Source organism: Herminiimonas glaciei (assembly GCF_042664955.1).
In the GTDB taxonomy this organism is placed as follows: Bacteria; Pseudomonadota; Gammaproteobacteria; order Burkholderiales; family Burkholderiaceae_D; genus Oxalicibacterium; species Oxalicibacterium glaciei.
In genome coordinates this window covers 61,157-118,827 of record NZ_JBHTBU010000003.1, presented here as the reverse complement: position 1 = coordinate 118,827, position 57,671 = coordinate 61,157, and the positions used below count along the sequence as shown (strand labels likewise).

Below are 57,671 nucleotides of genomic sequence, written 5' to 3'. Positions count from 1 at the left end.
ACCTGACCACCGAAATGCAGCGACTCACCCTTGCCATCCATCAGCACGACGCCTAATACGAAGTCGCGTGTCGCGCCAACCGCAACGCGGCCAGGACCGGACAGGCCGCTGGCAACCATGCCGCCAATAGTCGCGCCGGGACCGAAATGCGGCGGCTCGAAAGCCAGCATCTGGTTTTGTTCAGCGAGGATGGCTTCGACTTCGGCCAATGGCGTACCGCTACGCACAGTAATCACCAGCTCGGTCGGATCGTAAGCGACCACACCACTATAGGCACGCGTATCCAGCAACTCGCCTACCGGCGTCTGGCCATACCAGTCCTTGGTACCGCCGCCACGTATGCGCAAAGGCTGCTTGTTGGCAGCAGCCGCAAGGATGCGCTCTTTAAATTGTTCGATTACCTGTTCCATTCTGGCCTTGAAATAATTAGAAACGCGGCAAATCGGGAAACTTCAGCATGCCACGTTTGACGTGCATCTTGCCGTACTCGGCACAGCGCTGTAGCGTCGGGATAGCCTTGGTCGGATTCAGCAAAGAGACCGGATCGAAAGCACGTTTGACAGCCAGGAAGGCATCGATCTCGGCACGCGAAAACTGCACGCACATCTGGTTGATTTTTTCCAGGCCGACACCATGCTCGCCGGTGATGGTGCCACCGACCGCAACGCACATCTCGAGGATTTCCGCGCCAAACAATTCGGCGCGGTGGAATTCACCTTCCTGGTTGGCATCGAACAAAATCAGCGGATGCAAATTACCGTCGCCGGCATGGAATACATTGGCACAGCGCAGGCCGTATTTGACTTCCATTTGCGCGATGCCGAGCAATACATCTGCCAGGCTGCGACGCGGGATGGTGCCGTCGATGCAGTAGTAATCGGGCGAGATACGTCCGGCCGCGGGGAAGGCATTCTTGCGGCCCGACCAGAAGCGCAGGCGCTCGGCTTCGTTTTGCGACACCGCAATCGCGGTCGCACCCGAATGCTTGAGCACTTCGGTCATACGGGCGATTTCTTCGTCGACTTCTTCCGGTATGCCATCCGATTCGCACAGCAGGATCGCTTCGGCATCGATGTCGTAACCTGCCTTGACGAAGGGTTCGACCATACGCGATGAAGTCTTGTCCATCATCTCCAGCCCAGCTGGAATGATGCCGGCGGCAATCACGCTGGCGACGGCATTGCCGCCTTTCACCACGTCATCGAAGGACGCCAGGATCACGCGCGCAAGTTTAGGTTTAGGAATCAGCTTGACGGTGACTTCTGTCACCATGCCGAGCATGCCTTCCGAACCAACGAAAACCGACAGCAAATCCAGTCCCGGTGCATCGAGTGCAGCATTACCCAGTTCGACCACATCGCCTTCTATCGTGACGACGCGCACGCGCATCACGTTGTGTACGGTCAGGCCGTATTTGAGGCAGTGCACGCCGCCGGAGTTTTCCGCGACGTTGCCGCCTATGGTGCAGGCGATTTGCGAAGAAGGATCGGGAGCGTAGTACAGGCCGAGCGGTGCTACCGCTTCGGAGATAGCCAGATTGCGCACACCCGGCTGCACCACGGCAGTACGGGCATAGGCATCGACTTTAACAATTTTGTTGAGACGGGCCGTCGAGAGGACGATGCCATCGGCGATCGGCAAGGCGCCGCCGGATAAACCGGTACCGGCACCGCGTGGCACGATAGGTACCTTGAGTGCATTACACACCTTGAGGGCGGCAATGACTTGTTCTTCGGTGTCGGGCAAGACCACCACCATGGGCAATTGGGCATAGGCTGCCAGGCCGTCGCACTCGTAAGGCCGCGTGTCTTCTTCATTGAAGAGTACGCAACGTTCCGGGAGTACGGCACGCAATGCGTCCACTACCGTGCGTTGGTACGCCGCTGTAAATGGAGGTGCCGAAGTTGTATTCATCATCAATCCTGATTGCAATTTTCGCGTCTGTTAGCAAAATGAGAGACGCATAAGGTCCGATCAGAGTGTAACGAAAGCACGCCCCGGCTGGACTGAAAGCTTTAGCCGCCAGGGTGAAAATTATTCAAGTGATGTGAAAAAACGCAGTAAGGCGCTGAATTAGCCCACTACGTCATGCTTTGCATATTAAACCGTTCCATCATCCAGTTCATGAACAATACAACTTCCGGGCGCTCGCGCACACTTTGTTCATAGACCATGTAATAGGCATGTTGTGGCGTCGTCAACTGTATGTCGAACAGCGGCACCACTTCACCGTTGGCAATCATTTCCTCGGCAAAATGCTTGCGTGTCAGGGCCACGCCGTAACCATGGCGCACCGCTTCCAGCAACAGGCCCAGATCATCGATACGCAAGCCGGTCGCCGGCTCCGGCCAATCCAGGCCGGCCACTTCGAACCACGCCTGCCACGGTTCCAGCGCAGAGCGCAGCAATTGTGCTTTTTGCAGGTCGGCAGGTGTTTTCAGGCCGCCGATTTTTTCCAGGTAAGCCGGGCTGACTACCGGGAATACCGGTTCTTCAAACAACTTCTCGGTGGTGGTATCCGGATACTTGCCGGCTCCGAAACGTATCTCCAGGTCGGTCTCCGACAAAGCCATGTCGTACAAGGGTACCGAGAGGAAAACCTCTATCGTGATATCCGGATACAGCGCGGTGAAATCGGCCAGGTGTGGCAGGAAGAGGTAACGGGCGAAGGTGGGCGGGACCGTGATCTTGACGCGCGGCTGGGCCAGTGGATGACGATGCGGCAAGGGGAAATCGGCCAGCGAACGCAAGGCATCGCGCACGACGTCCAGATAACGGCGCCCAAATTCGGTCAGGCTGACGCTGCGGCCATCACGCAAAAACAGGCGCTCGCCAACAAATTCTTCCAGCAGGCGGATACGATGGGAAAACGCCGAGGGCGTAATACACAGCTCTTCTGCTGCAATCGCAAACGAGCCATGGCGTGCTGCGGCTTCAAAAGCGGACAGTGCATGCACTGGTGGAAGTCTTATTGCCATTACGTCAATCAATCTTCGGTTATCAAGGCATGATTTTACCGGTTTCACCGGCTTCTTATCGAGCAAGTACTTGTTTTAAGGCAGTTGAATCCCGACAAAAGTAATACTTTCACAACATTACACTCTTTTGCAGTGCAAAACGGGGCTATGCGCGCTCACGATCCAACTTCGCACCCGCCGTTTTACCGTATCCTCACAGCTTCCCTCCACTTTCGATTCTTATTCCATGGGCAACCGACTTTCAAAAATCGCAACACGTACCGGCGACAAAGGCACAACCGGATTGGGCGATGGCAGCCGCGTCGATAAAGATGCCTTGCGTGTACATGCGATGGGCGACGTGGATGAATTGAATTCACACATAGGCTTGTTGCTGTGCGAAGACCTGCCTGCCGCCTTGCGTGAAGAATTGATCTCGATCCAGCACGACTTGTTCGATCTCGGTGGCGAGCTGTGCATACCCGGCTACACGCTGATCCATGATGAACAAGTCGCGCGCCTGGACGGTTTGCTGGAGAAGTACAACAGCACCCTGCCTGCGCTCAAGGAATTCATCCTGCCCGCAGGTTCACGTGCAGCAGCGCAAGCGCATATTTGCCGCACCGTCTGTCGCCGCGCGGAACGTACTATCGTCAGCCTCGGCAAAGCGGAAAAACTCAACGACAATCCGCGCCAGTATATGAATCGCTTGTCGGATTTGATGTTTGTCTTGTCGCGCGTGTTGAATCGCTATGCAGGTGGCGGCGACGTATTGTGGGAAAAGGACAGGGTCAGGGATATTGCATCCTGATGTACACCGGCCAATAAAAAATGCCGCTCAGTGCAAACACTGAACGGCATTTTTTCAAACAGGGAAAAGCTCAAGCCTGGCGTTTATCCGATTCAATCAAGGCATACGCCGAGTGATTATGGATAGACTCAAAGTTCTCCGCTTCCAGCGTATAAGCCAGCACGCGTTCTTCATTGTTCAGCATCACCGCCACATCACGCACCAGGTCTTCAACGAACTTCGGATTGTCGTAAGCGCGTTCGGTCACATACTTTTCATCAGGACGCTTCAGCAAGCCATACAACTCGCACGAAGCCTGCGCTTCAATATTCGCGATCAACTCTTCTACCACCAGATCATCCGCCAGCAAAGCCTGCACGGTGATGTGTGAACGCTGGTTGTGTGCACCGTAGGCAGAAATCTTTTTCGAGCAAGGGCACAGGCTGGTGACCGGTACCAATACTTTCAGGGTGATTTCCAGCTTGCCGTTTTTTACCTCACCGATAAAACCGACTTCATAATCCATCAGGCTTTGCACGCCGGATACGGGTGCGATTTTATTGATGAAGTAAGGGAAAGACACTTCAATGCGACCGGCATCGGCTTCCAGCAAGGCAAGCATCTTGCGTATCATCGCACCGAACACATTGATATCCAGCGCCTGCGTATTCTCTTCCAGCAGAGCGATGAAGCGCGACATATGCGTGCCCTTTTGCTCTTCCGCCAGATGCACATACATATTCCAGGTACCAACAGAAGGCTGCACGCCGGACAGGGTTTTCACCGTCAACGGATAACGCACGCCTTTGACGCCGACCCGCTGGATCGCAATGCGGCGGGTGTCAGGAGTGGCTTGTACATCGGGGATGGCCGCCAGGCCGGAATCGCGAGTATTCATTGCTGAACCTTTAAATAGGCGGCGCCATTGCGGCGCCGCACAGAAGCATTGCTTACTGATTGACCACCAGGCGTGGCTGGTCTTTGCCGAAACGCTTGCGGATCGAAGCGGCGATACCGGCGGCATCCAGTCCGCACAGGGCGAGCAGTTTGCCTGCATCGCCGTGATCGATAAATTGATCCGGCAAACCCAGATTCAATAATGGCTTGACGATACCTGCGGCCGCCATGGCTTCCGCCACTGCCGCCCCGGCACCACCCATGATGGAGCCTTCTTCCACCGTGACCAGTGCGTCATGTGTCGCTGCCAGGCGCTTGAGCAATTCCACATCCAGCGGTTTGACGAAACGCATATTCGCAACCGTCGCATCCAGCTCTTCAGCGGCGCTCAGGCTAGGTGCAACCATGGTGCCGAAAGCAAGGATGGCGATACCTTTACCTTCGCGTTTGATTTCGCCGGTACCAAGTGGAATCGTCGCGAGGTCGGTGCTAACCTTCGCACCAATGCCACCACCACGCGGATAACGTACGGCAGCGGGTCCCTGATACTGGAAGCCGGTCGATAACATCTGGCGGCATTCGTTTTCATCCGATGCCGCCATCACCACCATATTCGGGATGCAGCGCAGATAGGCGATGTCGTAGTTACCGGCATGGGTCGCGCCATCGGCACCGACCAGGCCGGAACGATCCAGCGCAAAAGTCACATCCAGGTTTTGCAAGGCAACGTCGTGGATCAACTGATCGTAACCACGTTGCAGGAAGGTCGAATAAATTGCGACCACCGGTTTCAAGCCTTCGCATGCCATACCGGCGGCAAAGGTCACCGCATGCTGTTCCGCGATGCCGACATCGTAATAGCGATCCGGGAAGCGACGTTCGAATTCAACCATGCCGGAACCTTCACGCATCGCCGGCGTGATGCCGACCAGGCGTTTATCGGCCGCAGCCATATCGCACAACCAGTCGCCGAACACGCTGGTGTAAGTGACTTTTTTGGCACTGCTCGGCTTGATGCCTTCGGCCGGATCAAACTTACCCGGACCGTGATACAGCACAGGGTCAGCCTCGGCCAATTTATAGCCCTGACCCTTGCGTGTCACCACGTGCAGGAATTGCGGGCCTTTCAGGTTCTTCAGGTTTTGCAGCGTCGGGATCAGCGAGTCGAGGTCATGGCCATCGATAGGACCGATGTAGTTGAAACCGAATTCTTCAAACATCGTCGCCGGCACGATCATGCCCTTCGCGTGCTCTTCAAAACGTTTCGCCAGTTCGCGCATAGGCGCAGGCAAAACGGTCTTGCCGACATTTTTCGCCGCCGCATAAAACTGTCCGGACATCAGGCGCGCCAGATAGCGATTCAATGCACCGACCGGCGGCGAAATCGACATATCGTTATCGTTCAGCACCACCAGCAAATTGATGTCGTCATGGATGCCGGCATTATTCATTGCTTCAAACGCCATGCCGGCCGTCATCGCACCGTCGCCAATCACGGCGATCGCATGACGGTCTTCACCTTTGGTTTTGGCAGCCAGTGCCATACCCAATGCAGCAGAAATCGAAGTCGATGAATGCGCGGTGCCGAAGGTATCGTAAGGACTTTCATCACGACGCGGGAAACCTGAAATGCCATCGATCTGGCGCAAGCTATGCATCTGGTCACGACGACCGGTCAATATCTTGTGCGGATAAGTCTGGTGACCGACGTCCCAGATGATGCGGTCTTCCGGCGTATTGAACACATTGTGCAGCGCGATCGTCAGCTCCACCGTACCCAGGTTGGACGACAGGTGACCACCGGTCGCCGATACGGATTCCAGCACGAAGGCACGCAACTCATCCGCCAGCTGCTTGAGCTGCGGACGTGTCAGTTGCCGTACATCGGCCGGGTCATTGATAGTTTCAAGCAAATTCATACTAAGCCTTCCGCTGCACGATCAAATCCGCGAGCTCTCGCAAGCGTCGTGCTTTTTCTCCAAACTGCTCCAGCGCACGATGAGCATCGTTGCGCAATTTTTCTGCCAGGGCCTGCGATTGTTCAAGGCCGAGTATTGATACATAGGTCGGCTTGTTGTCGGCAGCATCCTTGCCCGCGGTTTTACCCAGCGTGGCCGAATCCGCAGTCGCATCCAGCACATCATCGACGACCTGGAATGCAAGCCCGATAGCGGCCGCATAACTATCCAGCGCCTGTGTTTCTTCCGCGCTCAACGCCTTGCCGGCGAGTGCGCCGAGCAAAACCGAAACGCGCAACAGTGCACCGGTTTTCAAACGGTGCATCTGCTCCAGTTCTTGCAGCGACAAGCTCAAACCCACGCTCGCCAAATCAATCGCCTGTCCGCCGCACATGCCCAGCGAACCGGATGCTTTTGCCAGCAAGCGCACCATCGCCAGTTGCCGTACCGGATCGAGGCCACCATCCGCCAATGCGTCAAATGCCTGCGATTGCAAGGCGTCGCCTACCAATAATGCGCATGCTTCGTCGTACTTCACATGCACGGTCGGCTTGCCGCGCCGCAAGGCGTCGTCATCCATGCACGGCATATCGTCGTGCACCAGCGAATAGGCGTGAATCATTTCGACCGCTGCCGCCGCGCGTGCCAGTTCCGCCGCATCAGCGTCGAACAGGGCGCCGGCTGCATAGACCAGCAAGGGACGCACACGCTTGCCACCATCCAGCACTGCGTAATGCATGGCTTCGTGCAGGCGGGCAGGTGTTTGCGCTACCGGCGGCAAATGCTGCAGCAGTGCCAATTCCATTTCCGCCTGTGTTGATTTCATCCAGCCGTCAAACGATTGCATAGTCGTCATTCATCCGCCTCGATCGCACGATCCGCGTTGAATGGTTTGAGCATATCGCCTTCCAGCACCTTGACCTGATTGTCGACTTTTTCGAGTTGCGCGGCGCAGTACTTCACCAGTTCGGAGCCACGCTTGTAGGCCGCCACCGATGCTTCCAGCGGCAGTTCGCCCGCTTCCATGCGCGCGACCAGCTGTTCGAGTTCTGCCATCGCTTCTTCAAACGATGAAGGCAAGGCGGCAGAGGTAGATTTTTTTGACATAAATGCAGGAAAAAGGTTTAGCCCGTTATTTTAGAGCAAACCACCCTGCCCGGTGGATAAACGCTGCATATACGCTGGTTTCCAATACGGAAAATCTGGTTTTTTGGCAAAAACGGGGCAAATAGTCCCCGCCCTGCTGATTTTTGCTACTGTCGAGCCCATAGCGGGCAGAAATATTTTCTTTTTATTAATTCAGGGAAATATGGCGCAGATCCTTGGTCTGCAGGCTCGTCGGAGTATAAAACTCTGGGGTATAATCCTCGGTTCTGTCCAAAATTGCCTCTTTATCTCGTTTGATTTAGGTTTTTGCGGATTCTTTCCTCTTAGGGTGCAGCAGGGAATGCGATGAGCAAAGCTCATAGCCTGCGTAACAGCATCCGCCTGCCAGCGGATGCTCCCTCCCTATAGGGACACAGGGGGTGCAAATTAATTTGGGGGTGGGGATGTCCGATCTGGCTAATCTCGCCAAACTCGCGCGTTCTAACGCGCAGCTTCCAGTCAACGTCTATTTTGACGAAGCACTGTTGAAGCAGGAAATCCAGCAACTATTCCGTGCAGGCCCACGTTATGCAGGGCATGAACTGATGGTGCCGAATGTCGGCGACTTTGCCACGCTCGCGTGGGAAAACGAAGGCCGCATGCTGGTCCGCAGTCAGCAGGGAATAGAGTTGCTTTCTAACGTCTGCCGTCATCGCCAGGCGAAAATGTTCAATGGTCGCGGCCATGCGAAGAATATCGTCTGCCCGCTGCATCGCTGGACCTATGACCTCAAGGGCGAATTGATAGGCGCGCCGCATTTCGGCGAAACGCCTTGCCTGAACCTGTCGAACACGCCATTGCAAAGCTGGAACGGTTTGCTGTTTGAACAAAACGGCGTGAACGTTGCAAAAATCCTGGGCAAGCTCGGTGTCACCAAGGACCTGGATTTCAGCGGCTATATGCTGGACCACGTCGAAGTCCACGAATGCGATTACAACTGGAAGACTTTCATTGAAGTCTATCTGGAGGATTACCACGTCGAGCCCTTCCATCCCGGCCTTGGCAGCTTTGTCAGCTGCGATGACCTGAAGTGGGAATTCGGTGATGAGTACAGCGTGCAAACCGTAGGCGTGCATCATGCGCTGGCGAAATCCGGCTCGGAAAAATATCAAAAGTGGCAAGAGCAGATCCTGCAATTCCGCAATGGCGAGACGCCGCCTTACGGCGCGATCTGGCTGACGCTGTATCCGAACATCATGGTCGAATGGTATCCGCACGTACTGGTGGTATCGACGGTATGGCCTAACGGTCCGCAAAAAACACGGAATGTGGTCGAGTTCTATTACCCGGAAGAAATCGTCCTGTTCGAACGCGACTTCGTTGCTGCCGAACGTGCTGCCTATATGGAAACCTGCGAAGAAGACGATGAAATCGCCTTGCGCATGGATGCCGGCCGCAAGATCCTGCTGGACCGCGGCGAAAATGAAGTGGGGCCTTACCAGTCGCCGATGGAAGATGGCATGCAGCACTTCCATGAATGGTATCGCCGTCAGCTGGACGTTTAACAAGTGTCACTAGCCGGGGCTGCGCAGCTGCAGTCCCGGCATGCAGTCTCAGCAGTATCAGTTTCGTAGTCACAGTTTGTTCGTCTCAGTTTAGTAATATCGCGCAGCATCAACCCGCAGTAACACTCTTCACTTCTCATGCAATCACTCTGGATGCTTGTCGCAACGCTGATGTTTTCCATCATGGGCGTGTGCGTCAAGCTCGCATCCGAAACCTATTCGGTCGCGGAAATCATCATGTATCGCGGCTTCATCGGCGTGATCTTTATTTACATCCTCATCCTGCAACAAGGCGGCAGCCTCAGGACGCATCTGATCTGGCAACACTTGTGGCGTTGTGTGGTCGGCGTGACTGCCCTGTGGCTCTGGTTTTGTGCGATCGGCCTGCTGCCGCTGGCGACAGCGATGACGCTCAACTACATGGCGCCAATCTGGATCTCGGGCATCCTGTTCGTGGCCGCCTGGCGCGCCGGCAAACGCCGCTTCGAATGGGGACTGGTGCTGGCGATTACGGCCAGCTTCGTTGGCGTGACCCTGTTGCTGCGTCCATCAATACATGCAGACCAATGGCTGGGCGGTTTCCTCGGCCTCTGCTCAGGCGCGCTGTCGGCACTCGCTTATCTGCAGGTACGACACCTCGGACAATTGGGTGAGCCGGAATCCCGCGTCGTATTTTATTTCTCCGCCACCGGCTTTATCGCAGGCCTGGCCGGCTGCCTGTTCGGTCCGGGCTTGCACGGAGAATCGATTAGCCTGTTACGCTCACACTCGACGTATGGGATGTTCCTGCTACTGAGCATAGGTGTATTTGCTGCGATTGCGCAAATGGCAATGACCCGTGCCTACCGCCTCGGCAACACGCTGGTGACGGCCAACCTGCAATACACAGGCATCGTGTTTTCCAGTATCTGGGGTGTATTGATCTGGAGCGATATCCTTGGTTTCTTTAGTTGGCTCGGCATCGCGATCATACTGGTCAGCGGCATCGTCGCAACGTTCTACAATATCCGTAATTCGGCTACCGTAAAAACGGTGACGCCAGCCGATCCAATTTCGACTGAACTCTAAACCAGCAGCGACAGGAAAAAGACATGACCTATAGCACCCTCATTTCAGCAGCTGATTTATCCAAACATATCTTTGAGCCGGGCTGGGTCATACTCGATACGCGCCACGATCTGGCGAATCCGGAAGCAGGCGCACGCGCGTATGCCGAAGGTCATTTGCCGAATGCGCAATTCGCCCATCTGGATCAAGACCTGGCTGGTGAGAAAGTCGGCGCCGATGGCGTCTTCCGCGGTCGTCATCCGTTGCCGGATCGCGCCGCCTTCATCGCCACCCTGCAACGCTGGGGCATCAACAACAATACGCAGGTAGTCGTCTACGATGCACAAGGCGGCATGTTTGCTGCCCGTCTGTGGTGGATGCTGCGCTGGGTCGGGCATGAAGCGGTCGCGGTACTGGATGGTGGCTTGCCTGCGTGGCTGGCCAGCGGCATGTGGCTGTCGACTGAAGAGTCGCCACGTGTGCTGGGCACCTTAACGGACCGCGCCAGCCTGGTCACTACCGTTACAGCAAATGACTTGCTGGCCAATCTGTCGAATGAAAAACTAACAGTTGTCGATGCACGCGCAGCAGATCGCTTCCGCGGTGAAAATGAAACGATAGATCCGGTCGGCGGGCATATACCCGGCGCGAAAAATCGCTTCTTCAAAGAGAACCTGCAAGCCGATGGCAACTTCAAATCCCCTGAACAATTGCGTCAGGAATTCAGTGCCGTAGTGGCAGATCCGACGAAGGCCGTCATGCAATGCGGCTCCGGCGTGACTGCCTGTCACAACCTGCTGGCACTCGAAATTGCAGGCATGCAAGGCGCTGCACTGTATCCGGGATCATGGAGTGAATGGTGTGCCGATCCGGCACGCCCGGTTGCCTGAAGCGAACCGGGCTTTCAGGGACTAATGTACACGCTCAATGGGCGTGCGCATGTCCTGTCAGGAATAAGACGATAGCCACACCGAGTGCGATCAGTACGATTTGCGGGATAGTCTCGCGCATCGATGCACGACGCTGCATCTGCGGCATCAGGTCGCTGACTGCGATATAGATAAATCCGGATGAGGCAAATACCAGCACATACGGAATCCACTCTTGCGACTGGTCCAGCATCAGGTAACCGACGATACCGCCGACCACTGCAGTCAAACCGGAAATAATGTTGTAGGCATAAGCACGCTTACGGCTGAAACCAGCGTTCAACAACACGATGAAGTCGCCGATTTCCTGCGGGATTTCATGCGCAATAATGGCCAGACCGGTCAAGATGCCAAGATGGGGATCGGCCAGGAAAGCAGCCGCGATCAGGATGCCATCGGTGAAATTGTGCAGGCTGTCACCAACCAGGATCATCCAGCCGGCGGCGCCCGCTTCTTTGGCATCATGCCCGTGTTCGTGGCCGTGACCGTCGTCTTCATGATGATGTGAGTGGCGCAGGATCGCGAACTTCTCCAGCAGGAAGAAGCCGAGCAAACCTGCCAGCAGCAGCGCAAACAATGCATGCGTATCGGCCCCCGACTCAAATGCTTCCGGCAAGGCATGCAAGAGTGAAGTCGCCAGCAGGATACCGACCGACAGGCTGACCATGCGGTCTACCAGCTTGGACAGCAGCGAAAACGAAAACAAAGCCGCGGCAGAAATGCTGAAGACACCGGAAATGGCGGTGGTCAACAGAATGGAAACGAGCGTGGAATTAATTTTTGGCTCCGGGCTTAATGCAACAAGGTTGCAAATTAAAACATATCCCGGCTATTTCAGCAAATAAAAACGCGACGGTGCGGATATGCCACAGCGTCGCGTCCCTGCCCCGCTGCTTGCGGGTCTTGCGTTTAGCTTACGCCATGGGTTTTAAACCAGTCGACACAACGCTGCCAGCCTTCTTTCGCATCCGCCTCTACATAGCTGGAGCGATAGTCGGCGTGGAAGGCATGGCCGGAATTCTTGAACAGCACGAACTCGGACTTGCTCTTGCCCTTGGACAGCGCATCCTGCATTTGCACCACGGTCGTGACCGGAATACCGCCATCCTGCGCACCGTACAAACCCAGCACCGGGGTCTTCAGCTTGGCGGCGATATCGACCGGATTGCTCGGCGTCATTTCATTGTTGTTGCCCACCAGGCGGCCGTACCAGGCGACACCGGCCTTGACCTTCGGATTGTGCGCGGAATACAGCCAGGTCACACGACCACCCCAGCAGAAACCGGTAATGCCCAGCTTGTCGGTATTGCCGCCATTCGCCTTGGCCCAGGCCACCACCGCATCGAGGTCGGTCATGACCTGTGCATCCGGTACTTTGGAGATGATTTCTTTTTGCAATTCGGCGATCGTGCCGTAAGAACCGGGATCACCCTGGCGCACGAATAACTCAGGGGCCAGCGCCAGATAACCAAGCTTGGCGAAACGACGTGCGACGTCGGCGATGTATTCATGCACGCCAAAGATTTCGGAAATCACCAGCACCACCGGCAAATTGGTTTTGCCCGCCGGTTGTGCACGATAGACCGGTACCGCCTGGCCATTCACATTAACCGTGATTTCGCCCACCGTCAGGCCTTTGCTATCCGTTGTCACCGCACTGTGCGCGGCAATCGGCAACACTGCTGCGGCAAATCCGCTACCCAAAGCCGTCTTCAAAAAGCCGCGCCGATCAACGCCATCGGAGATCGGTGTTTTGGCGACCAGGCTATCGAAGTCCTCTTTCAAATTATCCATTGCAATCCTCCAGTAGATAGTTCTTGCATCTCAATTGAAAAAATACTTGCTGCCCGCACCGCGACAGCAAACGGCGAAATCAATACGGCATGCACTCCAAATTCTTAGTGCGCTTTATCCCAGTTATTGCCGACGCCCACTTCGGCGATCAAAGGCACTTTCAGTTGCGCGACATGACGCATCAGTTCCGGCAGTTTCTCACGGACCAGCGGCAACTCGCTTTCCGGCACTTCCAGCACCAATTCATCGTGTACCTGCATGATCATTTTCGACTGCAGGTTTTCTGTCTCCAGCCAGCCCTGTACCGCGATCATCGCCAGCTTGATCAGGTCAGCCGCAGTACCCTGCATAGGCGCATTGATCGCCGCCCGTTCGGCACCCTGGCGACGCGGACCGTTAGGCGAATTGATTTCCGGCAGCCACAGGCGACGGCCAAAAACTGTTTGCACATAACCGCGCGCCTTGGCTTCGAGGCGGGTTTCATCCATATAGCGCTTCACGCCGGCGAAACGATGGAAGTATCGCTCGATATAGCTTTGCGCAGCCGAGCGTTCTATGCCGAGGTTGCCGGCCAGGCCGAACGCACTCATGCCATAGATCAGGCCGAAGTTAATCACCTTCGCATAACGACGCTGCTCACTGTCAACCGCGCTGCGCTCGACACCGAAAATTTCTGCCGCTGTTGCACGGTGGATATCCTCGCCATCGGCAAAGGCTTGCAGCATATTTTCGTCACCGGAAATATGCGCCATGATGCGCAATTCAATTTGCGAATAATCGGCTGAGACAATGACATTCCCCGGCGCCGCAATAAAGGCTTCGCGTATACGCCGGCCTTCGGCATTGCGGATAGGGATGTTTTGCAGATTGGGATCGTTCGATGCCAGGCGACCGGTCACCGCCACCGCTTGCGCATAATTGGTATGCACGCGGCCGGTAGTCGGATCTATCATCTTCGGCAATTTATCGGTGTAAGTCGACTTCAGTTTCGACAAACCACGATATTCGAGCAAGACTTTCGGCAGTGGATAATCCTCCGCCAGTTTTTGCAACACTTCTTCATCTGTCGATGGCGAACCCGATGGCGTTTTTTTGACGACCGGCAGCTTCAATTTTTCAAAGAAAATTTCGCCTATCTGTTTCGGCGAATTCAAATTGAAGGGCTGCTCAGCCAGTTCGTAGGCATTCTGTTCGATCTCCAGCATGCGCTTGCCCAGCTCATTCGATTGCTTGGCCAATAAATCCGGATCAATCAGCACGCCGTTGCGCTCTATCTTTTGCAGCACTACCGCTGTCGGCAACTCAATCTTTTCATAGACAAAAGTCAGGCCATTATCTTCCGCCACATTCGGCCACATACGATGATGCAGTTGCAGGGTGATGTCAGCATCTTCTGCCGCGTATTCGGTGGCACGGCCGATCTCAACCTGTTCGAAACCGATTTGCGATGCACCCTTGCCGCAGACTTCCTGGAAGGTAATCGTCTTACGATTCAGATGACGCAGGGCCAGGCTATCCATATCATGGCTACGGTGTGATTCGAAGACATAGGATTCGAGCAAGGTGTCGTGCACGATGCCGCGCAGATTGACGCCGTGATTGGCAAAAATATGGCTATCGTATTTCAGGTTTTGCCCGACCTTGGCCTTGCTCGCATCTTCCAGCCAAGGCTTCATTTTTTCCAATACGAGCTCACGCGATAATTGCTGCGGTACGTCCTGGTAATGATGTGCGACTGGAATATACGCAGCGACACCCGGTTCGCAACAGAGTGAAATACCGACCAGTTGCGCCTGCATCGGGATTAGCGAAGTGGTTTCGGTATCAATGGAGGTCAATGCCGCGCTATCAATTTTCTGCAACCAGCGTTCCAAATCGGCTTCAGTCAATATGGTTTCATAGTGCTTTTCGACTTCCGGCGCATCATCGGCAAACAAGGCGCCTTGCGGAGCGGTATCACCGCCCGTTGCGGGTGCACTGCCCTCATTTGCTTCCGGCTTGTCGGTCAACTCGCGCAGCCAGGTCTTGAAACCATTGCGCGTGAAGAAGTCGACCATCGCATCCTTATCTTCGGGCCGCTGCGTCAGTGACTCGATGATGCCTTCCATATGATCGGACAAATCGCAATCCGTTTTGACGGTGATCAGGGTTTTCGCTTGTGGCAGCCAGTCGAGTGCGCGGCGCAGGTTGTCGCCTACCGCACCTTTGATTTCTGCCGCATGCTCGACGATGCCATCCAGCGTGCCATATTGGGTCAGCCATTTGACTGCGGTTTTTGGTCCGACCTTGTCGACGCCCGGGACGTTATCGACGGTATCGCCTATCAGCGTCAGGTAATCGATGATGCGTTCCGGTGGCACGCCGAATTTGGCGATCACGCCGTCACGGTCCAGCTTTTCATTGCTCATCGTATTGATCAGCATGACGCGATCATTCACCAGTTGCGCCAGATCCTTGTCACCGGTCGAGATCACGGTGTCCATGCCGTGCTTGACTGCTTCCACCGCCAGCGTACCGATCACGTCATCCGCTTCTATCCCCTCCACCATCAGGATGGGCCAACCCATCGCGCGCACCGCTTCATGGATAGGCTCGATCTGCTTGACCAGGTCATCCGGCATGGACGCACGCTGCGCCTTGTACTCGGCATATAAATCATCGCGGAAGGTTTTACCCTTGGCATCGAATACGCAAGCCATGTATTCGGCATCGGGATAATCCTTGCGCAGGCGGCGCAGCATATTGATCATGCCGTAGATGGCTCCGGTAGGCGCGCCATTCGGGCCGCGTAAATCAGGCATCGCGTGGAAAGCGCGGTACAGATAGCTGGAACCATCAACTAACAACAGGGTTTTATTCATAGGAATTCAGTCAGGGAAACAGGGACGGCGACAAGGCTGTCTATATAAAGCAGGCCACAGGTTAAGCTCTGATGGCAAACGGCTACGATTATGGCAGAGTTTACCCATGCAAATTCTGCGCGCTGTGATGGCAAATTGTGTTTATGGAACGTTTCAGAACAAAATGAACTATTTTCAGCAGGCTTAGCCCTGTTTGTTACAATGAAGTATCTAACGTAACTTTCTTTCAACGACGGGCTCATACACACATCATGCGCACATCCAAAATCTGGTCTCTTATCTCGATTACCGCTGCGGTCATCGCTACGCCTATGGTTGTCAACGCACAAAATGCACCTGGCAATGACGTGGCTCCGCCGCCACCACAGATGCAACGCCTGGAAGAAGGCGCCGCACCAGAGGTGACCATCCGCCAGCCTGATACCAAAGAAAAAATTACCGAGAAAAAATCCCAGGGTCGCGTAACGGAAGTAAAAGTACAAACCGGCCGTACTACCTATTACGCCTACCCGAATGACCCGGCCGGCAGCGCAATGCGCGGCGATGGCCAAAGCGATAGCTCGCGTCCGGTGCAGTTCCAGATCGGCGAATTCGGCCCGCCGAAAAGCCATCCGGCACCTGAGCCTGTGGAAACACTGGCTCCGGCTCCCGGCAAGTAAGTTACTTACTTCGCGCGCAGCTTCCTGAATAACGCACTTCGGTGCGTTATTTTTGTTTTTTGATGACAGGTATTTCTTTTTAATTTCCCCATGGCAGTATTTACTCCGGTCACCCTGGATGACCTCTCCCACTGGATCACCCAATTCGATCTGGGCAAAGCGCTCGCGATCAAGGGAATTCCATCCGGCATAGAAAACACCAATTTTTTCATCACGACCGAGTTCGGCGAATATGTTTTGACCATATTCGAAAACCTCAGCTTCGAACAACTGCCGTTTTACCTGAACCTGATGCGCCATCTGGCGGAACGCGGCGTGCTGGTACCAGCACCTATCGCGACGCATCAGGGTAATTTGATCAATGCCCTGCATGGTAAACCGGCGGCCATCGTCAGCAAGCTCGAAGGCAGCTCGCAGATGAAACCGCAAGCCGTGCATTGCGCCGCGGTCGGTGCGATGCTGGCGCGCATGCATATTGCGGCGGAGAATTTCCCGATTCGCCAGCCGAACCTGCGTGGCCTGGCCTGGCGTAATGAAACCGCGCCTATCGTCATGCCTTACCTGTCGGACAGCAATAAACAACTGCTGGCAGAAGAAATGGCCTTCCAGAACGCGTTTGCCGAATCCGATACTTATCGTCAATTGCAGAACGGTCCTATCCATGCCGACCTGTTCCGCAATAATGTGATGTTCAACGGCGATCACCTGACCGGCTTCTTCGATTTCTATTTCGCCGGTTGCGATACCTGGCTGTTCGACGTCGCCGTCACCGTGAATGACTGGTGTATCGATGTGGAAACCGGTGTATTGGATCAGGAACGGGTCCGCGCGATGCTGGACGCCTACCATCATGTACGTCCGTTCACTGCCGCTGAACAAGCAGCATGGCAAACGATGCTGCGTGCCGGCGCCCTGCGCTTCTGGCTGTCACGCCTGTACGATTTCCATTTGCCGCGCGATGCGGAAATGCTGACGCCACATGATCCTGGTCATTTTGAACGTATCCTGCGTTTGCGCATCGAACAAGCGACGCCCCCTCTTTTTACATCGGCTGGATGATGGACAAACTCCCTGCAATAACCGGTTGGCTTTGGGTGAAAGAAGGCTTTGCCATCTTCCGCAAGCAACCGGCTGAATTATCGACGCTCTTCTTTGCCTATATGTTCCTGATGCTGGGACTGGGCATCATTCCTGTCATCGGCCAGTTGCTGCCGCTGATCCTGGTACCACTGTTTTCGATGAGTTTCATGCACGCATGTGCTTATGTCAAAAGCGGGAAACGGGTTTATCCGAACCTGCTGCTGGTCGGCTTTCGTTCGCCGGCGATGCGCACCCTGATCAAGCTCGGCACCTTGTACCTGGTTGCGGCCATTGTCGCCGTCGGCGCTTCCAGCCTGATAGATGGTGGTGTGTTCTGGCAGGCGCTGACCGGCCAGATCGTGCTGGACGCGGAAACCGTGCGCGCTTCGAGCATGACCACGGCGATGTTTTTCTCTGCTGCCGTGTACATTCCTGCGGCGATGGCGTTCTGGTTTGCCGCACCCCTGATCGCGTGGCAAGGCATGGGTGTGGGCAAGGCGATTTTCTATAGCTTCTTTGCCGTGCGTCGCGCCGGCAAGGCCTTCCTGATTTACGGCCTGGCCTGGGTCAGCATAGGGATGATCTTCCCGGTTGTCGTGAGTTCGATACTGGGGATGTTATTGAATTCGGCAACAGCTTCCATCTTCATCCTGTTGCCTATGTCTCTAGTGTTGACCGTGATCATGTACTGCTCGTTTTACCCGACCTACACGCAAATGTTCGGCGAACCGCCGGAAAATCTTACCTTCTAATGATTTGGTACAAGCGCTGAGACAGCGCTTGTACCCTGCCTCAGCCGCTCACCTTCTCGAGCTTGGCGACACTCAAATCCAATAGCTTCATGCCGTGCCGGCCAAAGTTGATATGCGCACGTGCATTGCCGCCACTACCTTCGATGTTGACGATCACACCTTCACCGAACTTGGCATGCGCCACTGATTCACCTATGCGCCAGCCGATATCCTTCTTCACGATATTCTGTGCGATCTGGTTGGTGCCTGCGCCGAGCGCGTCTTCCCACGCTGCTTTCGGATGCGCGGTCCAGTGATGTTGCTGCACTTTGGGCGACAGCCATTTCAGCGAATCTTCCGGCATCTCTTCAAAGAAGCGTGATTTCAGGTTGAAACGCATCTGGCCGTGCAACATGCGCGTCTGCGAGAAGCTGATGTAGAGACGCCGCTTGGCACGGGTAATCGCGACATACATCAGGCGACGCTCTTCTTCCACGCCACCTTCTTCCTTCTGCGAATTTTCGTGCGGGAATAAACCTTCTTCGAGGCCGGTGATGAACACTGCATCGAATTCCAGCCCCTTGGCCGAATGCACTGTCATCAGCTGTAAAGCATCTTGTCCGGCTTGCGCCTGGTTGTCGCCTGCTTCCAGTGAGGCATGCGACAGGAAGGCGGACAAAGGCGACATCACAACCGGCAAAGGCGCATCCGCATCCAGTATTTCCACTCCATCCTGTGTCACGATTGCAGGCCCTGCCATCTGCTGGCTGGTCGGCCCCAGCAAGGCCGGCGCATCATGACCAAATCCTTCTTCCGACACGAATAGAGTGGCAGCACTGACCACTTGCTCCAGATTCTCTATGCGGTCCGCGCCTTCTTTTTCATTCTGGTAATGCGTGATCAAACCACTGGCATCGATCACCACTTGCACCATCTCCGGCAAGGGCAGGTTTTGCGTTTCGAAGCGCGCCGCTTCTATCAACTTGATGAAAGCACCGAGCGAAGTACCGGCCTTGCCGGTGACATAGGGTACGGCCGCGTATAGCGAAATTCCATACTGCTTGGCTGCATCCTGCAATTGTTCGAGTGAACGCGCGCCGATGCCACGTGTCGGGAAATTCACCACACGCAGGAAGGCGGAATCGTTATGCGGGTTATCCATCAATTGCAGGTAAGCGATCGCGTGCTTGACCTCGGCACGTTCAAAGAAGCGCTGGCCGCCGTACACGCGATACGGAATACCGGAAGAGAACAGTGCATGCTCGATCACGCGCGATTGCGCATTCGAGCGATACAGCACGGCGATATCGCTACGCGCCGCGCCTTCGGCGATCAGGCTCTTGGCCTCTTCTATGATCCATTGCGCTTCCTGCAAATCGCTGGTCGCTTCGTAGATGCGCACCAATTCGCCGTGGCCGGCATCGGTATGCAAATTCTTGCCGAGGCGTTTGCTGTTGTTCGCAATCAGCGTATTCGCGGTATCAAGGATGTGACCGTGCGAGCGATAATTTTGCTCCAGCTTGATCAGGTTCTCGACTTTGAATTCACGCTCGAAGGCACTCATATTGCCGACGTTGGCACCGCGGAAGGCATAGATACTCTGATCGTCGTCGCCCACCGCAAACACTGCGCCCTGCGTGCCGGCCATCAGCTTCAGCCAGTTGTATTGCAGGTCATTGGTATCCTGGAATTCGTCGACCAGGATGTGACGGAAGCGCGATTGATAATGTTCGCGCAAAGGCTGGTTGCGGCTCAGTAATTCGTAGGTGCGCAACAGGAGTTCAGCGAAATCGACCACGCCTTCACGCTGGCATTGCTGATCGTAGATTTCGTACAACTCCACCATCTTGCGGTTGTAGTCATCGAAGGCTTCTACTGCACTGGCGCGCAAACCCTGGTCTTTTGCACCATTGATGAAGTACATCAGGTTGCGCGGCGGGTATTTTTCATCATCGATATTGTTTGCCTTGAGCAAACGCTTGATCATCGATAACTGATCCTGCGAGTCGAGGATCTGGAAAGTCTGCGGTAAAGCGGCATCACGGTAATGTGCGCGCAACAGGCGGTTACACAATCCGTGGAAGGTTCCTATCCACATCCCGCGCGTATTGATCGGCATCATCGCCGACAGGCGCGTCATCATTTCCTTCGCCGCCTTGTTGGTAAAGGTCACGGCGAGTATGCCCGCAGGCGAAACTTGCCCGGTCTGGATCAGCCAGGCGATGCGCGTGGTCAGTACGCGGGTTTTGCCGGAACCGGCACCTGCCAGAATCAATGCAGGCTGTGCGGGTAAGGTGACAGCGGCGAGTTGTTCGGGATTGAGATTGTGAAGAAGATTTTGCATCTATCGATTATAGCCGCCACAGCAGGCGAGAGGCCGCTGATTACACGTCTCTTGCCCAAAGGCATGCGCTAAAAACACGATAGTGAAGTGAGGGAAGCAACAAGGAGGCTCAATCGGTGCCTGCTTGCAAGCGGGCACCGGGAGCCAGGGAAAATTACTTGGCGAACAAGCTGACAAAGGCACGCGCCGCCGCTTGCGGATCACCTGCCAGGTAGACGCTGCTGATCGCAGCTACCATGTCGGCACCATTAGCTACCAACGGCGCGGAGTTGTCCCGGGTCATGCCACCGATTACGCAACTAGGTACTTGACCTTGCGCTTTCCAGTCGCTGACGATGGTCGGCGCGGTGGTAACAGGGTATTTCTTGACCTTGGATGGATAGAAACCACCGAAGGCCACATAGCTGGCACCGGCCGCTTCCGCCGCATGCGCCAGAGCCAGGTCACCGTAGCAGGACGAACCGAGGATTTTGTCCGGGCCGATGAGGGCACGCACTTCGGCCACCGATTTATCGGTACCGCCGACGTGTATGCCATCCGCATTGATGCCCAGGCACAGGTCGATGTGATCATTGATGATGAATGGCACTTCATAGCTGCGGCACAGCGCTTGCAGGCATTCCGCCTGTTCCTGCCGCAAGGCTGCATCGGCAGTCTTGTGACGGTATTGCAGCAGGCTGACGCCGCCTTTCAATGCGAGTTCGGTAATTTCCAGCAGTTTGCGGGTGTCATCCCAATCCGGAGTGACGAGATAGAGACCGTGCAGATTAGATTTCATGCGTCTTTGCCTTCTTTATCTTCTTTTAACTACTTTAAACCACGCGTCCGGCCATCGGCGACGATGGGGAAGCGGCGAATTTGCGGGCGATACGACCTGCCAGGTAAGCATTGCGACCGGCTTCTATACCCAGTTTCATTGCATGCGCCATGCGTACCGGGTCTTGCGCTCCGGCAATCGCGGTGTTCATCAAGACACCGTCGCAACCCAGTTCCATCGCAATCGCGGCATCTGAAGCGGTACCAACGCCGGCATCGACAATGACCGGGACTTTGCTTTGTTCGATGATGAGCGACAGATTCCATGGGTTGAGGATGCCCATGCCGGAACCGATCAAGGACGCCAGCGGCATGATGGCGGCACAACCGATATCTTCCAGCATGCGCGCCTGGATCGGATCATCGCTGCAATAGACCATCACATCAAAGCCATCCTTGACCAGCGTTTCTGCTGCTTTCAGGGTTTCCGGCATATTCGGGAACAGGGTCTTTTCATCGCCCAGCACTTCGAGTTTGCACAACTTGTGGCCACCGAGGATTTCACGACCCAGTTGCAGTGTATACACCGCATCAGCCGCGTTGTAGCAACCAGCCGAGTTCGGCAGCAAGGTGTATTCGGATGGCGGCAGCACATCGAGCAGGCTCGGTGCATTCGGGTCTTGCCCGATATTGACGCGGCGAATCGCGACAGTGACGATTTGTGCGCCGCTGGCTTCGCTGGCGGCGCGGGTCTGTTCGAGGTCTTTGTATTTACCGCTGCCTACCAGCAGGCGGGAGCGATAAGTGGTGCCGGCGATCGTCAGTTGGTCGTCAGGAAATTGGGCGCTGGTCATGATGGGTTCCGGGGTACGTGGGTGCAGGATGGAGCAAACTGCGAGGGAATCAAAGTAAACAATATCAAACACACGGCTTGATCCGCCGGTGTTGACAGGAAGATGATCAGCCGCCGCCGATGGCGCGCACGATATCGATACGGTCAGCCGCCTGCAATTGGCGCTCTGCCCATTGCCCGCGCGGGACGATTTCGCGGTTAATGGCGACCGCCACGGCTTTGCCGGACAACGATAATTCCGCTATCAGGTCAGCCACATTCTGGCCACTCTCAACCTGGCGCATGGCGCCGTTCAATTCGATTTCCAGCATCACTTCACTCTGTCACTTCACTATTTTTAAAGGTGCTTGCTTGCCCTGGCCGCCTTGTCATTTATTCAAGGGCGCGGTTTTGCTTCCGATGCGGCACAGACTAGGGCCTGACTTGACTTCCGCTTAAAACTCAACTTTGGGCAAGGCCTGGAGGCTCAGACAAGCAGAGAAGACCAGAATTCTACCTTCATTTGCGAGATCAGAGGCAATACACCCCCTCATCGTCACTTATAATGCTTGATTCGATTCAATTCATACTCAATCATGGAATTAGCCAAGTCTTTCGATCCCGCCGACATTGAAGCGTTCTGGCGCACCGAATGGGAGAACCGCGGTTACTACACCGCCACCACCGACGCAGACAAACCAGCTTTCAGCATCCAGTTGCCGCCGCCGAACGTGACCGGCACCCTGCACCTGGGCCATGCATTCAATCAGACCATCATGGACGGCCTGACGCGCTACCACCGTATGCGCGGCTACAACACCGCCTGGATCCCGGGTACCGACCATGCCGGTATCGCGACCCAGATCGTGGTTGAACGCCAGCTCGACGCACAAAAAATCACGCGCCACGACCTCGGCCGCGAGAAATTCGTCGAAAAAGTGTGGGAATGGAAAGAAAAATCCGGTTCGACGATTACCGGCCAGATCCGCCGCCTCGGCGCTTCGCCGGACTGGAGCCGTGAATACTTCACGATGGATGAGCCACGCTCGAAGACCGTGACCGAGGTATTTGTACGCCTGGTCGAACAAGGCTTGATCTATCGCGGCAAACGCCTGGTCAACTGGGACCCGGTACTCGGCACCGCTGTCTCCGACCTCGAAGTGGTATCGGAAGAAGAAGATGGCCAGATGTGGAATATCCGCTATCCACTGGCGGACGGTTCGAACTACAAATTCCCGATCGTGTTTGATGAAGCAGGCAATGCCACTGAATGGGAAGAGCGCAACTTCATCGTGGTCGCCACCACCCGTCCGGAAACCATGCTGGGCGACGTTGCAGTTGCAGTCGACCCGACCGATACCCGCTATCAGCACCTGGTCGGCAAACTGCTGACCCTGCCTTTATGCGAGCGCACGATTCCTGTCATTGCAGATGATTACGTCGACAAGGAATTCGGTACCGGTTGCGTGAAGATCACGCCAGCACATGACTTCAACGATTACGCCGTTGCCCAGCGTCACAACCTCGACAAGATCAGCATCCTGACACTGGACGCCAAGATCAATGAAAACGCACCTGCTGCCTATCAGGGTCTCGATCGTTTTGCCGCGCGCAAACAAATAGTCGCCGACCTCGATGCACAAGGTTTGCTGGAACTGGTCAAACCGCACAAATTGATGGTGCCACGCGGTGACCGTACCAACACCGTGATCGAGCCTATGCTGACCGATCAGTGGTTTGTCGCGATGAGCAAACCGGCACCGGAAGGCACTTACTTCCCAGGCAAATCGATTACCGAAGTCGCGCTGGAAAAAGTCGCGAACGGTGAAATCCAGATGCTGCCGGAGAACTGGACCAACACTTACAACCAGTGGCTGAACAACATCCAGGACTGGTGTATCTCGCGTCAACTGTGGTGGGGTCATCAAATCCCGGCCTGGTATGACAGCGAAGGCAAAGTCTATGTCGCACGCAATGAAGAAGAAGCAAAAGCCAAGGCTGCGGCAGCTGGCTACAACGGCCCGCTGACCCGCGACGAAGATGTACTCGACACCTGGTTCTCGTCGGCACTGGTGCCGTTCTCGACACTGGGCTGGCCGGAAGAAACGCCGGACTTCAAAACCTTCCTGCCATCCTCAGTACTGGTAACCGGCTTCGATATTATTTTCTTCTGGGTTGCACGCATGGTCATGATGACCACGCACTTCACCGGCAAAGTCCCGTTCAAAACGGTGTACGTGCACGGCCTGATACGCGACAGCAGTGGCCAGAAAATGTCCAAGTCGAAAGGCAATACGCTGGACCCTATCGACCTGATCGACGGCATCAACGTCGACGAGCTGGTGGGCAAGCGTACCGTCGGTTTGATGAATCCCAAGCAGGCTGTCAGCATCGAGAAAGCAACCCGCAAGGAATTCCCGGCCGGTATCTCGGCTTACGGTACCGATGCGCTGCGCTTCACGATGGCGAGCTATGCATCGTTGGGTCGCAATATCAACTTCGACCTGAGCCGCTGCGAAGGCTATCGCAACTTCTGCAACAAGCTGTGGAATGCAACGCGCTTCGTGCTGATGAATTGCGAAGGCCACGATTGCGGTTTCCGCGATGCGCCATGCGCAGCCGGTGATTGCGATCCGGGTGGTTACACCGACTTCTCGCAAGCGGATCGCTGGATCGTTTCCAAACTACAGCGCACTGAAGCCGACATCGCCAAGGGCTTTGCCGACTATCGCTTCGACAATATCGCGGCGTCGCTGTATCAATTCATCTGGGATGAATACTGCGACTGGTACCTGGAAGTTGCCAAGGTACAGATCCAGACCGGTACCGAAGCACAGCAGCGCGCGACACGTCGCACCCTGTTGCGCGTACTGGAAACCATCTTGCGTCTGGCACATCCGGTGATCCCGTTCATCACCGAAGCCTTGTGGCAAACCGTGGCTCCACTGACCGGTTACAAAGCTAACCCTGCCGGCGATTCCATCATGCTGCAGCCTTACCCTGAAGCACAGGCTGGCAAGATCGATGAACAGGCAGAGAACTGGATGGCAGAACTGAAGTCGATGACCGATGCCTGCCGTAACCTGCGTGGAGAAATGCAATTATCACCAGCATTGCGCGTACCGCTGATCCTGGAAGCAGGCGATACCACTCAGGCTGCACGCCTGCAGTCGTTCGCACCGTATCTGCAAGCGCTGGCCAAGCTGTCGGAAGTGAATGTTGCAGAGCAGTTGCCGGAATCACCAGCACCGGTTTCCATCGTCGGCACCGCCAAGCTGATGCTGAAAGTGGAAATCGATGTGGCAGCAGAACGCGAACGCCTGAGCAAGGAAATCGCACGTCTGGATGGCGAAATCACCAAGGCCAACAGCAAGCTCGGCAATGAAAGCTTCGTCGCCCGCGCCCCGGCACAAGTCGTGGCACAGGAGAAGGAACGTGTCGCCAACTTCTCGGCCACACTGAACAAACTGCGCGAGCAATTTGCCAAACTGTAAGTGTGTAAGCTGATGCCGCCCTGCTAGACGGGGCGGCAATAAAAAAGCGGCTGACGTATTGCTACGTCAGCCGCTTTTTTCATGTGATTACTGCGAAATCAGACAAACGATAAAGTCAGCCCCGGCAAGGCGACACCGGAAAATGCGGTCGACCATGTTTGCCCCGGCTTCACCGGATAAGCATCCGTCAAGGTGCCGGTCGCAATGAGTTCACCGGCTGCCAGTGGTGCGAATTGCGGTTGCGTCTGCAAGGTTTGGTGCAAGTTCAGCAAGGCGTGTACCGGGCTGTCCAGCACATTGCTGCCAAAACCTGCGCTATGTAAGCGGAACTCTGCGCCTTCGCTATACGACAGCGAAACGCTGGCCGCGGTCAGGATGTCGGCCAGGTGCAAACGCGTGGCCGACGACAGCACATGTGGCTCGCCCAGGATGAGTGCGCCATGGAAACCGAAAGCGGCAACCGCATCCGCTGCTTCGAACTTCCAGTCCGCAAACGGACAGACCACCAGCTCGAAGCCATGCGCCATCCACTCTATGCAATCGGCGATATCTTCCAGCGTCGCATTCTGCGGCGGTGCTTTGGCCAGCTTGAATACGATTTCCGGCTCTATGCGTGGTTGCACCGCCCCCGTCAAATCCTGCAAACCGTGATTGTCTTCCGAATAGCGCACGGTGTCGTCATACATATGCGCCCAGATCGGCGCGTTAATAGGTTCGCGCTCACCATAGTTCGGCCAGATGCGGCGATTGGTGAAACCGATCTTGCGTCCTATCGGCGTCTCGCCTTGCGCAATACGTATATCGACGATGCATTTGGCCACGTCATAGCCATCCGCGATGCTCAGATGGTCGTCTTTGGTCAGGCAAGGAATTTGTTGCGCATCCGCTCGCGCGGCCAGTAATTGGTGCGCGTATCGATTGGCTTGGGTAGACATCAACATGGCTAGCTCGCGCAGAGAAGTTGAATAAAGGAAATAAAGCCTTATTTGCGATGCAACATTCTCACACAAGGTCGACGCCCTGCAAAGGAGCAAATTGTCCCAGGATGACCGTATCAGATGAAATTTTTTAATGCGGAGATGTCATTTGACTAATGACACAGTGCAACAGTGACAGCTGTCAATGCGGTCATCAGCCTTTGCTGCGCTGGCGCGTCAGGTAACGGTCCAGCTGATTGGAAAAATTGCGTGTATCGCCCTGGCTGAAGGCGGCCGGGCCACCGGTATCAACACCGCTGCTACGCAAGTCATCCATAAAGCTGCGCATGGTCAAATGTTGCTGGATGTTGTCTTTGGTATAAAACTCGCCGCGCGGATTCAGCGGATGCCCGCCTTTTCCCAGCACGTCGGCCGCCAGCGGGATGTCGGCCGTAATCACCAGGTCACCCGGCTGTACCAGGCGCACGATTTCATTGTCCGCCACATCGAAACCGGCAGGCACCTGCAACGCCTTGATGAAACGCGATGGTGGCGTGCGCAGCAATTTGTTGGCCACCAGTGTGACCTGCACTTCCAGTCTGTCCGCAACGCGAAACAAGACTTCCTTGATCACATTGGGGCAGGCATCGGCATCAACCCAGATTTGCATGCTGCTCTTTTTGAAAATGTGCGGGCTTACTGCCCGGCCCACAAGTCGCCATTCGGCCCGGTTTGTGGCGCAGTTACGCCAAAATGGGCATAAGCCACAGGCGTGGCTATGCGACCGCGTGGCGTGCGTTGCAGGAAACCTTGCTGGATCAAATAAGGTTCGAGTACGTCTTCTATGGTGTCGCGCTCTTCGCCGATCGCGGCAGCCAGGTTGTCCAGCCCTACCGGACCACCATTGAATTTGAACAGCACCGCTTCCAGCAACTTCCTATCCATCAGGTCAAAGCCGACCGGATCGACATCCAGCATGACCAGAGCGGCATCAGCCATCGCCTTGGTGATCTTGCCGTTGCCTTTGACTTCCGCATAATCGCGCACGCGACGCAACAGGCGATTCGCGATACGCGGCGTGCCGCGGCTGCGCTTGGCGATTTCAAATGCACCGTCTTCATCGATGGGCGCATGCAGCAAGGCCGAGCTGCGCGTGACGATTTTGGTCAATTCCAGCGGTGTATAGAATTCGAGACGGGCGACGATACCGAAGCGATCACGCAAAGGATTGGTCAACATGCCGGCACGCGTGGTTGCGCCGACCAGTGTGAACGGTTGCAAATCGAGGCGCACCGAACGTGCGGCAGGACCTTCACCGATCATGATATCGATCTGGTAATCCTCCAGCGCCGGGTACAGGATTTCTTCGACCACCGGCGACAACCGGTGGATTTCATCGATGAAGAGTACGTCGTTGGCTTCGAGGTTGGTCAGCAATGCGGCCAGGTCACCGGCACGTTCCAGCACCGGGCCGGAAGTCTGGCGCAGGTTGACGCCCATTTCACGCGCAATGATGTGCGCGAGGGTGGTCTTGCCCAAACCCGGTGGACCAAACAGCAAGGTGTGATCCAGTGCTTCGTGTCGTTGCCGCGCTGCGGTGATGAAGATTTCCAGCTGGCCACGGATTTTTTCCTGGCCTACGTATTCGTCCAGCTGCTTGGGACGCAGCGCGCGCTCTATCGCCTCCTCGTTAGCGGAGGCGGGAGTGGCGGCAATGATGCGTTGCTCGCTGAAATCGTCGGTTTGAATACTCATGGTCGCATTGTAGCGCGGCGGCGGTGAAAGTTAACTTATGCCTTGGACAGGGACTTGAGTGCGAGCTTGATACCGTCCGAAACACCGGTACCGGCCGGTACCTGTTTCAATGCCAGCATCGCTTCCTTGTCGGAATAACCCAGGGCCAGCAATGCATTCAGGATATCGGAAGTGGCATCGGTTGCGACGACGCCGGCCACGCCGAGGTCGGCACCAAGCTTGCCCTTCAGCTCCAGCAACAGGCGTTCGGCGGTTTTCTTGCCTATGCCAGGTATCTTGGTCAGGCGTCCGGCTTCCTGCATCGTGATCGCCTGCGACAAATCAGCCACCGACATACCGGACAGGATGGAGAGCGCCGTGCGCGCACCTATACCGGTAATTTTCACCAGTTGCTTGAAGACGTTACGTTCTTCGTTCGTACCAAAGCCAAACAGGATGTGCGCATCTTCACGTACCGTCAGATGGGTCAGCAACACAACTTTTTCACCGAGGCCGGGCAGGTTGTAGAAGGTGCTCATCGGCACATTGACTTCATAACCGACACCATTGCAATCGACCAGCAATTGCGGTGGATTTTTTTCGAGCAATACTCCGGAAAGACGACCTATCATCTCAGTGTGACCTTGGGAAATATAAAAACGGAAGACTAATACTAACCGACCAGGCGGCCGCCGCGTACACGCAAACCCTTGCGTGCCAATTCCGGTGCCAGTGCACCCAGCACACTCAGGGTTTCGCCGCTATGCGCATGACAGATCGCCACACCCAATGCATCAGCGGCATCAGTGCCGGGCAAACCCGACAACTTCAGCAGGCGCTGCACCATATCCTGCACCTGTGCTTTTTGTGCCTTGCCCTGCCCTACGACTGCTTGCTTGACTTGTAGCGCGGTATATTCCGCCACCAGCAAATCGGCATGCACCAGTGCGCATATCGCAGCACCCCGTGCCTGACCGAGCAAGAGTGTCGATTGCGGGTTCACGTTGACGAAGACTTTCTCTATCGCCGCACAATCGGGGCGATACGTCGCAATGACTTCGGAGACGCTGGAGAGTATGGTTTTGAGGCGTTGCGGCAAATCGGCATCGGGCGTTTTGATGGTGCCCGATGCGATGTAGCTCAGCTTGTTGCCATGCTTCTCGATCACGCCAAAGCCGGTGGTACGCAAGCCAGGGTCGATGCCGAGAATTTTCATGGAGTAAGAGGTAGCTATAAACAAGTCACGCGACTACTGTCGCATGACTTTGCTGATTAGTGACGGAAGTGGCGTGTGCCTGTCATCAGCATCACGACACCTTGCTCATCCGCGGCATCGATCACTTCCTGATCGCGCATCGAACCACCCGGATGGATGACCGAAGTTGCACCGGCAGCAACCACCACGTCGAGGCCGTCACGGAACGGGAAAAATGCATCCGACGCAACTGCAGTACCGGCCAGCGACAAGCCTGCATTCTGCGCCTTGATCGAAGCAATGCGTGCGGAATCGATACGGCTCATTTGACCTGCGCCTACGCCCATGGTCATACCATTTGCACAGAACACTATCGCATTCGATTTAACGAACTTGGCGACGCGCCAGGCAAACATCAGGTCTTGCAATTGTTGCGGTGTTGGTTGCTTCTTGCTGACGACTTTCAGTTCAGCCAGCAAAACATTTTTCGCATCCGGCGATTGCACCAGCAAGCCACCACCTACGCGTTTGAAGTCATGTGCATTGACAGCATTACCGAGCGGGATTTCCAGCAGGCGTACGTTTTGTTTGCCGGCGAAAATCTGTTTGGCTTTTTCACTGAAGGAAGGCGCGATCAGGACTTCAACGAATTGCTTGGCCACTGCTTCTGCCGCATTGCCATCCAGCTCACGGTTGAAGGCGATAATGCCGCCAAAAGCCGAGGTCGGATCGGTTTGCAAGGCCTTGCTATACGCTTCCAGCGGGCTGGCACCGACTGCCACGCCGCAAGGATTCGCGTGCTTGATGATGACGCAAGCCGATTCATCGAAAGTCTTTACGCATTCCCAAGCTGCATCCGCATCGGCGATGTTGTTGTACGACAGTTCCTTGCCTTGCAATTGCGTGTAGTTGGCGAGCGCACCGACTTGCGGATTGCTTTCGCGATAGAAGGCGGCGGATTGATGCGGGTTTTCACCGTAACGCATTTCCTGCACTTTTTCGAAATGCAGGTTCAGGGTAGACGGATAAGCACTGCGTGTGGCGTGCTGTTTATCTGCGCCCAGCGAGGTGAAGTAATTGGTGATCGCGCCGTCGTATTGTGCAGTGTGCGCGAATACCTTTTTCGCCAATGCGAATTTGGTTTCGTAGGTAACTTCACCCTGGTTGGCACCGAGCTCGCTCAGGACCTGGCTGTAGTCAGTCGGATCGCAAATGACGACCACGTCTTTGTGATTCTTGGCCGATGAACGCAACATCGCAGGGCCGCCGATGTCGATGTTTTCGATTGCATCTTCCAGCGAGCACTCTGCACGTGCCACGGTTTGCTGGAATGGATAGAGATTGACGACCACCATATCGATAGTCGGAATCGCGTGCTTTTCCAGTGCGCTGACATGCTCAGGGAAATCGCGGCGCGCCAGGATGCCGCCGTGCACTTTCGGGTGCAGGGTCTTGACGCGGCCATCCAGCATCTCAGGGAAGCCGGTGTAGTCGGCCACTTCGGTCACGTTGATGCCGTTCTCAGCCAGCAGTTTTGCCGTGCCTCCGGTCGACAGGATATTGACGCCCATGCCTGACAAGGCGCGCGCAAATTCCAGAACGCCAGTTTTGTCAGAGACCGAGATGAGAGCTTGTTTGATCATGATGAAAATAGTGGAAGTAAATTAAATAAGATAAAGGCGCGTCGTAACAGGGATCCAGCTTGTGCGGCCAGTTCGATAACTCGCCGCCCTTAGCTTATTTACTTCCCGCCGGGAATGCGGGAAGAAAGTTGGGAATTACAGTAAATCGTGCTGCTGCAATTTCTTGCGCAGGGTATTGCGGTTGATGCCCAGCATATCCGCCGCGTGCGACTGATTGCCTTCGGCCCGTTCCATCACTGCTTCGAGGATAGGCTTTTCTACTGTGAAGACCACCATCTCATAAACATTCGATGGCATTTGCTCACCAAGATCCTTGAAATACTTCTCCAGGCTTTTCTTGACGACTTCTTGGATATTATCTTTGCTCATTGTGCTTGGTTGATTGCGCGTTTTTATAATTTGTCGGGCTCGCATTCTGCCACTTACATGGCAAGACACCAAGCCCTTATCAGGCGGCCAACTTTTCTGCGGTCGGACGATATTGTAACCGCTCGCCGTGGGCCAACTGCAACTCAAAAAATGTATTTACGGCAGCCAATTGCTGCTCGCAGTCTTCCAGCTTGTTCATTTGTTGACGAAATGCTTCGCCGCCAACAAGTTCGCGTACGTACCAACCGATATGCTTGCGCGCGGTACGTACGCCCAGGTATTCGCCGTAAAAAGCGTAATGCGCACGCAAATGTTCATCCATCAGAGTGCGCACTTCGGCGATCAGCGGCGCTGGCAAATACGTGCCGGTACGCAAGTAATGCTCGATTTCGCGGAATATCCAAGGCCGTCCCTGCGCCGCACGACCGATCATGATCGCATCGGCACCGGTCACATCCAGCACATAACGCGCTTTCTCCGGCGTCGTGATATCGCCATTGGCCACTACCGGGATAGACACTGCCGCCTTGACTGCGGTAATCGTCTCGTACTCGGCATCACCGCTATAACCATCCGCACGGGTGCGGCCGTGCAAGGTCAGCATGGCGATGCCGCTTTGTTCGGCAATGCGCGCGATATTCAGCGCATTCTTGTGCGCCCGGTCCCAGCCGGTACGGAATTTCAGCGTAACCGGTACCTTGACAGACGCGACCACGGCTTCCAGGATTTCCGCGACCAGGCTTTCATGCTGCAACAGGGCCGAACCACACCAGCTATTGCACACTTTCTTGACCGGGCAACCCATATTGATATCGATGATTTGCGCACCGCGATCAACATTGAATTTGGCGCATTCCGCCAGCAAGACCGGATCGGCACCGGCAATCTGTACTGCCTTCGGTTCGACTTCACCATCGTGATTGGTCCGGCGTGTCGATTTATCACTGGCCCACAGGCGTGGATTGGACGCCGCCATCTCCGACACTGCGTAGCCCGCCCCCAATTGTTTGCACAATTGCCGGAATGGCCGGTCCGTCACCCCGGCCATAGGGGCAACAAACACATTGTTCGGAAGGGAATAGGGACCGATGTTCACGACAGCAGCATGCGGAGGAAAACCGCTATTTTAGCCGCATCCGCCCGTGACTTATGAAGCAATGCACCAAACGTTGTATTTACAGGCAACTTATTGCCAGTTTGCCTATTTCGCCTGGCTTATTTCAAATTTTTATTTGCAGCTGTTACTTCGGGTTGTCATTTTCATCCAGCGACGCATGCGCAAGATGCGAGACATCAGCCCATTGCAGGATCTGGAAATTCTGCCCATCAAAGCTCACACGGTTGATGCTGGCGTTCAGCACATCAAAGTCACGTGGATGCTCATAGCCCATGCTTTTCACACGGCGGTACACCGAATCCAGCACGCCACCATGCGTGAAGACTGCGATCTTGCGGTTGCCCGGCATACTCGCGAGGCGGGAAATACAGTCCACCGCCCGTGCCGCAAATTCACGCAGGGTTTCCGCACGACGCTCGCCGTCCGGATAGCGCGCATCGATATCGCGACGCTGCCATGCAGCGTAATCTTGCGGAAACTTTTCCTTGATTTCAGGATGGTTCAAACCTTCGAAAGCACCAAAGCAACGCTCGCGCAAACCCTGCTCGGACTGCACCTGCATGCCGCGCGGGATCGCTACTGCCTGCGCCGTATCGTAGGCGCGCAACAAGTCGCTCGAGTAAATCGCATCCAGCGGCTCATCCAGCAGGAAACGGCCAAGTGCCGCGGCCTGCCGCCGACCTTCATCGTTCAGCGCAACGTCGGTATGTCCCTGCAAACGCTTGCCGACGTTCCACTCGGTTTCGCCGTGGCGTATCAATAATATTTCTGTCACATCATCCTCGTTACTAGTCTGCCAGCGCCGGATTCAAGGTATAGCTACCGCTGACACTTGCCTGATCCAGCACATGCCCGTCTATCGCAGCGCGCACTTGCTGACCGGTGAACTCACCATCCAGCGGCACACTGGCTATATCCAGCGCATACAAAGTAAATACATAGCGATGCACGATCGCATCATTCCACGGCGGACACGGGCCGTCATAACCAAAGTAAGCGCCTGCCATATCGGCGTCCTGCGCAAACCAGCCGGTGTAATCATTGATGCCGTGACGCGCACCCCTGATCGGTGCATGGTCGATCGCCGGGCCGGATTTGCCGCGTGGTGTCACGCCGCTGGCAAATGATCCGGCTGCGATCTGTTGGGTATCCGCCGGAATGTCGACCAAGGTCCAGTGGAAGAAGTCGACGCGCGGCAAATCGGCCGGCACGGTCTTGCCTTCCTGATTCACATCGTCGCCTCGTGAGGGTACATCCGGATCGTGCACGACCAGCACCAGTGATTTGGTGGCGGCAGGCACGCCGCTCCAGGCCAGGTGCGGATTTTTATTGGCGGACAAGGTGACATGCGTCGCCGGATCGATCACGCAAAAAGCGAACTCGCCCGGGATAGCCGCGCCATCCTTGAAAGAATCACTCCATAGTTTCATCGTGCACTCGACTGTTTAATTTAGTTGAAAACATTGTAGCGGTAGCAAGCAAATCATGCCGCACGGATATTTTAAACGGCCGGTTTGACCTGCAACCAAAACGTCACCGGTCCATCGTTGGTGAGTGAAACCTTCATATCTGCGCCGAGTTGCCCGGTCGCGATATTGGCATGCCGTACGCGTGCCTGCGTGACGAAGTAATCAAACAGGGCCCGCGCCAGATCCGGCGCTGCCGCTGGCGTGAATGAAGGGCGCGTACCAGAGCGCGTATCGGCTGCCAGCGTAAACTGCGGCACCAGCAATACGCCACCCGCGGTATCGACCACACTCAGGTTCATCTTGCCTGCTGCATCCGAAAACACGCGATACGACAACAATTTGCCGAGCAAGGCATCTGCTTCCTTCTCGGTATCACCGCGCTCTGCACACAGCAAGACCATCAATCCGGCATCGATCGCGCCTACGGTCGCACCATCCACCACGACGCTGGCATGCGCTACCCGCTGCAAAAGTGCAATCATGCAGTCCTGCTTAAGCCAGCGTTACGCGTGCAAACTTGCGCTTGCCGACTTGCACTACCAGGGTGCCGGCTTCCACTTTCAATGCTTTATCGCTGACGACGGTACCGTCTATCCGTACCCCGCCCTGCTCTACCATGCGCAAGGCTTCCGAAGTCGAAGCACACAGGTTCGCCTGCTTGAGCAATTGGCCTATGCCCAAAGGCGCACCTGACAGCGCGACCTCAGGGATATCATCCGGAATACCGCCTTTGGAGCGATTGACGAAATCGGTCAATGCATCTTCGCCGGCTTGCACCGAATGGAAGCGTGCAACGATTTCCTGCGCCAGCAAGACTTTGACATCGCGCGGATTGCGACCGCCTTCGATATCTTGCTTGAACTGGGCAATTTCGGCGAGTGATCGGAAAGACAACAATTCGTAGTAACGCCACATCATCACATCGGAAATACTCATCAGCTTGGCAAACATGGTGTTAGCCGGTTCGGTGATGCCGATGTAATTGCCTTTGGATTTCGACATTTTTTCGACGCCGTCCAAACCCTCGAGCAAAGGCATGGTCAAGATGCATTGCTGCTCCTGGCCATAGCTTTTTTGCAACTCACGACCAACCAGCAAGTTGAATTTTTGATCAGTACCGCCCAGCTCCAGGTCGGATTTCAAGGCGACCGAGTCGTAGCCCTGCATCAGCGGGTACAGGAATTCATGCAGCGAGATAGGCGTATTCGCCTTGAAGCGCTTGGTGAAGTCTTCACGTTCGAGGATGCGCGCCACCGTGTATTTGGCCGACAGCTCAATCATGCCGCGCGCACCCAGCGGATCGCACCATTCCGAGTTGTAGCGGATTTCGGTACGTTCCGGATCCAGCACCAGGCTGGCTTGCGAGAAGTAGGTCTTCGCGTTTTCTTCGATTTGCTCTTTCGTCAACGGCGGACGGGTGATGTTGCGGCCGGACGGGTCGCCGATCATGGAGGTGAAGTCGCCGATCAGGAAGATGACCTGATGGCCCAGATCTTGCAACTGACGCATCTTGTTCAATACGACGGTGTGGCCCAGGTGCAAATCTGGTGCAGTCGGGTCCAAACCAAGTTTGATGCGTAAAGGCTTGCCAGTTTGTTCAGAGCGCGCGAGCTTTTGCGCGAACTCTGATTCGATTAACAATTCTTCAACGCCGCGCTTAGCGACCGCCAAGGCCTCTTGCACCTTGTCTGAGAGAGGCAATTGATCAGCTTTGCTGCTAGAAGAAACGTCCATATCGTAAAAGTAAATTGTAAAAAAAGGGGTAAGAAAAACAGAAATCGGTACAATGCTTTTTTAATTTAATTCCAGCTACTCTAACCTTGCCGTTCATCAACTTATAAAAACACAAGAAAGAGAAACCGAACAAGCGGCAGATTTTAACTTATTGCATGTTCACATTAAATAAATTACTTAGCGCAAGCTCAGCCAGCAAAAAGCTACTACTCGGATCATCCCGCAAAACCCGCATCGTTTCAGCCTCCGCATTGCTGTTGGCAGTGTGTGCGTTTGGTGCAGCAGGCGTAGCCCCTATGGCCCCTGATGCAGATGATTTGCCGATCAAGTCCATTACGCAGGAATTGCAGCTGCCGCACCTGGCCGACCAGATCGCAGCGCTCGACAAACTCCAGCAAAATTACATCAGCGAAGAACGCGTGCGCTCCGGCGACACCCTCGCGACTTTGCTGGGCCGCCTTGGCGTCGATGACGATGCCGCTACCGCCTTCATCAAATCAGATGCCGTTGCCCGCAATGTGATGCAACTGAAAGCCGGCAAGCGCGTACAAGTGCAAACCAATGAAGACGGCGAACTGAGCTGGCTCAGCAGCACGACCGGTACCGGCGTCGGCAATCTGAAGAACATCGAAATCCGCCGCGAAGGCAAAGGCTTCAAAGCCACCGAAAAAGCGGTTGCGATGGAACGACGCATAGAAATGCGCTCCGGCGAAATCAGGTCCTCACTGTTCGCCGCTACCGACGCTGCACAAATCCCGGATAACGTCGCTTCGCAAATCGTCGATATGTTTTCCACCAACATCGACTTCGGTTCCGACCTGCGTCGCGGTGACCGCTTCAACGTCGTCTACGAGACATTCTGGCAAAACGGTGAATACGTCTATGCCGGCCGCGTACTCGCAGGCGAATTCATGAATGGCCCGGCAACCTATCAATCGGTCTGGTTTGATGACCCTAGCGTTGCTTCCAGCGGCGGCTACTACGGCTTTGACGGCAAATCGCTGAAAAAGGCCTTCCTCAAATCACCACTGGAATTTTCGCGTATCTCGTCCGGCTTCTCGGTCCGCAAGCATCCTATCTCCGGCTTGTGGAAAGCACATAAGGGCGTCGATTTCGCTGCTGCGATCGGCACGCCTATCCGCGCTTCCGGCGATGGCGTGATCGACTTTGCCGGCACCCAGCGCGGTTACGGCAATGTGGTCGTCATCAAGCACTGGTCCAAATATTCGACCGCTTATGCGCACATGAGCCGCTTTGCCACCAATCTGCGCAAAGGCGCCAAAGTCAGCCAGGGCCAGGTAATCGGCTATGTCGGCATGACCGGCTGGTCGACCGGCCCGCATTTGCATTATGAGTTCCGCGTCAACAATGAAGCACGTGATCCGATGACAGTCGACATCCCGAATGCACAGCCGTTGACCGCATCGCAGATGCAAAAATTCCGCAACGTCGCTACCGATATGACACATCGCTTTGCTTTGCTGAGCCCGGAAAATAACAACGTCCGCCTCGCCGCGAAATAAACCGCAATATCCGGACGGATCACAAGTACGTGATCCGCTCCCACAAAACCGTTCGTCCAGTGTAGAGTGAACTACCCTGACGAACGGTTTTTTTATGTCTACTGATTCTTCCCTCTTCATCGGCCTGATGTCCGGTACCAGCCTGGATGGCGTCGATGGCATCCTTGCCGAATTTTCCACTGATGGCACAGTACGCCAGACACTGGCCTCGGCTTATATTCCCTTCCCCGATGACTTGCGTACCGAACTAATGGCCTTGCAAAGCCCGGGCCCGGATGAAATCCATCGCGAAGCGCTGGCCGCCAACGCCCTGGTTACTTATTACGCCGAATGCGTGGCCGACCTGCTGCAGCAGGCACAAGTGGGCGCAGACCGTGTTGCCGCCATCGGCGTCCACGGACAAACCATACGCCACCGACCTGAGCATGCTTACACCCGTCAAATCAACAACCCGGCCTTATTGGCCGAACTCACCGGCATCGATGTGATCGCAGACTTGCGCAGCCGCGACATTGCGGCCGGCGGCCAGGGCGCGCCCCTGGTGCCGGCCTTCCATCGTGCCCTGTTTGGTTCGAGGGATGAAAACCGCGTCGTCGTGAACATAGGTGGCATCGCCAATATCAGCGTCCTGCCACATAACAGCGCGGCGGCAGTGATCGGCTTCGACACCGGCCCCGGCAATGTCTTGATGGATGCCTGGATCGCGCAGCACAATGGCCAACCATATGATGCGAACGGTGACTGGGCGAGAACCGGCAAGGTCGATGCCGGCTTGCTCAAGACTTTGCGCGACGAAGCCTTCTTCGCTGCACCGCCACCAAAGAGCACCGGCCGCGATTTATTCCATCCGGCCTGGCTGGCGCAAAAACTGGCTGACTTTCCAAACCTGGCCAGTGCCGACGTACAGACTACGCTGGCGGTCTTCACTGCCACCACGCTGGCCGATGCGATCAAACTGCATGCGCCGCAAACCCAGGCGGTCTATGTGTGTGGCGGCGGGGCTTACAACCACTATCTGCTGACGCTGCTGCACTATGCATTGAAGCTGCACCAGGCAGACATCAAGGTCGAATCGACCGCCGCGCTGGGGGTTGCGCCGAACCAGGTGGAAGCACTGGCTTTTGCGTGGCTGGCGCAACGCTTTACGGTACGTGAGCCGGGCAACCTGCCATCGGTGACCGGGGCGCGCGGCTTGCGGATATTGGGCGCGCTGTATCCGGCCTGAGCATGCAAAGCATACAGGCATAAAAAAAGCGCAGAATCTTCTGCGCTTTTTTACATCCGGAAACGAGCTGTATCGTTTGCCCGCTGAGTCTTTTACTTGAGCTTAAGCCGAGAATGAAGAACCGCAACCGCAAGTCGTCGTTGCATTCGGATTCTTGATCACGAATTGCGCGCCTTCCAGGTCGTCCTTGTAATCGATTTCGGCGCCGACCAGATACTGGTAGCTCATCGAGTCGATCAACAGCTGCACGCCGTTCTTGGTCATGGTGGTGTCGTCTTCATTGACGATTTCATCGAAAGTGAAACCGTACTGGAAGCCCGAACAACCGCCGCCTTGAACAAACACGCGCAATTTCAGGTCTGGATTACCCTCTTCTTCGATCAGTTCTGCAACTTTCATTGCAGCGCTGTCGCTGAAAACGATAGGGGATGGCATTTCGGCAACTGCATTCATTTCAGGCTCCTGCTGGAAAACGGTAGTTCATTATAGACCCTAGCCGCGTTTTACGTATTATTCGCGGCAAGTATAGGTACTGCCAACTTCAAAATCGGTTCATCGACCTCGTGGGTCAGCTTGCCGGAGACAACGGCACCGCCGTGCATTTCCAGCGCTTTGTAATTTACATCACCAGTTATGCGGGCTTTCGGCTGCAATTCAAGCAATTCCGATGAAAATACCGGGCCGACTATTTCCCCATTGACAAGTAAATGTGCAACCCGCACTTCACCTTCAACCCGCGCGTGCTCAGAAATCACCAACATGCTGATTTCATCCGCTTGCGCAATCACATCGCCCTTGACGCAGCCATCTATGCGCAAACCGCCCTTGAAATGGACGTTACCGCTAATAATTGTAGAGGCGCCGATCAGGCTATCTATCGTACTTTTTGCTTTACGGCTAAACATGATGACGCTCCTTTACAAATTTGAAGACTGTTGTGCACGCAGGGCACCCTTTTCAAGGACTTTGATCTGGACTGATTTAAGCACCGCGCCTGCCGGTATCGGAAGCTCGCCTTCGATACGCTGGTAATGCCTGAACGAGAGCTTGAATTTATCCGTTTCGTCCGGCTTAGGGAAAGTCATCATAGCACTTTTGCCGTCCTGCACCAGCGTCACAATAAGCTGGTAATTACCCGTGAAATCATGGCCTGCCTTGCCACCTTGCATCAATAACAAGCGATACCGCAATTGCGTCGGCTCGACCATTTCCGCCTTCAGGCGCCGTATCGTGATCCCTTGCGCGCCGGTATCGGTAGGCAGCAGGCTTTCAAAAAAGGCCAGGTCTTCTTTCAGCTTGGTATTTTCGGATTCCAGGGTTTTAATCTGGCGCGACAATTGTGCCTGCAGCGAGCGCTCTATATTGAGCTGGCTCTCCGCCGCATTCACCGTCGTTTCAAACTTATCCCGCTCGGCGCTGGCCTGCTTCAGTTGCTCCTGCACCTCGGCCAATTGTGCGGTAGTGGCACCCGGCTTGAAACCGGTGAAGCTGCGCCCGAGGTCGTACGCCCACATCGCCATCGCACCGCCCAAGCCCACCACGATCGCGATGAATACCGCACGTAAAGGCCACGGCAGGTGATTCTTGATCGTCATGCGCGGTGCCGAAATCGACCAGCGGCGTAACCATAGCTTGCGCTGCAGCGATTTGAAAACCGGTTTTGGCTTGCTCATGAATCAGATACGCAGCATTACGGCAGAACCGGGATGTGCATCAAACCGGTCGTTTCATCCAGGCCGAACATCAGATTCATACATTGCACCGCCTGACCGGAAGCGCCCTTGACCAGATTGTCCTGCACCACCAGCACAACGACGGTATCGCCGTCATCCGGACGATGCAGCGCGATGCGCAACATGTTCGAAGCGCGGGTCGAACGGGTTTCAGGATGCGAACCGAACGGCATCACATCAATGAACGGTTCATTGCCATAAGCCTTTTCAAACAGGGCTTGCAGCGCTGCATTGTCGATATCCTTCGTCAGGCGCGCATACAGCGTCGAATGCATGCCACGTATCATCGGTACCAGGTGCGGCGTGAACAGCAAGCCGACTTTATCCTTGGTCAAGAAGCGCAAACGCTCCAGGGTTTCCGGCGAATGGCGATGACCGGATACACCGTAAGCTTTGAAATTGTCACCGGCTTCGGAGAACAAGGTGGCGACTTCAGCTTTACGACCGGCACCGGAAACACCCGATTTGCAATCGGCGATCAGGTGCGACGCATCAATGACGCCGGCTTGCAACAAAGGGGCAAGGCCCAGTTGCATCGTAGTCGGGTAGCAGCCCGGGTTGCCGACGATACGCGCCTTGCGGATCGCGTCGCGGTTCAACTCAACCAGGCCGTAGGCCGCTTCTTTCAATAATTCAGGGCAGCTATGCGGGATCTTGTACCACTTCTCAAAGGAAGCGATGTCTTGCAAACGGAAGTCAGCAGCAAGGTCAATGACCTTGACGCCAGCTGCCAGCAATTCCGGCGCTTGTGCCATGGCCACACCGTGCGGCGTAGCGAAGAAGACAACATCACACTCAGTCAGTTTGGCTTTTTCCGGCGCTGAAAACGCCAGGTCCACACGTCCGCGCAATGAAGGAAACATGTCTGCCACCGGCAAACCATCTTCCTTGCGCGACGTAATCGCGGTGAGTTTGACTTCCGGGTGCGTTGCCAACAAGCGTAACAACTCCACGCCTGTATAACCGGTGCCGCCGACGATGCCAACCTTGATCATGTTTCTTCCTAGCAAAATTTACTTCGTTTTATTTTAACAGGCGATGGGCTGCCTACGCTCGCCCCATCCTGGTTTCCAACTGCAAACAGGGATAAAAAAAGCCGCCAGGCGTAAACCAGGCGGCTTTTCGATGCTCTGAAAACGCAGATTAACGCTTGGAGAACTGTTTGGCGCGGCGTGCTTTGCGCAGACCGACCTTTTTACGTTCAACTTCACGTGCATCACGAGTAACGAAGCCTGCTTTGGACAGTTCCGATTTCAATGTTGCATCGTAGTCGATCAGTGCACGGGTGATGCCATGACGCACCGCGCCCGCTTGGCCGGATTCACCGCCGCCGTTGACGTTGACCATGATGTCGAATGTTTCAACATTGTTGGTCAGTTCCAGAGGCTGGCGAATCACCATCAGACCGGTTTCGCGCGAAAAATATTCATTCGCTGGCTTGCCGTTGACGACGATCTGGCCGGAGCCGGATTTGATGAAGACGCGAGCCACTGCACTCTTGCGACGGCCGGTTCCGTAATTGTAGTTACCGATCATGTCTATTCCTTAGAGTTCAAGTGCTTTAGGTTGCTGCGCAGCGTGCGGATGAGTTGCCTCAGCGTACACTTTGAGCTTCTTGATCATCGCGTAGCCGAGTGGGCCTTTAGGCAACATGCCTTTGACCGCTTTCTCAAGCGCGCGACCCGGAAAACGCTGTTGCATTTTCAGGAAATTGGTTTCATAGATACCGCCTGGGTAACCCGAGTGGCGATAGTATGTTTTTTCTGTTGCTTTGGTACCGGTCACGCGCAGTTTGCCTGCGTTGATCACGACGATGAAATCGCCGGTGTCGACGTGAGGAGTAAATTCCGGTTTGTGTTTGCCGCGCAGTCGGAGTGCCACTTCGCTGGCAACACGTCCGAGGACTTTGTCCGTCGCGTCAATCACGAACCAATCGCGCTGGACTTCGTGTCCTTTAGCGGAGAAGGTTTTCATGATGACTTCCTAAATAATTAAATCGCTCAAATGGTGGTTACGCCTGCTTGCTGCTACATGCGTACTCGGCCTTGTTATCTCTTCCTGAGCAAACGAAAGAACCGCAGATTATAGACTTTTCAAGGACTTAGCGTCAAATTTAACTGCGTATTTCGCTGGAATTTACCGGCAAAACGTTGCGATCCGGGCGCTTTGATGCCGAAAAGTCATGGAATTTGCATCCGCCGGGCAATTTTCGTACTTGTGCACGCTTCTTCAATTCCATCGCCAGCAGTTACAATGACGCAAAATCAACCTGCAACTTTACGAGAACACCATGGAATGCACAGTACGCTGGACCGGCTTGTCCGGCATGACCTTTTTAGCTGAAACCGGCTCCGGCCACGTCGTCGCAATGGATGGCGCACCGGAGGGTGGCGGCCGCAACCTGGCGCCACGCCCGATGGAAGTTGTACTGCTGGGTACCGGCGGCTGCACCGCCTATGACGTGGTTGTCATCCTGCGCAAGAGCGGCCAGGACGTCCGTGGCTGCGAAGTGTCGCTCAAATCGGAGCGCGCAGAAACCGATCCGAAGGTATTCACCAAAGTCCACTTCCACTTCACGGTCACCGGCCGCAACCTCAAGGCCAACGTGGTGGAACGTGCAATCAAGCTGTCGCATGATAAATACTGCTCGGCTTCCATCATGATGGAAAAAACCGCTGAAATCACCCACTCTTTCGAGATCGTGGACGACGCGGCGCCACTCGCCGCTTAAATCTCCACCCTGCATCGCCAAAGACTGCCGTAACGCTACGGCAGTCCTCTTCCTGCATGCGCCCCAAGTGCGCGACAGCAACTATTATTAAGGCACTATAAATAATAGGCGGTGCTGGTCATGACTTTGGCCATCGCCTGCATACCCATTTGCGCAAGCGGCGGCACTGTTTGCGCGCCCAGGGCATGCGCCGCAGCCCCATGCTCCGCCTCATCCGCGCTCATTTGCTTCACGATCGCCAGGGACTTCGCGTCTTGTGGCGGCAGGCTGCTTAAATGCTGGTTCAGGTGCGCTTCGACCTGACGTTCGGTTTCCACCACAAAGCCCAGGCTGCGCGCATCACCCAGCGTCGCGGCAACTGTGCCTAGCGCAAAAGCGCCCGCATACCACAGCGGATTCAGCAAGCTGGGACGTGAACCCAGTTCGCGCAAACGCTCGGCAGTCCATGCCAGGTGATCTTCTTCTTCCCTTCCTGCCAACAAAAGCTGCTGCCTGATGGCCGGACTGCGCGCAAATTGCGCCTGTGCCTGGTACAGCGCTTGCGCACATACCTCGCCGACATGGTTGACCCGCATCAGCCCGGCGCTGTGCCGCCGCTGCGCGTTATCCAAATCACCATCCGCGACCTTGGCCGCAGGATTCGGACGCCCGGCAACGGACACGCCACTCATCACACGCAAGGCGCTATCGAAATGCTGGATCAAACGATCAGGAAACTGCATATGGTTTTCTACCTATTCAAAACGAATGTTGCATGAGAACGACACTCAATTACCCATTAACTGTGTCTTTTGCAAAATGTTAACGCACGTCAAAAAGCCCGGGGGGCAATTTAGCTTAGCCTTGCGCAGCAAAACAAATAAGATGCCGCTTTTATTCAACTTCGGCCACGTACTGCCGATGAAGAACAAGGGCTTAACCGACAACCAGATCAAACGACACCTTAAATGAATGCCTTGTATTTTGCGCTAGCCCTCAGCAGCACCTTGCCCGATACCGCTATCGCCCAAGCCCAAGCTCAACCGTCAATGACGATCTATGGCACGTTCAAGGATGCGAACGATGAAAGCAATAATGAGCAAATTGCAAAAAAACCGTTCGCCGGCACCAATTACCAATCGACCATCAACATTTACGGCACGATAGATGCGGGCATCCGTAATGTTACCAATACCAACAAGAATGGTGGCGATACATTGAAGATGGGTTCGAACGGCGAGTATTACAACAATCGCATCGGCATCAAGGGTACTGAAGATCTGGGTGGCGGCCTGAATGCCCACTTCCACCTGGAAACCGGCTTCAACACCGGTACCGGCGCGTTGGATAACAATGCCGGCCGCTTTTTCAATCGTATTTCATCGGTGGGCGTGGCCGGCTCTTTCGGCTCCATCGACTTTGGCCGCATGCCTTCGGTTTCCTGCAAAACCATTTTTGCCTACGACCCTTTCCAGTATCGCTATGTACAAATCGTGCCGCTGGCAGGTGCATCGGCCGGCAATGCGGATGGCAATGCGCCCGGTTTTCCATGGGGCACCATCGGCGGCACGCGCTTCAGCAACGATGTCCAATATATAGGCAAGTTCGACAATGTCACCATCCTGGCCGAATTTTCCACCGGCGAAGTCAGTGGCTCCAACAGCAATGGCAGCGCGCAAGCGGTCGGCTTTACCTATCGTCCCGGACCATTTGTCATCGGCGCGGCCTACACCCGGCAAAAACCGAATGTCTCCATCACCGGCACGCCGGAATACCAGCAACAAAACCAGATTACCTTCGGCGGCGCTTATCAAGCTGATGGCTTGCGCATTGCCGGCGGTCATATAAATACAGAAGCTGATACCGCCATCCAGGGGATTAACAATCAGGCAAAGAACAGCTGGATAGGCGCGAGCTACGACTTCACGCCGGCGATCAGCGTCACTACCGGCTACTACCGGACCACTTTAGCTACCGGCAACGTTGAGAAAGCCAGCCGCAACCTGCTGATAGTAGGCGCGACCTACGCCCTATCAACCCGCACCAATCTTTATCTCGGCCTGGACCGCGCAAGCCTGGGTGGTTTTGTATCTTTGACAGCTGGGGCAAAAACCCGACAAACCGGCACCTCGCTCGGCATCAACCATATGTTTTAACTGCGGCATGATTTGATGAGGTAAGCAGGCATGGCAGCCAAAACGTAAAATCCAACCGAAAAATCCAGATAGGCAAAAAATAATATCGTTATTTTTTAGACAATATTCGCATGCTTCAGGACAAATCACGCGTGCCTCATTTTGGAATTGAAACGCACCGCTTTGTTGCGAAAAAACGTCACTTCAGCCGATTCACCCATGCGCTTTTGATATTTTGGTTGTCACTCACAGCGGATTTTGTTTCAATCAATCGTCGTCTTGCAATAAGGATTGGGCAAGACAGGCAGCTCCGCAGGACTTCATGTACCACTTGCTAGTCAAGTGATGCATTTTTAAAACAACATTTGAGGAACATTTAAATGAAAAAATCGCTTCTGGCATTAGCCGTATTGGGCGCATTTGCAGGTGCTGCATCGGCACAATCGTCCGTTACCGTCTACGGTATCGTTGACCTCGGCTTTGCACACGTGGACGACGGCTCCGCTGCAGGCAGCAAAAACGGTATCGATTCCGGTGGCCAATCGGCTAGCCGTATCGGTTTCAAAGGTACAGAAGATCTGGGCAATGGCCTGAAAGCTCTGTTCCAATTGGAAGCAACTATCGCTGCTGACACTGGCGCTGCATTCAACACAGCAACTGCAGCTACTTCGGGTCCTAACACCGGCCTGTCGAACAACTCGGGCGGCTTTAACCGTTTCGCAACTGTTGGTCTGCAAAGCGCAGCATTTGGTACCGTTCTGTTGGGTCGCCAAACTTCGGTAATCAAAGATGCATACGACCAAATCGATCCGTTCGGTGACGGCGGCACAGTTGGTGCGATCAGCTCGATCTTCTTCAACGGCGCATTGGCTGGTGACTTCGGTCGTATCTCGAACTCGGTTAAATACACATCGAATTCGTTCAGCGGCTTCAAAGCTAACGCAGCTTACGGCTTCGGCGAAACAGTTGGCGACACTGGCGCAAACAGCAACTACGGCCTCGGCCTGGGTTACGCAAATGGCCCATTGAACGTTCAGTTCGCTTACCACAACCAAGACCGTACAAACGCAGCTTTGGTTCAAACTGGCGAAAACAAGTTGATGCTCTTGGGCGCAACTTACGATTTCGGCGTTGTTAAACTGCACGGCGCATACGCTGATACCAAATTGGAAGCTCCAATCGGTACAGAAGTTAAATTCCGTAACTACATGATCGGTGCTAGCGCTCCAATCGGCCCAGGTACATTGTTTGCTTCGTACAGCGCTAACGACAACCGTACGGTTGGCGATTCTGACGCACAAAAATTCGCTATTTCGTACTCGTACGATCTGTCGAAACGCACCAACCTGTACACCGGTTACTCCCGTACATCGAACGATAACGGTTCCCGTATCGGTCTGGGCGGTACAGCTCCACTGGGCGAAACAGCTTCGATCTTCAACGTTGGTATCCGTCACAAGTTCTAATTCCCGGCAGGCCTAGCCTGCTTGGTTTGAACTGTACGAAAGAAAAAGGCACCTTCGGGTGCCTTTTTTTATTGCCTGCATTTCCCCGAACATCCCTGCCATTTGGATATCCGCAACATTGCGGCTGATCCATCGTAGAATCCAGTTTGTAAATAAACAGTACGCCAGCAACAAACCCGGAGGCCAGATGCACCGCTGCCTGATCATAGAAGACGATACGCATAATGCGCTCTACATAGCCAAAGGGCTAAAGGAGATAGGCTACGATGCGACCGTCTGTGCGGATGGTATCGACGGTATGGAACTGGCAGTCAGTGGTGAATGGGATGTGATCATCCTCGATCGCATGTTGCCGCAAGGTATAGACGGCTTATCAATCCTTACCGCCCTGCGCGAAATGGGCAAGCGTACGCCGGTGCTGATCCTCAGCGCGCTGTCAGCAATTGACGAGCGCGTGCGTGGCTTGCAAGCCGGTTGCAACGATTACCTGACCAAACCATTTGCCTTCCCGGAACTGGCGGCACGGGTGGAAGCGCTGCTGCGCTGGACGCAGCCGAATGAAGTGATACGGGAACTGTGCGTAGAAGACCTGAAGGTCAACCTGCTGACGCGCAGTGTTGAACGGGGCGGACGTCCGCTTAACCTGCAGCCACGGGAATTCCGCCTGCTGGTGTACATGATGACGCATAAAGGCCAGGTCCTGACCCGCACCATGTTGCTCGAATCGGTATGGAATTATCAATTCGACCCGCAAACCAATGTCATCGACGCCCATATCAGCCGCTTGCGCAACAAGGTCGACAAAGGCTTTGCGGTGCCACTGATACATACCCGCCGCAATCTCGGCTATATCCTTACCGCCAACCCTCAGACAGAAGCGGCAGATGAAAACGGCCTGTCGAAAACCGTGGGCAAATCGGCAATATGAAACTGCCCGGCTTCAAACTATGGGGATCGGTGGCCTTTCGCATGGCCTTTAACTACAGCGCGCTGCTGGTGCTATCCATGCTGGTGCTGTTGGCGGTCTTCTATACCCAAACGGTCAATGTGCTGAAAAACCAGATTGACCGCCATATCGCCTCCAATTCACAACGCCTGCTGAACGACTTCATCGAAAATGGCGAGGCTTCTGTCGCCCAGCAAATCAAGGATATCCTGCGCGACGGCGTCTATTCGGACACCGAGATCTATTTGCTGGTCAATCCCTATGGCGAAAAAGTCATCGGCAATATCCCATCCATCCCGCATAAAGCCAAGAACAAGGAAGGCATGGTGGAAACCCGCGTCATGCGTAGCGGGCGCGAAGCCATAGGGCGCATGTACATCCAGCAACTGCCGGACGGCAGCAAGCTGGTGGTCGGTAGCGATATCAATCACCAGCTTGAAATCGAAAGGCTGTTCGATCGTGCCAGCCTGATCGCAGGCTTGATAGGTTTGCTGATGTCGATCGCCGGCGCTTTACTGTTCCGGCGCGAACTCGGGCAAAGGCTAAGCGGCATCCACCAGATCGTCACGCATATCGAAGCGGGTGACCTGAGCCAGCGTATCCCGCTGTTGCAACAGGAAGATGAATTTTCCCGCCTCAGCCGCGATATCAACAGCATGCTGGACCAGCAACAACGCCTGATGGATGGCGTACGCCACATTTCCAACACCATTGCCCACAATCTGCGCACACCGATGACGCGTATCCTGCTGCGCTTGCGCAAAAGCGAGCACGAAGGCACACAGGCGCGCGATGAAGCACTGCAGTTCGCGCTCCATGAAATGGAAGACCTCAGCGTCATGTTCAACAAGCTGCTGAACCTGGCGGAAGTAGAGTCCGGCACCCGGCGCCAGACTTTCAGTTCCATCTCACTCAATGATGTCGTTGCCGACGTGCTGGAATTGTATGAACCGGTGGCAGAAGAGAAATCCGTGCAATTGACGGCGGTTTTCGAGGCAGAACCAGTCACCAATGGCGATCGTGAGCTGCTGGCCAGCGCCATCGCCAACCTGGTCGATAATGCATTGAAATATGCTGGCGAAAACGCCGCAGTGGAAGTCCGCACCACCACCGACACACATGGTGCGGCGATCATCGTGCGCGACAATGGCAGCGGCATCCCGGCCGCCGAATTATCCCGCATCGGCACCCACTTCTACCGCCTCGACCGCAGCCGCCCCGGCTACGGGCTGGGCCTGGCCAGCGTGTTGGCGATTGCGCGCCTGCATGGTGGCAACCTCGAATTTTCAGACGCAAAACCCGGCCTGATAGTCCGTATGACGCTGGCCCCCAATCCCGTCTAAAAGATTTTTCCGGTTCGAGGAGACCGCATTGTATCCGCACGCCAACACGTTACCGAATGGTAATGCCTACTTGCTCGGTTTTCCCTACCACTCCTCGTAAGATTGAGATCGCATAGGCTGCGTCTTTCTGCCCGGAGCAGAGATAACAAAAAGCCATGTACACACGCGAATCAAAGGATGAAGGTATATGCAAGGACTTAAAAAAATAACGATAGCCGCAGCATTGGGGACAAGCGTACTGCTGGCGGCCTGTGGCGGGAAGGAAACGCCACCGTCGCAAGAAGCGCAGGAAGCACGCGCAGCGGTATCGGCAATAAAGAATTCGCCTGACACGCTGCGCTATTCGCATAGTGCACCGCAATTGGTCATGATAGAGGCGCAAAACATTCCGGCTTCACCAGTGCCATTAGGCGACCAGTTAAGCGCACACCTGGTCTACGATGAAGACGTCACCGCACGCATAGGAGTCAGCATTTCCGGTCGCATCGTCGCACTCAAGGCGGCTCCGGGTGATGCCGTCAAGGCTGGCCAGGTATTGGCGGAAATCGATTCGCCTGACGTCGGCACTGCATATGCCGATATCAACAAGGCCAAAGCCGACCTCGATCACAAGCGTCGGGTCTACGAACGTGCGAAAGACCTGGGCGAAGGCGAAGCAATTGCCGCCAAAGACGTCGAAAATGCACTCGCCGACTATACGCAGGCACAGGCTGAAACAGCACGCGCCGAGCTGCGCCTGAAAAACCTCAATCCGAATGGCATGGTCATCCGCGGCCAGCGCATCAGCCTGTTGAGCCCGATGAATGGCGTGGTGACCGAACGTACCGCAACACCGGCACTGGAAGTCAGTCCCGGCATGTCGTCACCACTATTCGTCGTCACCAATCCCAAGCAACTGTGGCTGATGATCGATGTGCCGGAAAAAATGCTGAGCCAGATCAAGCTCGGCAGCACGGTTTCGGTCGAAAGCGACGCTTATCCGAATGAACAATTCAGCGCCAAGATCGTACAACTCGGACAAGCGGTTGATCCCAACAGCCGTCGTATCACGATCCGCGCCCGTCTCAACAATCCGGATGGCAAGCTGTTACCGGAAATGTTTGTGCGCGCTTCAGTGCAACAAGACAGTGGCAATGGTGTTGCCGTACCGAATAGCGCTATCGTCACGCGCGGCATCTACAGCTTCGTATTCGTACAAATCGCACCCGGCGAATTCCAGCAACGCAAAGTCAAATTAATCACACGCGGTAGCAATATCAGCTATGTAGGCGAAGGGCTCAAAGGCGGCGAAAGCATCGTCACCAAAGGCGCTCTATTGCTCGACGCAGAATTGAACGAGAGCGACAGCCATGATTGATCGTCTCATCGTCTTCGCGATGACGCAGCGGATTTTTGTATTTGTCCTGGTAGGTGCATTAATCGGTTTCGGTGGCTACGCATTATCCAATTTGCCGATCGAAGCCTTCCCTGATGTACAGGACGTACAGGTACGCGTCATCTCGCAATTGCCCGGCCAGGCCCCGGAAGATATGGAGCGCTCGGTCACCCTGCCGATCGAACGCGAAATGGCCGGCATCCCGCGCCTGACCAATGTACGCTCGGTCACCATGACCGGTTTGTCGATCGTGACCCTCACCTTTGCCGAGGATACCGACAATTACTTTGCACGCCAGCAAGTAACGGAAAAACTGTCCACCGTTACCCTGCCGAGCGGCGTGCAACCACAACTCGCACCACTCTCCACCGCAGTCGGTGAAGTCTATCGCTACACGATCGAAGCTCCCGGCTTGACGGATACCGAGATCCGCACCTTGCAGGACTGGACCATACGTCCGGTCTTGCGCATGACACCCGGCGTCGCCGATGTCGTCAGCTTTGGTGGCGCGATCAAGGAATACCAGATCGAAGTCGATCCGCTCGCATTGCGTAAATACCAGATCACGCTGGATCAACTGAGCCAGGCCGTCAACAATGGCAATGGCAGCGCCGGTGGCGGCCTGGTACGACAAGGTGATGCTTCGCTGGTGGTACGTTCCGCCGGTTTGTTCACCAGCACCGACGATATCCGCAAGGTTGTCATCACGGCACGCCAGGGTCGCGCGATTACGGTCGGTGACATTGCCACCGTGCGTTCGGGCGAACGTCCGCGCTTCGGCATCGTGGCAGCCGATCACCGGGACAGCATCGTCGAAGGCATCGTCTCGATGACCAAAGGCGGCAACCCATCCAAAATCAATGCAGAACTGAAAGCGCGGATTGAACAGTTGCAACCGCGCTTGCCGGCCGGCGCCAAGATCATTCCGATCTATGACCGTACGGAACTGGTCCGGCATACCGTCAGTACCGTTGCGGAAAACCTGATCATCGGCGCGCTGCTGGTCATCGCAGTCCTGGTGGCCTTCCTGTCGAGCTGGATCGCCGCACTGATCGTCGCCACCGTGATCCCGCTCTCGCTATTGTTCGCCTTCATCCTGATGAATGCACGCGGCGTCTCGGCCAACCTGATTTCCCTCGGTGCAGTCGACTTCGGCATCATCATCGATAGCGCCGTGGTTATCGTTGAAGCATTGATGGTCAGGCTGGCGGTTAAATCAGTACACGATACCAATCCGCACGATGCGCGCTCACATCGCTTGCACATCCTGTACAAGACGATGAAGGATATGTCGCATCCGGTACTGTTTGCCAAAGCCATCATCATCCTGGCCTTCGTTCCTATCTTTACCTTCCAGCGCGTGGAAGGAAAAATCTTCACGCCGGTGGCATTGACGCTGACCTTTGCACTGATAGGCGCAGTATTGCTCACCTTCACGCTCTTGCCGACGCTGCTGTCCTACGTCTTGCAAAAACGGACGCTGGCGGAGAAACACAAGCCCTGGCTGGAATGGCTGCAGGTGCGTTACCAGCGCGTGCTCGATTTCACGATGAAGAATGCGCGCAAGACCCTATGGATCTCGGCGATACCTGTGGTCATCGCCTTCCTGCTGGCGCCGCGGCTGGGTAGTGAGTTCATGCCCAAGCTGGATGAAGGCAATATCTGGCTGACCATTACGTTACCGACCTCCGCCTCACTGGAGACCACCAAAGATGTTGAGCGCCTGGTACGGGCCAAACTGCAGGCTTACCCGGAAGTTGCGCATATCATCACGCAAACCGGTCGCCCTGACGATGGCTCCGATCCGAAAGGGCCGAACAACCTGGAAAGCCTGGTCGATCTGAAACCACGCAAGGAATGGCGCTTTGGCAGCAAGGAAGAATTGGTTGCCAGCATGTCGGAAAACCTCGCGTCCATCCCCGGCATCACGACCAACTTTTCGCAAGTGATTCAGGATAACGTCGAAGAATCACTGTCCGGCTTCCGCGGTGAAATCGTCGCCAAAATCAGTGGCAACAACCTCGACATCCTGGAAGACAAAGCCGCGCAAGTCGTTGGTGTAGTGAAAGGCATACAGGGTGCGACCGATGTGGAAGCAACGCGCATAGGTGGCCAGACCGAAGTCGTGGTGACACCTGACCGCAGCAGGCTGGCGCGCTATGGCATCTCGATCAATGACGTCAATACGCTGGTGACACAAGCCATGTCAGGCGTCGCGGTGACCAATTACTACAAGGAAGATAAGCGCTTCGACGTAGTGGTGCGTATCAGTGAAAAAAATCGCAATAGCATAGATGCGATAAGCAACCTGCAACTGGCAGTGCCCGGCACCCAGGTCGGCAACGGGCCCGGCACAGTCTCACTGAGCGATGTGGCAACGATTGAAGTACGACAAGGCGCTTCACGTATCTTGCGTGAATCCGGTTCGCGTAGCGTCATCGTGAAGATGAACCTGCTGGGTCGCGACCAAGGCAGCTTCGTCGAAGAAGCACAACGCGCAGTGGCCGAGCAAGTCAAACTGCCACCGGGTTACGACTTGAGCTGGGGCGGCCAGTTTGAAAATTCACAACGGGCGGCCAAACGCCTGATGGTCATCATTCCATTGACCATCCTGCTGATCTTCTCGCTATTGTTCTGGGCCTTCCGCTCGGTACGCCTGGCCAGCCTGGTAATAGGCATGGTGCCATTCACCTTGATCGGCGGCCTCGCTGCACTCGGCTTGTCCGGTTTGCACTTGTCCGTTTCAGCCGCGGTCGGCTTCATCGCCGTTGCCGGGATCTCGGTGCAAAACGGTGTGATCATGGTGGAAGAAGTACTGTTGCGCGTACGCGAAGGTGCCGCAGTGGCTGATGCCATCGTGCAGGGTGCCGTGGTACGCCTGCGCCCGATCCTGATGACGGCCCTGATGGCCGGTCTCGGTTTATTGCCTGCCGCCCTGTCACGCGGCATCGGTAGCGAAACCCAACGCCCGTTTGCATGTGTCATCGTCGGCGGCGTGATCACAGGTACGCTGTTTACTCTGCTGGTGTTACCAGTTGCCATACGTCTGTTTGCCAACTTCTCTGAAAATGAAGATAGCAAGGATGAATTGCCCGCCGGCCCAACCGCCACTGCGAGCTAGGAGTAATCATGAAAAAGATAAATAAGACTTTCTACTCCGTCACAAGCGTAACCGCGGCAGGTGCATTGCTGCTGTTGACCGGTTGCGCCGTCGGCCCCGACTATAAGCGGCCGGAGTTGACGCCGTCGCAAGCGTTTTCACCCAAGCCATTGCCAGAGAGCACGAGCACTGCCTCAGTCAGTGGCGGTAATGCACAGCGCTTTGTCGTAGCGCAGGATATCCAGGCCGATTGGTGGAAACTGTTCCGCTCGCCGCAATTGAACGCGCTGATCGAAAAAGCATTTGCCGCCAATCCGAGCATAGAGTCAGCGCAAGCTGCACTGCGGGTGGCACAGGAAAACGTCTACGCGCAACAAGGCTTCTTCTTCCCTAGCCTGAGTGCCGGATATTCGCCTTCCCGCACCAAGATCGCCGGCAACCTCGGTGGCAATTCGCCCGGCGTACAAGGTAATGGCACGGTGATCAGCACCGTCGCCAATCCATCGGCGGCGGAAGGCGGCAAAGCGCCGTTCAATGCACCTGTGATCTATAACTTCCACACCACGCAACTGACGGTCGGCTTTACCCCGGATGTCTTCGGCGCGAACCGTCGACAAGTGGAAACACTGGAAGCGCAAGCCAAGTATCAAAAGCTGCAACTCGAAGCTGCATACATCACGCTCGCTTCGAATGTCACTGCGGCCGCGATCCAGGAAGCCCTGTTACGCGAACAAATCGGTATCCTGCAAACCATCATTTCCTCGAATGAAAAATCGGTCGAAATCGTGGAACGTCAGTTCAAGGCCGGTTATGCATCACGCCTGGACCTGAGCTTGCAACAAACCACCTTGCTCCAAGCGAAAGAACAACTGCCGCCGCTGCAAAAACAATTCGAGCAAACCCGTAATCTGTTACGCGCACTGGCCGGTGGCATGCAAGACAGCGACTTGCCTGAATCCTTCGACCTCGCGTCCTTGCAGTTGCCGGAAGACTTGCCATTAAGCCTGCCGTCACAAGTCATTGATCAACGCCCTGATGTACGCGCAGCGGAAGAACAATTGCATGCTGCAAGTGCGCAAATCGGTGTTGCACTGGCAAATCGTTTGCCGCAATTCTCCATCGATGGAACCTGGGGTGGCGCAGCCAGCAAGTTCAGCCAGATGTTTTGGAACTCAGGTCGCTTCTTTGAATTAGCTGCGAATATCTCCATGCCTTTGCTGGATGGCGGCGTGTTGCGTCATCGTCAACGTGCGGCCGAAGAGTCGTACAAGCAGGCAGCAGCACAGTACAAGGAAACCGTCATCACGGCATTCCAGAACGTAGCTGACACCCTGCATGCGATCCATGCAGACGCTGAAGCCTTGAAGGCAAGTGCGGCGCTGGCAGAAACTGCCAAGACCACGCTGACCCTGACGCAAAAACAGCATGCGCGTGGTTACATCGATCGCGTCGTCCTGATCAATGCGGAACAGGGATACCGCCAGGCCTCATTGAATGTCGCGCAGGCACGTGCAATGCGCCTGGGTGATACCGCAGCCTTATTCCAGGCACTGGGTGGCGGCTGGTGGCATCGCATCGATAAAGAAAAAACGGCAGCACTCGATCCGCTTGCAGGAAATAAAACTGCTGCTGACTAATAGCAGCACCTATTAATCGGCTTCATAAAAAAAGGCAGTCCAGCATCACGCTGTACTGCCTTTTTAATGCTTACGTTTGGCCCGGAACACCGACGTATCGCAATAAAAGTCCTTATCCTGATCCGGCCACCACCCCGGCACACCCAGCATCTGCAAAGGCGAAAAATCAGCGGTCGTCAGGCCATGTACCAACTGTTGCGCGACAGTCTGGTCCACCCATGCACACTGCCCGGACAAAGATAGGTCATCAGGCGGGCATGCTTGCGCCACTATCCAGGTATGGCCGGTAATCGCCTTATACGGTTGCACCAGCTTTTCCATCAGGGCATGGCCGAATAAATACACGCGGCAATCCTGCTCGAATTCTGCACGCCGCGTGACGAAGACTTCTTCCCATTCATGCTCGCGCAGGGCAGACATCAAACCCTGATTCGCACTGACCAGCAGCACGGCATTTTCATCGAAGATAGTCGCGGCATCGCGCAGCTTGCCGCGTGGCGCTATTACATTTGCGACAGAAGAGCGTTCAATTTCCTGCGCCTGCAGCAAATTCAGCTGTATCTTGATTTGTGGGAAAGTGAGCCAGACCAGTGCATTGAAGAAGTCGTGCAAATTATCCCGCGTCGGGACATGCCCGGTCTGGCTGATGTGCGCTTCATATGCAGTATCTGTCGGCAGCTCGGCTTGTGGCACGAAGCGCAAAGGCAAGCCGCGATGATTGTGCAAACCCATTGCTGTCGCACGTCGGTTCAATTCCTGCTGCCAGTCACCGGCTTGCGCCAACTCCTGCCCGACGGTCCGTACATTGGCCAGCCATGGACGCGACCAGTCTATGCCGGACAGGAAGGATGCACTCATACGGCGTTCAGCAAAATACTCAGACGAATTTCCAGCCTATGGTTTCACCGCCGTTCAAAGGCACCAGGGTCGTATTGCCCAATGGTACCTCGGCCGGGATTTTCCACTCTTCACGTTGCAAGGTGATGGTGCCGGTATTGCGCGGCAACCGGTAGAAGTCAGGACCGTTAAAGCTGGCGAACTGTTCCAGCTTGTCCAGCGCATCCGCCTGGTCAAAGGCTTGCGTGTACAACTCCATCGCATGCAGTGCGGTGTAGCAACCGGCGCAACCACAGGCATGTTCTTTCAAACCTTTCGCATGCGGTGCCGAATCGGTACCGAGGAAGAATTTATTGCTGCCGGAAATCGCTGCCGCCACCAATGCCTGGCGGTGTATTTCACGCTTCAATACCGGCAGGCAGTAGTAGTGCGGACGGATACCGCCCTTGAACAATTCATTGCGGTTGTACAGCAGGTGATGCGCGGTAATCGTCGCACCGACGTGACCGTCGGCCTCGGCCACATACTGCGCAGCATCCTTGGTCGTGATGTGTTCGAACACCACTTTCAGTTCCGGCATATCGCGGCGCAACGGTTGCATCACACGGTCGATGAACACTGCTTCACGGTCAAAGATATCGATGGCCGGATCGGTCACTTCGCCATGTACCAGGAAAGGCATGCCGACCTTTTGCATCATCTCCAGCGTTTTATAGCATTTGGTCAAATCGCTGACACCGGCATCCGAATTGGTCGTCGCACCGGCAGGATATAGTTTCACCGCATGCACGACACCACTTTCCTTCGCACGCTGGATTTCTTCCGGCGGCGTATTGTCGGTCAGGTACAGCACCATCAGTGGTTCAAACGACATGCCGGCCGGCAAGGCAGCCAGGATACGGTCGCGGTATGCAATGGCCTGTGCCGTCGTCGTGACCGGCGGCTTCAGGTTGGGCATGACGATGGCGCGCGCGAACTGGCGCGCGGTATCAGGCAGGACCGAGGCGATCGTTGCGCCATCGCGCAAATGCAGATGCCAGTCGTCCGGGCGGGTGATGGTAATGCTGGAAGGGCGATTTGTAGCGGATTGTGTGGTCATGGCGGCTCTTTCTTGGGACTGCCGCTATTTTACCCGTTCGCCCCGAAAAAAAGCCGTCCCGGCCATACGGCGGGACGGCTGGCGTGGCAAAAACCTGTATCAGTGAATAATTTTGGCCAAAAAATCACGCGCCCTATCCGAGCGGGTCGTGCCAAAAAACTGATCTTTTGTGCAATCTTCAACAATCAGACCCTTATCCATGAAGATCACGCGGTTCGCCACTTTCTTGGCGAAACCCATTTCATGCGTTACCACCATCATGGTCATGCCCTCGTGCGCCAGGCCCACCATGACATCCAGCACCTCATTGATCATTTCCGGATCCAATGCCGAAGTCGGCTCGTCGAATAACATTGCAATCGGATCCATCGACAAGGCGCGCGCAATCGCCACCCTTTGCTGCTGGCCACCGGAAAGCTGGCCGGGAAATTTATCCTTGTGTGCGATCAGGCCGACCCGATCCAGATACTTCAAGCCACGCTCCGTCGCATCCGGCAAGCTGCGCTTCAAGACCTTGACCTGCGCCAGCGTCAGGTTCTCGCTGATGGATAAATGCGGGAACAATTCAAAATTCTGGAACACCA

General features: G+C 55.2%; 54 protein-coding genes (2 of these 54 running past the window's edge). 18 read left to right on the top strand and 36 right to left on the bottom strand.

The features are described from left to right. The 3 genes from glcE to ACFQPC_RS17120 form a co-directional block, all read right to left on the bottom strand. Nucleotides 1-410, bottom strand: the 5' end (the start) of a protein-coding gene (gene glcE, locus ACFQPC_RS17130; protein ID WP_382273056.1) for a glycolate oxidase subunit GlcE. 646 nt of this gene lie to the left of the window's left edge; only the first 410 of its 1,056 coding nucleotides appear in the window; it begins with the start codon at nt 408-410; the stop codon falls past the left edge of the window. Nucleotides 411-426: 16 nt separating this feature from the next. Beyond that, complete coding sequence (locus ACFQPC_RS17125) at nt 427-1,914, bottom strand: FAD-linked oxidase C-terminal domain-containing protein (RefSeq protein WP_382273055.1); 1,488 nt, start codon at nt 1,912-1,914, stop codon at nt 427-429. A gap of 167 nt (nt 1,915-2,081) precedes the next feature. Further along, nucleotides 2,082-2,978 (bottom strand): LysR substrate-binding domain-containing protein, encoded by an 897-nt coding sequence (locus tag ACFQPC_RS17120; RefSeq protein WP_012078199.1) that lies wholly within the window; start codon nt 2,976-2,978, stop codon nt 2,082-2,084. Between the two features lie 226 nt (nt 2,979-3,204). Here ACFQPC_RS17120 and ACFQPC_RS17115 point away from each other — a divergent pair, with 226 nt between their 5' ends. After that, a complete protein-coding gene (locus ACFQPC_RS17115) occupies nt 3,205-3,768 on the top strand; it encodes a cob(I)yrinic acid a,c-diamide adenosyltransferase (protein WP_382273054.1) in 564 nt (187 codons plus the stop codon). Between the two features lie 70 nt (nt 3,769-3,838). On the opposite strand, the gene folE2 is transcribed toward ACFQPC_RS17115, so the two are convergent. Genes folE2 through ACFQPC_RS17095 form a run of 4 tightly spaced genes read right to left on the bottom strand, consistent with a single transcriptional unit; the run spans nt 3,839 to nt 7,709 of the window. Further along, on the bottom strand, nt 3,839-4,645 hold the full coding sequence (folE2, locus tag ACFQPC_RS17110; protein ID WP_382273053.1) for a GTP cyclohydrolase FolE2: 807 nt from the start codon (nt 4,643-4,645) through the stop codon (nt 3,839-3,841). 52 nt (nt 4,646-4,697) lie between these two features. Next, on the bottom strand, nt 4,698-6,563 hold the full coding sequence (dxs, locus tag ACFQPC_RS17105) for a 1-deoxy-D-xylulose-5-phosphate synthase (RefSeq protein WP_382273052.1): 1,866 nt from the start codon (nt 6,561-6,563) through the stop codon (nt 4,698-4,700). Between the two features lies 1 nt (nt 6,564). Next, nucleotides 6,565-7,449: a polyprenyl synthetase family protein gene (locus ACFQPC_RS17100; RefSeq protein ID WP_382273298.1), complete on the bottom strand. Its 885-nt coding sequence runs from the start codon at nt 7,447-7,449 to the stop codon at nt 6,565-6,567. Nucleotides 7,450-7,454: 5 nt separating this feature from the next. Further along, complete coding sequence (locus ACFQPC_RS17095; RefSeq protein ID WP_012078194.1) at nt 7,455-7,709, bottom strand: exodeoxyribonuclease VII small subunit; 255 nt, start codon at nt 7,707-7,709, stop codon at nt 7,455-7,457. Nucleotides 7,710-8,152: 443 nt separating this feature from the next. Between ACFQPC_RS17095 and ACFQPC_RS17090 the strand changes: the two genes are divergently transcribed. The 3 genes from ACFQPC_RS17090 to ACFQPC_RS17080 all read left to right on the top strand — a co-directional run bounded on the left by ACFQPC_RS17090 (nt 8,153) and on the right by ACFQPC_RS17080 (nt 11,190). Beyond that, nucleotides 8,153-9,253, top strand: a complete 1,101-nt coding sequence (locus ACFQPC_RS17090; RefSeq protein ID WP_041296322.1) for an aromatic ring-hydroxylating oxygenase subunit alpha — start codon at nt 8,153-8,155, stop codon at nt 9,251-9,253. A gap of 138 nt (nt 9,254-9,391) precedes the next feature. Then, nucleotides 9,392-10,321, top strand: coding sequence for a DMT family transporter (locus ACFQPC_RS17085; RefSeq protein ID WP_382273051.1), 930 nt, complete (start codon nt 9,392-9,394; stop codon nt 10,319-10,321). A 23-nt stretch (nt 10,322-10,344) separates the two neighbouring features. Further along, nucleotides 10,345-11,190: a sulfurtransferase gene (locus tag ACFQPC_RS17080; RefSeq protein WP_382273050.1), complete on the top strand. Its 846-nt coding sequence runs from the start codon at nt 10,345-10,347 to the stop codon at nt 11,188-11,190. Nucleotides 11,191-11,224: 34 nt separating this feature from the next. Here the strand turns inward: ACFQPC_RS17080 and ACFQPC_RS17075 are convergent, their stop codons facing one another. The 3 genes from ACFQPC_RS17075 to polA form a co-directional block, all read right to left on the bottom strand. Further along, on the bottom strand, nt 11,225-11,983 hold the full coding sequence (locus ACFQPC_RS17075) for a ZIP family metal transporter (RefSeq protein ID WP_382273296.1): 759 nt from the start codon (nt 11,981-11,983) through the stop codon (nt 11,225-11,227). 155 nt (nt 11,984-12,138) lie between these two features. Beyond that, on the bottom strand, nt 12,139-13,023 hold the full coding sequence (locus ACFQPC_RS17070; RefSeq protein WP_382273049.1) for a dienelactone hydrolase family protein: 885 nt from the start codon (nt 13,021-13,023) through the stop codon (nt 12,139-12,141). 104 nt (nt 13,024-13,127) lie between these two features. After that, on the bottom strand, nt 13,128-15,884 hold the full coding sequence (gene polA, locus ACFQPC_RS17065) for a DNA polymerase I (RefSeq protein WP_382273048.1): 2,757 nt from the start codon (nt 15,882-15,884) through the stop codon (nt 13,128-13,130). 251 nt (nt 15,885-16,135) lie between these two features. On the opposite strand from polA, the gene ACFQPC_RS17060 reads away from it, so the two are divergent. The 3 genes from ACFQPC_RS17060 (at nt 16,136) to ACFQPC_RS17050 (ending at nt 18,375) form a co-directional block, all read left to right on the top strand. Further along, nucleotides 16,136-16,543: a DUF2782 domain-containing protein gene (locus ACFQPC_RS17060; RefSeq protein WP_382273047.1), complete on the top strand. Its 408-nt coding sequence runs from the start codon at nt 16,136-16,138 to the stop codon at nt 16,541-16,543. A 90-nt stretch (nt 16,544-16,633) separates the two neighbouring features. Then, entirely contained in the window at nt 16,634-17,602 is a 969-nt protein-coding gene (locus ACFQPC_RS17055; protein ID WP_382273046.1) for a homoserine kinase, read from the top strand. Then, nucleotides 17,602-18,375: a BPSS1780 family membrane protein gene (locus ACFQPC_RS17050; RefSeq protein ID WP_382273045.1), complete on the top strand. Its 774-nt coding sequence runs from the start codon at nt 17,602-17,604 to the stop codon at nt 18,373-18,375. Before ACFQPC_RS17055 ends, ACFQPC_RS17050 begins: the two co-directional genes overlap by 1 nt. 40 nt (nt 18,376-18,415) lie before the next feature. On the opposite strand, the gene ACFQPC_RS17045 is transcribed toward ACFQPC_RS17050, so the two are convergent. The 4 genes from ACFQPC_RS17045 to thiS form a co-directional block, all read right to left on the bottom strand. Beyond that, entirely contained in the window at nt 18,416-20,698 is a 2,283-nt protein-coding gene (locus ACFQPC_RS17045) for a UvrD-helicase domain-containing protein (RefSeq protein ID WP_382273044.1), read from the bottom strand. A gap of 154 nt (nt 20,699-20,852) precedes the next feature. Then, a complete protein-coding gene (thiE, locus tag ACFQPC_RS17040) occupies nt 20,853-21,476 on the bottom strand; it encodes a thiamine phosphate synthase (protein ID WP_382273043.1) in 624 nt (207 codons plus the stop codon). A 34-nt stretch (nt 21,477-21,510) separates the two neighbouring features. Then, the gene (locus tag ACFQPC_RS17035; protein WP_382273042.1) at nt 21,511-22,308 is read right to left on the bottom strand and encodes a thiazole synthase; all 798 of its coding nucleotides are present in this window, start codon (nt 22,306-22,308) and stop codon (nt 21,511-21,513) included. 106 nt (nt 22,309-22,414) lie between these two features. After that, on the bottom strand, nt 22,415-22,618 hold the full coding sequence (thiS, locus tag ACFQPC_RS17030) for a sulfur carrier protein ThiS (RefSeq protein WP_012078181.1): 204 nt from the start codon (nt 22,616-22,618) through the stop codon (nt 22,415-22,417). A 264-nt stretch (nt 22,619-22,882) separates the two neighbouring features. Here thiS and ACFQPC_RS17025 point away from each other — a divergent pair, with 264 nt between their 5' ends. Next, on the top strand, nt 22,883-25,780 hold the full coding sequence (locus tag ACFQPC_RS17025; RefSeq protein ID WP_382273041.1) for a valine--tRNA ligase: 2,898 nt from the start codon (nt 22,883-22,885) through the stop codon (nt 25,778-25,780). Nucleotides 25,781-25,878: 98 nt separating this feature from the next. Here ACFQPC_RS17025 and ACFQPC_RS17020 read toward each other — a convergent pair whose 3' ends face one another. The 12 genes from ACFQPC_RS17020 to tyrS all read right to left on the bottom strand — a co-directional run bounded on the left by ACFQPC_RS17020 (nt 25,879) and on the right by tyrS (nt 35,958). Next, nucleotides 25,879-26,721, bottom strand: coding sequence for a 2-keto-4-pentenoate hydratase (locus ACFQPC_RS17020; protein ID WP_382273040.1), 843 nt, complete (start codon nt 26,719-26,721; stop codon nt 25,879-25,881). 190 nt (nt 26,722-26,911) lie between these two features. Further along, a complete protein-coding gene (locus tag ACFQPC_RS17015) occupies nt 26,912-27,367 on the bottom strand; it encodes a YaiI/YqxD family protein (protein ID WP_382273039.1) in 456 nt (151 codons plus the stop codon). 26 nt (nt 27,368-27,393) lie between these two features. After that, on the bottom strand, nt 27,394-28,452 hold the full coding sequence (ruvB, locus tag ACFQPC_RS17010) for a Holliday junction branch migration DNA helicase RuvB (RefSeq protein ID WP_382273038.1): 1,059 nt from the start codon (nt 28,450-28,452) through the stop codon (nt 27,394-27,396). 35 nt (nt 28,453-28,487) lie between these two features. Next, on the bottom strand, nt 28,488-29,063 hold the full coding sequence (gene ruvA, locus ACFQPC_RS17005) for a Holliday junction branch migration protein RuvA (protein ID WP_382273037.1): 576 nt from the start codon (nt 29,061-29,063) through the stop codon (nt 28,488-28,490). A gap of 41 nt (nt 29,064-29,104) precedes the next feature. Then, entirely contained in the window at nt 29,105-29,647 is a 543-nt protein-coding gene (gene ruvC, locus ACFQPC_RS17000) for a crossover junction endodeoxyribonuclease RuvC (protein WP_382273036.1), read from the bottom strand. Between the two features lie 56 nt (nt 29,648-29,703). Continuing rightward, nucleotides 29,704-31,269 carry a bifunctional phosphoribosylaminoimidazolecarboxamide formyltransferase/IMP cyclohydrolase gene (purH, locus tag ACFQPC_RS16995; RefSeq protein ID WP_382273035.1) on the bottom strand — a complete coding sequence of 522 codons (1,566 nt, stop codon included), beginning with the start codon at nt 31,267-31,269 and terminating at the stop codon, nt 29,704-29,706. Between the two features lie 135 nt (nt 31,270-31,404). Beyond that, nucleotides 31,405-31,638: a Fis family transcriptional regulator gene (locus tag ACFQPC_RS16990; RefSeq protein ID WP_041296317.1), complete on the bottom strand. Its 234-nt coding sequence runs from the start codon at nt 31,636-31,638 to the stop codon at nt 31,405-31,407. Nucleotides 31,639-31,717: 79 nt separating this feature from the next. Next, complete coding sequence (gene dusB, locus ACFQPC_RS16985; RefSeq protein WP_382273034.1) at nt 31,718-32,734, bottom strand: tRNA dihydrouridine synthase DusB; 1,017 nt, start codon at nt 32,732-32,734, stop codon at nt 31,718-31,720. Nucleotides 32,735-32,879: 145 nt separating this feature from the next. Continuing rightward, the gene (locus tag ACFQPC_RS16980; RefSeq protein ID WP_382273033.1) at nt 32,880-33,530 is read right to left on the bottom strand and encodes a histidine phosphatase family protein; all 651 of its coding nucleotides are present in this window, start codon (nt 33,528-33,530) and stop codon (nt 32,880-32,882) included. A gap of 13 nt (nt 33,531-33,543) precedes the next feature. Next, complete coding sequence (locus tag ACFQPC_RS16975; RefSeq protein WP_382273032.1) at nt 33,544-34,185, bottom strand: YbhB/YbcL family Raf kinase inhibitor-like protein; 642 nt, start codon at nt 34,183-34,185, stop codon at nt 33,544-33,546. 71 nt (nt 34,186-34,256) lie between these two features. Beyond that, entirely contained in the window at nt 34,257-34,706 is a 450-nt protein-coding gene (gene dtd, locus ACFQPC_RS16970) for a D-aminoacyl-tRNA deacylase (RefSeq protein ID WP_382273031.1), read from the bottom strand. A 10-nt stretch (nt 34,707-34,716) separates the two neighbouring features. Next, nucleotides 34,717-35,958: a tyrosine--tRNA ligase gene (tyrS, locus tag ACFQPC_RS16965; RefSeq protein ID WP_382273030.1), complete on the bottom strand. Its 1,242-nt coding sequence runs from the start codon at nt 35,956-35,958 to the stop codon at nt 34,717-34,719. A 155-nt stretch (nt 35,959-36,113) separates the two neighbouring features. Between tyrS and ACFQPC_RS16960 the strand changes: the two genes are divergently transcribed. Beyond that, entirely contained in the window at nt 36,114-37,481 is a 1,368-nt protein-coding gene (locus ACFQPC_RS16960) for a M23 family metallopeptidase (RefSeq protein WP_382273029.1), read from the top strand. A gap of 94 nt (nt 37,482-37,575) precedes the next feature. Further along, nucleotides 37,576-38,706: an anhydro-N-acetylmuramic acid kinase gene (locus ACFQPC_RS16955; protein ID WP_382273028.1), complete on the top strand. Its 1,131-nt coding sequence runs from the start codon at nt 37,576-37,578 to the stop codon at nt 38,704-38,706. Nucleotides 38,707-38,808: 102 nt separating this feature from the next. On the opposite strand, the gene erpA is transcribed toward ACFQPC_RS16955, so the two are convergent. From erpA to rplM, 6 genes are all read right to left on the bottom strand, one after another. Then, complete coding sequence (gene erpA, locus ACFQPC_RS16950) at nt 38,809-39,159, bottom strand: iron-sulfur cluster insertion protein ErpA (protein WP_012078164.1); 351 nt, start codon at nt 39,157-39,159, stop codon at nt 38,809-38,811. 50 nt (nt 39,160-39,209) lie between these two features. Continuing rightward, nucleotides 39,210-39,611: a bactofilin family protein gene (locus tag ACFQPC_RS16945; RefSeq protein ID WP_012078163.1), complete on the bottom strand. Its 402-nt coding sequence runs from the start codon at nt 39,609-39,611 to the stop codon at nt 39,210-39,212. 12 nt (nt 39,612-39,623) lie between these two features. Continuing rightward, on the bottom strand, nt 39,624-40,379 hold the full coding sequence (locus tag ACFQPC_RS16940) for a DUF6776 family protein (protein ID WP_382273027.1): 756 nt from the start codon (nt 40,377-40,379) through the stop codon (nt 39,624-39,626). Nucleotides 40,380-40,396: 17 nt separating this feature from the next. Next, complete coding sequence (gene argC, locus ACFQPC_RS16935; RefSeq protein WP_382273026.1) at nt 40,397-41,434, bottom strand: N-acetyl-gamma-glutamyl-phosphate reductase; 1,038 nt, start codon at nt 41,432-41,434, stop codon at nt 40,397-40,399. 148 nt (nt 41,435-41,582) lie between these two features. Continuing rightward, the gene (rpsI, locus tag ACFQPC_RS16930) at nt 41,583-41,975 is read right to left on the bottom strand and encodes a 30S ribosomal protein S9 (protein WP_012078160.1); all 393 of its coding nucleotides are present in this window, start codon (nt 41,973-41,975) and stop codon (nt 41,583-41,585) included. 9 nt (nt 41,976-41,984) lie between these two features. Further along, a complete protein-coding gene (rplM, locus tag ACFQPC_RS16925) occupies nt 41,985-42,413 on the bottom strand; it encodes a 50S ribosomal protein L13 (RefSeq protein WP_012078159.1) in 429 nt (142 codons plus the stop codon). A 316-nt stretch (nt 42,414-42,729) separates the two neighbouring features. On the opposite strand from rplM, the gene ACFQPC_RS16920 reads away from it, so the two are divergent. Beyond that, a complete protein-coding gene (locus tag ACFQPC_RS16920; RefSeq protein ID WP_382273025.1) occupies nt 42,730-43,170 on the top strand; it encodes an OsmC family protein in 441 nt (146 codons plus the stop codon). Nucleotides 43,171-43,265: 95 nt separating this feature from the next. Here the strand turns inward: ACFQPC_RS16920 and coq7 are convergent, their stop codons facing one another. After that, nucleotides 43,266-43,892 (bottom strand): 2-polyprenyl-3-methyl-6-methoxy-1,4-benzoquinone monooxygenase, encoded by a 627-nt coding sequence (gene coq7 / locus ACFQPC_RS16915; protein ID WP_382273024.1) that lies wholly within the window; start codon nt 43,890-43,892, stop codon nt 43,266-43,268. A gap of 225 nt (nt 43,893-44,117) precedes the next feature. Between coq7 and ACFQPC_RS16910 the strand changes: the two genes are divergently transcribed. The 7 genes from ACFQPC_RS16910 to ACFQPC_RS16880 all read left to right on the top strand — a co-directional run bounded on the left by ACFQPC_RS16910 (nt 44,118) and on the right by ACFQPC_RS16880 (nt 55,151). Next, nucleotides 44,118-45,305, top strand: a complete 1,188-nt coding sequence (locus ACFQPC_RS16910) for a porin (protein ID WP_382273023.1) — start codon at nt 44,118-44,120, stop codon at nt 45,303-45,305. A 359-nt stretch (nt 45,306-45,664) separates the two neighbouring features. After that, nucleotides 45,665-46,750 carry a porin gene (locus ACFQPC_RS16905; RefSeq protein WP_382273022.1) on the top strand — a complete coding sequence of 362 codons (1,086 nt, stop codon included), beginning with the start codon at nt 45,665-45,667 and terminating at the stop codon, nt 46,748-46,750. A gap of 187 nt (nt 46,751-46,937) precedes the next feature. Beyond that, entirely contained in the window at nt 46,938-47,678 is a 741-nt protein-coding gene (locus ACFQPC_RS16900) for a response regulator transcription factor (RefSeq protein ID WP_382273021.1), read from the top strand. Between the two features lie 41 nt (nt 47,679-47,719). After that, nucleotides 47,720-49,039, top strand: a complete 1,320-nt coding sequence (locus tag ACFQPC_RS16895; protein WP_382273020.1) for a sensor histidine kinase — start codon at nt 47,720-47,722, stop codon at nt 49,037-49,039. A 187-nt stretch (nt 49,040-49,226) separates the two neighbouring features. Next, complete coding sequence (locus ACFQPC_RS16890) at nt 49,227-50,396, top strand: efflux RND transporter periplasmic adaptor subunit (protein ID WP_382273019.1); 1,170 nt, start codon at nt 49,227-49,229, stop codon at nt 50,394-50,396. Continuing rightward, nucleotides 50,389-53,535, top strand: a complete 3,147-nt coding sequence (locus tag ACFQPC_RS16885) for an efflux RND transporter permease subunit (RefSeq protein WP_382273018.1) — start codon at nt 50,389-50,391, stop codon at nt 53,533-53,535. Before ACFQPC_RS16890 ends, ACFQPC_RS16885 begins: the two co-directional genes overlap by 8 nt. A gap of 8 nt (nt 53,536-53,543) precedes the next feature. Continuing rightward, complete coding sequence (locus ACFQPC_RS16880; protein ID WP_382273017.1) at nt 53,544-55,151, top strand: efflux transporter outer membrane subunit; 1,608 nt, start codon at nt 53,544-53,546, stop codon at nt 55,149-55,151. A 63-nt stretch (nt 55,152-55,214) separates the two neighbouring features. Here the strand turns inward: ACFQPC_RS16880 and ACFQPC_RS16875 are convergent, their stop codons facing one another. From ACFQPC_RS16875 to ACFQPC_RS16865, 3 genes are all read right to left on the bottom strand, one after another. Then, on the bottom strand, nt 55,215-56,009 hold the full coding sequence (locus tag ACFQPC_RS16875; RefSeq protein ID WP_382273016.1) for a DUF3025 domain-containing protein: 795 nt from the start codon (nt 56,007-56,009) through the stop codon (nt 55,215-55,217). Between the two features lie 19 nt (nt 56,010-56,028). Beyond that, nucleotides 56,029-57,087, bottom strand: a complete 1,059-nt coding sequence (pyrC, locus tag ACFQPC_RS16870; protein WP_382273015.1) for a dihydroorotase — start codon at nt 57,085-57,087, stop codon at nt 56,029-56,031. A 99-nt stretch (nt 57,088-57,186) separates the two neighbouring features. Continuing rightward, nucleotides 57,187-57,671: the 3' portion of an amino acid ABC transporter ATP-binding protein gene (locus ACFQPC_RS16865; RefSeq protein WP_382273014.1), read on the bottom strand. 241 nt of this gene lie beyond the right edge of the window; 485 of the gene's 726 nt are visible here — the last part of the coding sequence; its start codon lies off the right edge, out of view; it ends in the stop codon at nt 57,187-57,189.

Bases quoted from the DNA above. Each gene is read 5' to 3' on its own strand.
- ACFQPC_RS17125 (WP_382273055.1), bottom strand. From the start codon at position 1,914: ATGAATACAACTTCGGCACCTCCATTTACAGCGGCGTACCAACGCACG.
- ACFQPC_RS17120 (WP_012078199.1), bottom strand. From the start codon at position 2,978: ATGGCAATAAGACTTCCACCAGTGCATGCACTGTCCGCTTTTGAAGCC.
- ACFQPC_RS17115 (WP_382273054.1), top strand. From the start codon at position 3,205: ATGGGCAACCGACTTTCAAAAATCGCAACACGTACCGGCGACAAAGGC.
- folE2 (WP_382273053.1), bottom strand. From the start codon at position 4,645: ATGAATACTCGCGATTCCGGCCTGGCGGCCATCCCCGATGTACAAGCC.
- dxs (WP_382273052.1), bottom strand. From the start codon at position 6,563: ATGAATTTGCTTGAAACTATCAATGACCCGGCCGATGTACGGCAACTG.
- ACFQPC_RS17100 (WP_382273298.1), bottom strand. From the start codon at position 7,449: ATGCAATCGTTTGACGGCTGGATGAAATCAACACAGGCGGAAATGGAA.
- ACFQPC_RS17095 (WP_012078194.1), bottom strand. From the start codon at position 7,709: ATGTCAAAAAAATCTACCTCTGCCGCCTTGCCTTCATCGTTTGAAGAA.
- ACFQPC_RS17090 (WP_041296322.1), top strand. From the start codon at position 8,153: ATGTCCGATCTGGCTAATCTCGCCAAACTCGCGCGTTCTAACGCGCAG.
- ACFQPC_RS17085 (WP_382273051.1), top strand. From the start codon at position 9,392: ATGCAATCACTCTGGATGCTTGTCGCAACGCTGATGTTTTCCATCATG.
- ACFQPC_RS17080 (WP_382273050.1), top strand. From the start codon at position 10,345: ATGACCTATAGCACCCTCATTTCAGCAGCTGATTTATCCAAACATATC.
- ACFQPC_RS17070 (WP_382273049.1), bottom strand. From the start codon at position 13,023: ATGGATAATTTGAAAGAGGACTTCGATAGCCTGGTCGCCAAAACACCG.
- polA (WP_382273048.1), bottom strand. From the start codon at position 15,884: ATGAATAAAACCCTGTTGTTAGTTGATGGTTCCAGCTATCTGTACCGC.
- ACFQPC_RS17060 (WP_382273047.1), top strand. From the start codon at position 16,136: ATGCGCACATCCAAAATCTGGTCTCTTATCTCGATTACCGCTGCGGTC.
- ACFQPC_RS17055 (WP_382273046.1), top strand. From the start codon at position 16,634: ATGGCAGTATTTACTCCGGTCACCCTGGATGACCTCTCCCACTGGATC.
- ACFQPC_RS17050 (WP_382273045.1), top strand. From the start codon at position 17,602: ATGGACAAACTCCCTGCAATAACCGGTTGGCTTTGGGTGAAAGAAGGC.
- ACFQPC_RS17045 (WP_382273044.1), bottom strand. From the start codon at position 20,698: ATGCAAAATCTTCTTCACAATCTCAATCCCGAACAACTCGCCGCTGTC.
- thiE (WP_382273043.1), bottom strand. From the start codon at position 21,476: ATGAAATCTAATCTGCACGGTCTCTATCTCGTCACTCCGGATTGGGAT.
- ACFQPC_RS17035 (WP_382273042.1), bottom strand. From the start codon at position 22,308: ATGACCAGCGCCCAATTTCCTGACGACCAACTGACGATCGCCGGCACC.
- thiS (WP_012078181.1), bottom strand. From the start codon at position 22,618: ATGCTGGAAATCGAATTGAACGGCGCCATGCGCCAGGTTGAGAGTGGC.
- ACFQPC_RS17025 (WP_382273041.1), top strand. From the start codon at position 22,883: ATGGAATTAGCCAAGTCTTTCGATCCCGCCGACATTGAAGCGTTCTGG.
- ACFQPC_RS17020 (WP_382273040.1), bottom strand. From the start codon at position 26,721: ATGTTGATGTCTACCCAAGCCAATCGATACGCGCACCAATTACTGGCC.
- ACFQPC_RS17015 (WP_382273039.1), bottom strand. From the start codon at position 27,367: ATGCAAATCTGGGTTGATGCCGATGCCTGCCCCAATGTGATCAAGGAA.
- ruvB (WP_382273038.1), bottom strand. From the start codon at position 28,452: ATGAGTATTCAAACCGACGATTTCAGCGAGCAACGCATCATTGCCGCC.
- ruvA (WP_382273037.1), bottom strand. From the start codon at position 29,063: ATGATAGGTCGTCTTTCCGGAGTATTGCTCGAAAAAAATCCACCGCAA.
- ruvC (WP_382273036.1), bottom strand. From the start codon at position 29,647: ATGAAAATTCTCGGCATCGACCCTGGCTTGCGTACCACCGGCTTTGGC.
- purH (WP_382273035.1), bottom strand. From the start codon at position 31,269: ATGATCAAACAAGCTCTCATCTCGGTCTCTGACAAAACTGGCGTTCTG.
- ACFQPC_RS16990 (WP_041296317.1), bottom strand. From the start codon at position 31,638: ATGAGCAAAGATAATATCCAAGAAGTCGTCAAGAAAAGCCTGGAGAAG.
- ACFQPC_RS16975 (WP_382273032.1), bottom strand. From the start codon at position 34,185: ATGAAACTATGGAGTGATTCTTTCAAGGATGGCGCGGCTATCCCGGGC.
- dtd (WP_382273031.1), bottom strand. From the start codon at position 34,706: ATGATTGCACTTTTGCAGCGGGTAGCGCATGCCAGCGTCGTGGTGGAT.
- tyrS (WP_382273030.1), bottom strand. From the start codon at position 35,958: ATGGACGTTTCTTCTAGCAGCAAAGCTGATCAATTGCCTCTCTCAGAC.
- ACFQPC_RS16960 (WP_382273029.1), top strand. From the start codon at position 36,114: ATGTTCACATTAAATAAATTACTTAGCGCAAGCTCAGCCAGCAAAAAG.
- ACFQPC_RS16955 (WP_382273028.1), top strand. From the start codon at position 37,576: ATGTCTACTGATTCTTCCCTCTTCATCGGCCTGATGTCCGGTACCAGC.
- erpA (WP_012078164.1), bottom strand. From the start codon at position 39,159: ATGAATGCAGTTGCCGAAATGCCATCCCCTATCGTTTTCAGCGACAGC.
- ACFQPC_RS16945 (WP_012078163.1), bottom strand. From the start codon at position 39,611: ATGTTTAGCCGTAAAGCAAAAAGTACGATAGATAGCCTGATCGGCGCC.
- ACFQPC_RS16940 (WP_382273027.1), bottom strand. From the start codon at position 40,379: ATGAGCAAGCCAAAACCGGTTTTCAAATCGCTGCAGCGCAAGCTATGG.
- argC (WP_382273026.1), bottom strand. From the start codon at position 41,434: ATGATCAAGGTTGGCATCGTCGGCGGCACCGGTTATACAGGCGTGGAG.
- rpsI (WP_012078160.1), bottom strand. From the start codon at position 41,975: ATGATCGGTAACTACAATTACGGAACCGGCCGTCGCAAGAGTGCAGTG.
- rplM (WP_012078159.1), bottom strand. From the start codon at position 42,413: ATGAAAACCTTCTCCGCTAAAGGACACGAAGTCCAGCGCGATTGGTTC.
- ACFQPC_RS16920 (WP_382273025.1), top strand. From the start codon at position 42,730: ATGGAATGCACAGTACGCTGGACCGGCTTGTCCGGCATGACCTTTTTA.
- coq7 (WP_382273024.1), bottom strand. From the start codon at position 43,892: ATGCAGTTTCCTGATCGTTTGATCCAGCATTTCGATAGCGCCTTGCGT.
- ACFQPC_RS16910 (WP_382273023.1), top strand. From the start codon at position 44,118: ATGAATGCCTTGTATTTTGCGCTAGCCCTCAGCAGCACCTTGCCCGAT.
- ACFQPC_RS16905 (WP_382273022.1), top strand. From the start codon at position 45,665: ATGAAAAAATCGCTTCTGGCATTAGCCGTATTGGGCGCATTTGCAGGT.
- ACFQPC_RS16900 (WP_382273021.1), top strand. From the start codon at position 46,938: ATGCACCGCTGCCTGATCATAGAAGACGATACGCATAATGCGCTCTAC.
- ACFQPC_RS16895 (WP_382273020.1), top strand. From the start codon at position 47,720: ATGGCCTTTAACTACAGCGCGCTGCTGGTGCTATCCATGCTGGTGCTG.
- ACFQPC_RS16890 (WP_382273019.1), top strand. From the start codon at position 49,227: ATGCAAGGACTTAAAAAAATAACGATAGCCGCAGCATTGGGGACAAGC.
- ACFQPC_RS16885 (WP_382273018.1), top strand. From the start codon at position 50,389: ATGATTGATCGTCTCATCGTCTTCGCGATGACGCAGCGGATTTTTGTA.
- ACFQPC_RS16880 (WP_382273017.1), top strand. From the start codon at position 53,544: ATGAAAAAGATAAATAAGACTTTCTACTCCGTCACAAGCGTAACCGCG.
- ACFQPC_RS16875 (WP_382273016.1), bottom strand. From the start codon at position 56,009: ATGAGTGCATCCTTCCTGTCCGGCATAGACTGGTCGCGTCCATGGCTG.
- pyrC (WP_382273015.1), bottom strand. From the start codon at position 57,087: ATGACCACACAATCCGCTACAAATCGCCCTTCCAGCATTACCATCACC.